General features: G+C 63.9%; 49 protein-coding genes and 3 pseudogenes (1 of these 52 only partly in view). 27 read left to right on the top strand and 25 right to left on the bottom strand.

Annotated features, from left to right (window positions below; translation table 11 throughout):
• Positions 1 to 67 precede the first annotated feature (67 nt).
• Together ACYVOC_RS00900 and ACYVOC_RS00895 are read left to right on the top strand one after the other, a co-directional pair.
• Positions 68 to 511, top strand: a complete 444-nt coding sequence (locus tag ACYVOC_RS00900) for a helix-turn-helix domain-containing protein (protein ID WP_116005346.1) — start codon at positions 68 to 70, stop codon at positions 509 to 511.
• A gap of 259 nt (positions 512 to 770) precedes the next feature.
• Positions 771 to 1,184: pseudogene (locus ACYVOC_RS00895) on the top strand (transposase); the annotation flags it as partial.
• Positions 1,185 to 1,581: 397 nt separating this feature from the next.
• Here ACYVOC_RS00895 and ACYVOC_RS00890 read toward each other — a convergent pair.
• Complete coding sequence (locus tag ACYVOC_RS00890; protein WP_116005347.1) at positions 1,582 to 2,253, bottom strand: transposase; 672 nt, start codon at positions 2,251 to 2,253, stop codon at positions 1,582 to 1,584.
• Positions 2,254 to 2,447: 194 nt separating this feature from the next.
• Between ACYVOC_RS00890 and ACYVOC_RS00885 the strand changes: the two genes are divergently transcribed.
• Positions 2,448 to 3,491 carry an IS110 family RNA-guided transposase gene (locus ACYVOC_RS00885; RefSeq protein WP_116005348.1) on the top strand — a complete coding sequence of 348 codons (1,044 nt, stop codon included), beginning with the start codon at positions 2,448 to 2,450 and terminating at the stop codon, positions 3,489 to 3,491.
• A 386-nt stretch (positions 3,492 to 3,877) separates the two neighbouring features.
• Here ACYVOC_RS00885 and ACYVOC_RS00880 read toward each other — a convergent pair.
• A pseudogene (locus ACYVOC_RS00880) lies at positions 3,878 to 4,639 on the bottom strand (MFS transporter); the annotation flags it as partial.
• 302 nt (positions 4,640 to 4,941) lie between these two features.
• On the opposite strand from ACYVOC_RS00880, the gene ACYVOC_RS00875 reads away from it, so the two are divergent.
• From ACYVOC_RS00875 to ACYVOC_RS00865, 3 genes are all read left to right on the top strand, one after another.
• Positions 4,942 to 6,774, top strand: coding sequence for a DEAD/DEAH box helicase (locus tag ACYVOC_RS00875; RefSeq protein ID WP_461160564.1), 1,833 nt, complete (start codon positions 4,942 to 4,944; stop codon positions 6,772 to 6,774).
• Between the two features lie 171 nt (positions 6,775 to 6,945).
• Entirely contained in the window at positions 6,946 to 8,010 is a 1,065-nt protein-coding gene (locus ACYVOC_RS00870; protein ID WP_461160563.1) for a nucleoid-associated protein, read from the top strand.
• Positions 7,976 to 9,220: a hypothetical protein gene (locus ACYVOC_RS00865; RefSeq protein ID WP_461160562.1), complete on the top strand. Its 1,245-nt coding sequence runs from the start codon at positions 7,976 to 7,978 to the stop codon at positions 9,218 to 9,220. Before ACYVOC_RS00870 ends, ACYVOC_RS00865 begins: the two co-directional genes overlap by 35 nt.
• A 35-nt stretch (positions 9,221 to 9,255) precedes the next feature.
• Here the strand turns inward: ACYVOC_RS00865 and ACYVOC_RS00860 are convergent, their stop codons facing one another.
• The 3 genes and pseudogenes from ACYVOC_RS00860 to ACYVOC_RS00850 form a co-directional block, all read right to left on the bottom strand.
• Positions 9,256 to 9,426, bottom strand: coding sequence for a hypothetical protein (locus tag ACYVOC_RS00860; protein WP_461160561.1), 171 nt, complete (start codon positions 9,424 to 9,426; stop codon positions 9,256 to 9,258).
• A gap of 42 nt (positions 9,427 to 9,468) precedes the next feature.
• Positions 9,469 to 10,557, bottom strand: a pseudogene (locus tag ACYVOC_RS00855) (Fic family protein); the annotation flags it as partial.
• A 186-nt stretch (positions 10,558 to 10,743) separates the two neighbouring features.
• Positions 10,744 to 10,911, bottom strand: a complete 168-nt coding sequence (locus tag ACYVOC_RS00850) for a hypothetical protein (RefSeq protein ID WP_461160560.1) — start codon at positions 10,909 to 10,911, stop codon at positions 10,744 to 10,746.
• A gap of 199 nt (positions 10,912 to 11,110) precedes the next feature.
• Between ACYVOC_RS00850 and ACYVOC_RS00845 the strand changes: the two genes are divergently transcribed.
• Positions 11,111 to 11,620 carry a DUF1993 domain-containing protein gene (locus tag ACYVOC_RS00845; protein WP_461160559.1) on the top strand — a complete coding sequence of 170 codons (510 nt, stop codon included), beginning with the start codon at positions 11,111 to 11,113 and terminating at the stop codon, positions 11,618 to 11,620.
• Between the two features lie 186 nt (positions 11,621 to 11,806).
• On the opposite strand, the gene ACYVOC_RS00840 is transcribed toward ACYVOC_RS00845, so the two are convergent.
• Positions 11,807 to 15,316, bottom strand: a complete 3,510-nt coding sequence (locus ACYVOC_RS00840) for an AAA family ATPase (protein ID WP_461160558.1) — start codon at positions 15,314 to 15,316, stop codon at positions 11,807 to 11,809.
• Entirely contained in the window at positions 15,313 to 16,542 is a 1,230-nt protein-coding gene (sbcD, locus tag ACYVOC_RS00835; RefSeq protein WP_461160557.1) for an exonuclease subunit SbcD, read from the bottom strand. Before sbcD ends, ACYVOC_RS00840 begins: the two co-directional genes overlap by 4 nt.
• A gap of 263 nt (positions 16,543 to 16,805) precedes the next feature.
• Between sbcD and ACYVOC_RS00830 the strand changes: the two genes are divergently transcribed.
• The 9 genes from ACYVOC_RS00830 to ACYVOC_RS00790 all read left to right on the top strand — a co-directional run bounded on the left by ACYVOC_RS00830 (position 16,806) and on the right by ACYVOC_RS00790 (position 24,057).
• The gene (locus tag ACYVOC_RS00830; RefSeq protein ID WP_461160556.1) at positions 16,806 to 17,774 is read left to right on the top strand and encodes a dienelactone hydrolase family protein; all 969 of its coding nucleotides are present in this window, start codon (positions 16,806 to 16,808) and stop codon (positions 17,772 to 17,774) included.
• A gap of 308 nt (positions 17,775 to 18,082) precedes the next feature.
• Entirely contained in the window at positions 18,083 to 18,469 is a 387-nt protein-coding gene (locus ACYVOC_RS00825; RefSeq protein ID WP_116005357.1) for a VOC family protein, read from the top strand.
• Positions 18,470 to 18,816: 347 nt separating this feature from the next.
• A complete protein-coding gene (locus ACYVOC_RS00820; RefSeq protein WP_116005358.1) occupies positions 18,817 to 19,425 on the top strand; it encodes a methyltransferase domain-containing protein in 609 nt (202 codons plus the stop codon).
• Positions 19,422 to 20,219, top strand: coding sequence for a tRNA-uridine aminocarboxypropyltransferase (locus tag ACYVOC_RS00815; RefSeq protein WP_461160555.1), 798 nt, complete (start codon positions 19,422 to 19,424; stop codon positions 20,217 to 20,219). The genes ACYVOC_RS00820 and ACYVOC_RS00815 overlap by 4 nt, the downstream gene beginning before the upstream one ends.
• 78 nt (positions 20,220 to 20,297) lie before the next feature.
• Positions 20,298 to 21,176: a PA4780 family RIO1-like protein kinase gene (locus ACYVOC_RS00810; protein ID WP_461160554.1), complete on the top strand. Its 879-nt coding sequence runs from the start codon at positions 20,298 to 20,300 to the stop codon at positions 21,174 to 21,176.
• Between the two features lie 82 nt (positions 21,177 to 21,258).
• Entirely contained in the window at positions 21,259 to 21,741 is a 483-nt protein-coding gene (locus tag ACYVOC_RS00805; protein WP_116006197.1) for a GNAT family N-acetyltransferase, read from the top strand.
• Between the two features lie 156 nt (positions 21,742 to 21,897).
• Positions 21,898 to 22,149, top strand: a complete 252-nt coding sequence (locus ACYVOC_RS00800) for a hypothetical protein (protein ID WP_461160553.1) — start codon at positions 21,898 to 21,900, stop codon at positions 22,147 to 22,149.
• 235 nt (positions 22,150 to 22,384) lie between these two features.
• Complete coding sequence (locus ACYVOC_RS00795) at positions 22,385 to 23,440, top strand: pirin family protein (protein ID WP_461160552.1); 1,056 nt, start codon at positions 22,385 to 22,387, stop codon at positions 23,438 to 23,440.
• 146 nt (positions 23,441 to 23,586) lie between these two features.
• A complete protein-coding gene (locus tag ACYVOC_RS00790) occupies positions 23,587 to 24,057 on the top strand; it encodes an FKBP-type peptidyl-prolyl cis-trans isomerase (protein ID WP_116005363.1) in 471 nt (156 codons plus the stop codon).
• Positions 24,058 to 24,191: 134 nt separating this feature from the next.
• On the opposite strand, the gene ACYVOC_RS00785 is transcribed toward ACYVOC_RS00790, so the two are convergent.
• Genes ACYVOC_RS00785 through ACYVOC_RS00750 form a run of 8 tightly spaced genes read right to left on the bottom strand, consistent with a single transcriptional unit; the run spans position 24,192 to position 31,867 of the window.
• The gene (locus ACYVOC_RS00785; protein ID WP_461160551.1) at positions 24,192 to 25,136 is read right to left on the bottom strand and encodes an alpha/beta fold hydrolase; all 945 of its coding nucleotides are present in this window, start codon (positions 25,134 to 25,136) and stop codon (positions 24,192 to 24,194) included.
• 6 nt (positions 25,137 to 25,142) lie between these two features.
• Positions 25,143 to 26,195, bottom strand: coding sequence for a CaiB/BaiF CoA transferase family protein (locus ACYVOC_RS00780; protein ID WP_461160550.1), 1,053 nt, complete (start codon positions 26,193 to 26,195; stop codon positions 25,143 to 25,145).
• On the bottom strand, positions 26,192 to 27,343 hold the full coding sequence (locus ACYVOC_RS00775) for an acyl-CoA dehydrogenase family protein (protein WP_461160567.1): 1,152 nt from the start codon (positions 27,341 to 27,343) through the stop codon (positions 26,192 to 26,194). The genes ACYVOC_RS00780 and ACYVOC_RS00775 overlap by 4 nt, the downstream gene beginning before the upstream one ends.
• A 10-nt stretch (positions 27,344 to 27,353) precedes the next feature.
• Positions 27,354 to 28,184: an SDR family NAD(P)-dependent oxidoreductase gene (locus tag ACYVOC_RS00770; RefSeq protein WP_119109765.1), complete on the bottom strand. Its 831-nt coding sequence runs from the start codon at positions 28,182 to 28,184 to the stop codon at positions 27,354 to 27,356.
• 18 nt (positions 28,185 to 28,202) lie between these two features.
• A complete protein-coding gene (locus ACYVOC_RS00765) occupies positions 28,203 to 28,628 on the bottom strand; it encodes a MaoC/PaaZ C-terminal domain-containing protein (protein ID WP_461160549.1) in 426 nt (141 codons plus the stop codon).
• A 12-nt stretch (positions 28,629 to 28,640) separates the two neighbouring features.
• Positions 28,641 to 29,081: a MaoC family dehydratase N-terminal domain-containing protein gene (locus ACYVOC_RS00760; protein WP_116005368.1), complete on the bottom strand. Its 441-nt coding sequence runs from the start codon at positions 29,079 to 29,081 to the stop codon at positions 28,641 to 28,643.
• A gap of 14 nt (positions 29,082 to 29,095) precedes the next feature.
• On the bottom strand, positions 29,096 to 30,277 hold the full coding sequence (locus ACYVOC_RS00755; RefSeq protein WP_461160548.1) for a lipid-transfer protein: 1,182 nt from the start codon (positions 30,275 to 30,277) through the stop codon (positions 29,096 to 29,098).
• Positions 30,278 to 30,307: 30 nt separating this feature from the next.
• Positions 30,308 to 31,867 (bottom strand): long-chain-fatty-acid--CoA ligase, encoded by a 1,560-nt coding sequence (locus ACYVOC_RS00750; RefSeq protein WP_461160547.1) that lies wholly within the window; start codon positions 31,865 to 31,867, stop codon positions 30,308 to 30,310.
• 147 nt (positions 31,868 to 32,014) lie between these two features.
• Between ACYVOC_RS00750 and ACYVOC_RS00745 the strand changes: the two genes are divergently transcribed.
• Positions 32,015 to 33,025 (top strand): AraC family transcriptional regulator, encoded by a 1,011-nt coding sequence (locus ACYVOC_RS00745; RefSeq protein WP_461160546.1) that lies wholly within the window; start codon positions 32,015 to 32,017, stop codon positions 33,023 to 33,025.
• 45 nt (positions 33,026 to 33,070) lie between these two features.
• Here ACYVOC_RS00745 and ACYVOC_RS00740 read toward each other — a convergent pair whose 3' ends face one another.
• Complete coding sequence (locus tag ACYVOC_RS00740) at positions 33,071 to 34,231, bottom strand: iron-containing alcohol dehydrogenase (RefSeq protein ID WP_461160545.1); 1,161 nt, start codon at positions 34,229 to 34,231, stop codon at positions 33,071 to 33,073.
• A 195-nt stretch (positions 34,232 to 34,426) separates the two neighbouring features.
• Positions 34,427 to 35,299: a gamma-glutamyl-gamma-aminobutyrate hydrolase family protein gene (locus tag ACYVOC_RS00735; protein WP_116005373.1), complete on the bottom strand. Its 873-nt coding sequence runs from the start codon at positions 35,297 to 35,299 to the stop codon at positions 34,427 to 34,429.
• Between the two features lie 186 nt (positions 35,300 to 35,485).
• On the opposite strand from ACYVOC_RS00735, the gene ACYVOC_RS00730 reads away from it, so the two are divergent.
• The 4 genes from ACYVOC_RS00730 to ACYVOC_RS00715 all read left to right on the top strand — a co-directional run bounded on the left by ACYVOC_RS00730 (position 35,486) and on the right by ACYVOC_RS00715 (position 41,845).
• Positions 35,486 to 39,052 carry a TonB-dependent receptor domain-containing protein gene (locus ACYVOC_RS00730; protein WP_461160544.1) on the top strand — a complete coding sequence of 1,189 codons (3,567 nt, stop codon included), beginning with the start codon at positions 35,486 to 35,488 and terminating at the stop codon, positions 39,050 to 39,052.
• On the top strand, positions 39,033 to 41,009 hold the full coding sequence (locus ACYVOC_RS00725; RefSeq protein ID WP_461160543.1) for a CHASE2 domain-containing protein: 1,977 nt from the start codon (positions 39,033 to 39,035) through the stop codon (positions 41,007 to 41,009). The genes ACYVOC_RS00730 and ACYVOC_RS00725 overlap by 20 nt, the downstream gene beginning before the upstream one ends.
• Positions 41,010 to 41,161: 152 nt before the next feature.
• Complete coding sequence (locus tag ACYVOC_RS00720) at positions 41,162 to 41,509, top strand: HPF/RaiA family ribosome-associated protein (protein WP_116006199.1); 348 nt, start codon at positions 41,162 to 41,164, stop codon at positions 41,507 to 41,509.
• A gap of 117 nt (positions 41,510 to 41,626) precedes the next feature.
• Positions 41,627 to 41,845 (top strand): SlyX family protein, encoded by a 219-nt coding sequence (locus ACYVOC_RS00715; RefSeq protein ID WP_116005376.1) that lies wholly within the window; start codon positions 41,627 to 41,629, stop codon positions 41,843 to 41,845.
• Positions 41,846 to 42,044: 199 nt separating this feature from the next.
• Here ACYVOC_RS00715 and gap read toward each other — a convergent pair whose 3' ends face one another.
• Together gap and tkt are read right to left on the bottom strand one after the other, a co-directional pair.
• Positions 42,045 to 43,043 carry a type I glyceraldehyde-3-phosphate dehydrogenase gene (gap, locus tag ACYVOC_RS00710; protein WP_461160542.1) on the bottom strand — a complete coding sequence of 333 codons (999 nt, stop codon included), beginning with the start codon at positions 43,041 to 43,043 and terminating at the stop codon, positions 42,045 to 42,047.
• Positions 43,044 to 43,074: 31 nt separating this feature from the next.
• Positions 43,075 to 45,108, bottom strand: coding sequence for a transketolase (tkt, locus tag ACYVOC_RS00705; RefSeq protein ID WP_116005379.1), 2,034 nt, complete (start codon positions 45,106 to 45,108; stop codon positions 43,075 to 43,077).
• A 104-nt stretch (positions 45,109 to 45,212) separates the two neighbouring features.
• Between tkt and ACYVOC_RS00700 the strand changes: the two genes are divergently transcribed.
• Entirely contained in the window at positions 45,213 to 46,004 is a 792-nt protein-coding gene (locus tag ACYVOC_RS00700; protein WP_233521181.1) for a nucleotidyltransferase family protein, read from the top strand.
• Positions 46,001 to 47,398, top strand: a complete 1,398-nt coding sequence (locus ACYVOC_RS00695; RefSeq protein ID WP_461160541.1) for an aminopeptidase P N-terminal domain-containing protein — start codon at positions 46,001 to 46,003, stop codon at positions 47,396 to 47,398. Before ACYVOC_RS00700 ends, ACYVOC_RS00695 begins: the two co-directional genes overlap by 4 nt.
• Positions 47,399 to 47,406: 8 nt before the next feature.
• Here the strand turns inward: ACYVOC_RS00695 and ACYVOC_RS00690 are convergent, their stop codons facing one another.
• From ACYVOC_RS00690 to ACYVOC_RS00665, 6 genes are all read right to left on the bottom strand, one after another.
• Positions 47,407 to 47,994, bottom strand: a complete 588-nt coding sequence (locus tag ACYVOC_RS00690; protein ID WP_116005382.1) for a hypothetical protein — start codon at positions 47,992 to 47,994, stop codon at positions 47,407 to 47,409.
• A gap of 176 nt (positions 47,995 to 48,170) precedes the next feature.
• Complete coding sequence (locus ACYVOC_RS00685) at positions 48,171 to 48,389, bottom strand: CsbD family protein (RefSeq protein WP_116005383.1); 219 nt, start codon at positions 48,387 to 48,389, stop codon at positions 48,171 to 48,173.
• Between the two features lie 198 nt (positions 48,390 to 48,587).
• The gene (locus ACYVOC_RS00680) at positions 48,588 to 49,256 is read right to left on the bottom strand and encodes an ABC-type transport auxiliary lipoprotein family protein (RefSeq protein ID WP_461160540.1); all 669 of its coding nucleotides are present in this window, start codon (positions 49,254 to 49,256) and stop codon (positions 48,588 to 48,590) included.
• 2 nt (positions 49,257 to 49,258) lie between these two features.
• Positions 49,259 to 50,245 carry an MlaD family protein gene (locus ACYVOC_RS00675; RefSeq protein ID WP_461160539.1) on the bottom strand — a complete coding sequence of 329 codons (987 nt, stop codon included), beginning with the start codon at positions 50,243 to 50,245 and terminating at the stop codon, positions 49,259 to 49,261.
• The gene (locus ACYVOC_RS00670) at positions 50,245 to 51,057 is read right to left on the bottom strand and encodes an ABC transporter ATP-binding protein (protein ID WP_461160538.1); all 813 of its coding nucleotides are present in this window, start codon (positions 51,055 to 51,057) and stop codon (positions 50,245 to 50,247) included. Before ACYVOC_RS00670 ends, ACYVOC_RS00675 begins: the two co-directional genes overlap by 1 nt.
• Positions 51,058 to 51,060: 3 nt before the next feature.
• Positions 51,061 to 52,185 carry an MlaE family ABC transporter permease gene (locus ACYVOC_RS00665; RefSeq protein ID WP_116005387.1) on the bottom strand — a complete coding sequence of 375 codons (1,125 nt, stop codon included), beginning with the start codon at positions 52,183 to 52,185 and terminating at the stop codon, positions 51,061 to 51,063.
• Between the two features lie 215 nt (positions 52,186 to 52,400).
• Here ACYVOC_RS00665 and ACYVOC_RS00660 point away from each other — a divergent pair, with 215 nt between their 5' ends.
• The 4 genes from ACYVOC_RS00660 to ACYVOC_RS00645 all read left to right on the top strand — a co-directional run.
• On the top strand, positions 52,401 to 54,074 hold the full coding sequence (locus tag ACYVOC_RS00660) for a GMC family oxidoreductase (protein WP_461160537.1): 1,674 nt from the start codon (positions 52,401 to 52,403) through the stop codon (positions 54,072 to 54,074).
• 258 nt (positions 54,075 to 54,332) lie between these two features.
• Positions 54,333 to 55,091 (top strand): sulfite exporter TauE/SafE family protein, encoded by a 759-nt coding sequence (locus ACYVOC_RS00655; RefSeq protein ID WP_461160536.1) that lies wholly within the window; start codon positions 54,333 to 54,335, stop codon positions 55,089 to 55,091.
• Between the two features lie 176 nt (positions 55,092 to 55,267).
• Positions 55,268 to 56,029: an ABC transporter substrate-binding protein gene (locus ACYVOC_RS00650; RefSeq protein ID WP_116005390.1), complete on the top strand. Its 762-nt coding sequence runs from the start codon at positions 55,268 to 55,270 to the stop codon at positions 56,027 to 56,029.
• 32 nt (positions 56,030 to 56,061) lie between these two features.
• Positions 56,062 to 56,460, top strand: the 5' portion of a protein-coding gene (locus tag ACYVOC_RS00645; protein WP_116005391.1) for an amino acid ABC transporter permease. It continues 384 nt past the right edge of the window; 399 of the gene's 783 nt are visible here — the first part of the coding sequence; its start codon is at positions 56,062 to 56,064; its stop codon lies beyond the right edge, outside the window.

Raw genomic sequence — 56,460 nt, 5'->3', positions numbered from 1 at the left:
ATGCATCCGGTTGCCCCGCTGCATAACTTTGGCAACCATTCAGTTGCTTTCCAGGAATCCGTGAAAATTGAAAAGCCGTCTGGATTTCACTCGCTTGGCAGAACTTGATCGGCAGTTTTGCGAATTCGCGAAGCTGCATCGCGATGTCACACCGAGGTGCGGCTGGGTGAAGACCATCCGCCTCGCCCTAGGCATGAGTTCAACGGCCCTTGGGACACGTACCGGAATGACGGCCCAAGGCGTGCGCAAGCTGGAACAGGCAGAAGCAAATCAAAGTATCTCTTTGAAAACGCTGGCCAAGCTCGCCGATGGCTTGGACTGCGAGGTGCGTTACATACTCCTTCCCCGAAGCAGTTTGCTCGACCAGGTTCTCAAACAGTCGAGAGAAATCCACGGCACCCAGTTGCCGACCTCTATCAATGGCACTACTGAAATGCTGCTGGACACGAAGGATCTCGGTGCACTCTCAGCGCTGTTTGCTAATGTGAATAAGCGTGGGTTCTGGTTGTAGGCTTCTGTCCAGGCTGGAGTTTTTTTCAGCACAAACTCTCTCACACTCCCTTGTAGGCCCGCAGGACGGCGTGGGCTGTCTGAGCAGCATAGGTTTTCAATGCTGGAAGCAAGTTATTCACAATCGCTGGGCCGCGAATAGTTATCCACAATGAGTTACTGAAAATTCACTCAGAGAGAGACGCGACCAGTGGTCAGGACCAGTGGTCATACTGTGAGCGGTACTGGACTACCTGGTCGAAAGAACTGGATTACGCATCGACGGGATGGTGGTGAGCTGGACCATCGGCACGAGTCCGGATGCAGAGCTGGTCAACACCATGCTGGATGCAGCCATCGAGACCGTCACAGAGACAAGCGATCGACCAGTGGTCCACTCAGACCGCGGAGGTCACTACCGCTGGCCTGGCTGGCTATCCAGAATGAGCGAGGCCAAGCTCACCCGCTCGATGTCCCGCAAGGCCTGCTCGCCTGACAACGCAGCGTGCGAGGGCTTCTTCGGTCGGTTGAAGAATGAACTGTTCTATCCTCGGGACTGGAAGAGCGTCACAGTTGAGCAGTTCATTGAGGTGCTCGACGACTACATCCGTTGGTACAACGAGAAGCGGATCAAGATCTCCCTGGGGGCCCTCAGCCCGATCGAATACCGGGTGAGCCTTGGACTTGCGGCATAAAACCAGTCCAAATTTTTATCCGCACCCCCACACTGTCAAGATTCAATCGGCGCCAACAAAGTAGGTCCAACTTCGGGGGGGGCAATTCAAACCTGGGGCGATTCAAGCCGATGCTCACGACAACGCCCAAACTGATTCGCGCCTGCTATTGGCTTTCGCGCCGTTCGGTCCGATGTAGAAAGCGGCATTGCGCCATCGCTAGGGAAAATCTTCACGAATCGGTTCTGACTGTGTCAGGTTGATGCCTGAACTAAAACAGCACGGACGTTGAGCAGTTACGCGCGTGCAGCGAGCTCTGCGAGCTCTGCCCGGGGGCTATTCACCCCCCGATCCAGTGGCATCACGCCCCTTGCACGCGCACCTGTCCCATGCAGGACATCAGCTTGTGCCTTGCCAATTACAGATTGCCCAGCGCAAACAGCGTGACGATCTGCGCCGTGTTCTTCTTGAGCCCCCGGTAGCGCACCTTCACATATCCAAACTGTTGCTTGATTGCCCTGAACGGGTGTTCCACCTTGGCCCGGATGCTGGCCTTGGTGCGCTCCAATTGGGCGATCAACGCCTCCAGCGGCTTGTCCTTGTCCAAAGACCGGCGCAAGCTTGGGCTCAGGGCCACATGCCAGTGCACGGTTGGTTTGGCATCAGGTCGCTTGTCCACCCCTTGGTAGCCCGCGTCGCCACGGACCTGCAGCAGTGCATTGACCGTGGCAAGGATCAGATCAGCCAGCTTGTGGCGCTCCAGCAGATGCCTAAAGGGCAGGATGCTCGATTCGCTGGGGATGTACTCGTCCCAATGGGACAGGCCTGCAAAGCCGCGAAAGGCTGGCACATCGTGCAGGGCTTCTTGCATCGCTGGATCGCTGAACTTGAACCATTGCTGCATGAAATGGATGCGCAGCAGGGTCTGCACTGCAAAGGGCTGCTGGCCCCGGCGCCCGCTCTCGGGGGCGTAGGAATCTATCAGCGAGACCAGTTCTGTCCAGGGCATCACCACTTCCATCGCATCAAGGAATTCACGCTTGCGCGTGCGCTTGGTGGTGTTGTTCAGGCCCAGACTGCTTTGCTTCATGTGCTTATTGTCTGGGCTTTGCCCATGTTCAAGCACGTCACGCGGGGATTCGTGCAGATGGCATGGACGTCTCCACCTACACCCCGTTGGCGCCGTCGGCCTGTGACCCGATACAAGGTGGGGCCTGGCGGTAACGGCATCAAAGTGCCAAAGTGGAAGTTCGTCGCAACCACCTTTGAACCGGAGGCCCCACCATGCAATTTACTGCAACGCTGCCAGTCATCGGATTGGATATTGCCAAGCACGTGTTCCAGCTGCACGTCGTGGATGCCGAGACAGGCGAGGTCACCCGGCACAAGCTCAGGCGTGATCGAGTAACCACATTCTTTGCCAATCGTCAGAAGTCGCTCGTCGCGATGGAGGCTTGTGGCGGTGCGCACCACTGGGCCAGAACGCTGCAGACGCTGGGACATGAGGTCAAGCTGCTGCCCGCCAAGCATGTTCGTGCCTTTGTGCTGCGCGACAAGACTGACGCCCGTGATGCCCAGGCCATCTGGGTAGCGGCCCAGCAACCTCACATCAAGGCCGTACCTGTCAAGAACGAGCAGCAGCAAGCCTGTCTGACACTGCACCGCATGCGCGCTCAGCTCATGAAGGTGCGCATCATGCAAACCAACGCGCTGCGCGGGTTGCTCTACGAGTTCGGAATCGTGCTGCCTGAGGGGCACCGGGCATTGCTCAAGCTCGTTCAGGACGCACTGGCCAAAGCCCAGGAACAGCGGCTGCCAGAAGTGGTGGTCGTCAGCATTCAGGATCAACTGCGTCGTATCGACAGCCTGCAGTGCGATATCGATCAGCTGGACAAACGGCTGGCCTCGATGGTCAAGCAAAACCAGCACATGCTGGCACTGCAAGCCATACCGGGCATCGGTCCGTTGACGGCGACAGCCTTGGTATCTACTGCAACCGACCTGTCCAGCTTCGAGTCCGGCAGGCAATTCGCTGCCTGGTTGGGTCTGACGCCCCGACAGACTGGCACCGGAGGGAAGACCCGGCAGTTGGGGATCTCCAAACGCGGAGACCCTTATGTGAGGACCATGCTGATGCACGGCGCTCGCGCCGTGATTGCCAGGAGTCAGCGAAGCGGCTGGATCGAGAGACTGTTACTGCGCCGCCCATACAGCGTGGTGGTCGCGGCGCTGGCCAACAAGCTGGCCCGAACAGTCTGGGCAGTCCTGGTCAAAGGCAAGGCCTTTGACCAGCTGAAATGGAATCCGGTCGACCTCGCCGCAGCCTGAGACCACCACAATGAACTGAGAACACCAAACGCCAGGAAACCGTTTTGAAGGAGAGCACGCAAGAAGCTTGTGTGATGGGTCAACAGGTCAAACCGGGGTGGGGGCAATCCGATAGGAATACAGGGCATCAAGCCCGATGTGCAGACAGGAGCCTCACCCGCGAATGCCATCATGGCCAGCAGGACGAACACCCTGCACCGACAGGCCGTATGTAAGACTGCAAACCCTTCAGACCTTCACGCCGCCGAATCTTGCTCTTCTGGAGACGTCCATGTAAGACGTCCATGTAAGCATCCCTAGCAACAGATACCATTGTACAAAGTACTTGATGAACTGCCGCAGGAGATTTTTCATCGAATACTGTTGACGTCTTCTATAACGCCGTGCGGCATCGCCATGGCCACGCAGCACGCCACGCCCGCCACACACAGCAGCAGCTGCGCGTGCACCGGGCGCAGGCCAAACGGGCGGCTGCGGTCCAACGCCACAGGCGCGGGAGCCGCCGCTGCGCCGCCGGGCGATGCAGGCACCGCCGACGCATCCAGCAACACCATCGGCGCCCGCTGGCGCATGCGCAGCGCCAACAGCAGCATGCCCACGCCGCACACCAGCCCCATCAGCACATAGGTGTGGCGCCAGCCAATGGCTTCGATGCCGTGCTGCACGATGGGCGGCCACAGCGCACCGGCGATGTAGTTGCCGCTGGCACAAATCGCCACCGCAATGCCACGCCGCCGGTTCCACCACAGCGCCGTGTCGGCCAGCAGCGGCGCAAACGTGGCCGACGCACCAATCAACCCCATCAACCCGTGGGCCAGCCCAAACCCCCAAATGCTGCCCGACAGCCCCGCCCACACAAAGCCACCGCACACCCCCACCGCCCCCACGCACAGCACCGGCATCAGCCCATGCCGGTCGGCCATGCGCCCCGTCCACAGCCCGCCAATCCCCAGGCACACCATCATCAGCGTGTAGGGCAGCGACGCATCCGCGCGGCCCACGCCAAACTCGGCCTGCACGGCGGGCAGCACGACTGACACAACGTACATGCTGCTGTTGCCCAGCACGACCAGGCCTAGGGTGATCAGCAGACGCCAGGCGGCTTGACGGGAGTCGATGAGGGATGCGGGGGCGGGGGTGTTTGGCATGCGGGGCAATTTAACTGAAGGGGCGGCAAGGCCGGGCGCGGCGCGGCTGCCGGGTGCGGGCTGGTGCAGTGCTTCGTATCGATTGATATGGTTTTGATAGCTTCTAGCGCTTGCTGGATAAGTGTTAGAAACCAATTTAGCTTAAACCTATGGCTGGTGCGGCACCTCAAGCCACCGCCCCGCGCGGGCTCGCTTTATGCACTCGCCTTGATTTCCAAAGGTTGCGCCCCGCCACCACACACCCTACAGTGCGTTAACAAATGCATACATAAATAGACAAGCAAGGGGAGGCAGCAGGCGGCATGGCGACATTGATACCGGCAATAGGTTCGTCCGCATTCGATTCCACGGGCGAGCGACGCCTGGCCGAGCGGCTGGAGCAAATGCTCGATGCCGACTACCTGTTGTGGCACAACGTGCCCATCGGCCCCAAGCAAACCCACCCCGACTTTGTGGTGCTGCACGCCCGCAGGGGTTTGCTGGTGCTGGAGACCAAAGACTGGCGCCTGCAAACCGTGCAAGACGCCACCCGGCAGGCGTGGACCATTCTGGACAACGGGCGCCCCAAAGTCGTCATCAACCCCCTGGCCCAAGCCCGCCACTGCGCCATCCAGGTGGTCAACGCGCTAGAGCGCGACCCGCAGCTCGTGCATGCCGAAGGGCTGCACAAGGGCAAGCTGGCGTTTCCGTGGGGGCACGGCGTGGTGTTCACCCGCATCACCCGCAAAGAGTTTGAAACCTCGGGCCTGGCCGAAACCATCGACCCGCATTACGTCATCTGCCAAGACGAAATGCTCGAACACGCCGACCCGGAGGAGTTTCAGCAGCGGCTGTGGAACATGTTTGCCCACCGCTTTGGCGGCGCCATCACCCTGCCGCAGCTCGACCGGGTGCGCTGGATCATGTTCCCCCAGGTGCGCGTGCAAACCCAGGGCACCCTGTTTGACGACAACGATGCCGACGCCCAGCTGCCCGACATCATGCGCGTGATGGACCTGCAGCAAGAGCAACTGGCGCGCAGCCTGGGCGACGGCCACCGCGTCATCCACGGCGTGGCGGGCTCGGGCAAGACCATGATCCTCGGCTACCGCGCCGAATACCTGGCCAAGGCCAGCACCCCGGCCAGCAAACCCATCCTCATCCTCTGCTTTAACGAGCCACTGGGCGTGAAGCTGGCCAGCGTGATGGACGCCAAAGGCCTGAGCGACCGCGTGCATGTGCGGCACTTTCATAGCTGGTGCCACCGCCAGCTCACCACCTATGGGCAGGCGCTCCCACCGCAAGGCCGCGGCTTTTATGAAGGCCTGGTAGGCAACGTCATCCGCGCCGTAGAGCGCAGCCAAATCCCCGGCGGCCAATACCAGGCGGTGATGATCGACGAAGGCCACGACTTCGCGCCCGAATGGCTCAAGCTCATCACCCAAATGGTGGACCCCGCCACCAACAGCCTGCTGGTGCTGTATGACGACGCGCAAAGCATTTACGAACGCGCACGCAGCAAACAGTTCAGCTTCAAAAGCGTGGGCATCCAGGCCCAAGGGCGCACCACCATCCTGAAGATCAACTACCGCAACACGCGGCAGATTCTGCAGACCGCCAGCCTGGTCGCCGCAGACCTGCTGACCGCAGACGACAAAGACGACGACGGCATCCCACTGCTCAAGCCCGTGAGCTGCGGGCGCGAGGGTCAAGCCCCCGTCATCATCAAACTGCCCACCCTGCGCGACGAAGCCTTTGCCATTGCCGACCACCTGGCCAGCGCCCACAAAGAAGGCTTTGCCTGGGGCGACATGGCCGTGCTGTGTGCCGACTGGAAAACCATGGACCTGTGCGCCAGCGCCCTGGCCCAACGCAAGCTGCCGCACCGCGTGCGCAAGAAGAGTGGTGAATACCGGCCCGGTGCGGATGCGATTCAGGTGATGACCATGAAGGTCAGCAAAGGCTTGGAATTCCCCGTGGTGGCACTACCCGGCGTGGGGCATATGCCTGCTGTCGGGGAGGATGAGAAAGAAGCGGCGCGGGTGTTTTATGTGGCGGCTACGCGGGCTACTCAGAGGTTGATGGTTACGGTAAGTGGAAAGAGTGGTTTTGGAGAACGGCTGGGATCATTAACAGTCTCAGACATGAACCACTAACACAAGGGGAAGTACGCACACCTGCCCACAGGCTACGCGCAAAACTAGCTGTTTCGCCTACCAGCAACCAGCGACAGGTTGATGCTATCAACGCGAAGTTGAACGCCCCTAACAAGGCGTTTGCAATCTACTCAATTTCACTTTATCAAAAACTATTTTCAGGGAGCCCCTATGCAGATTAAAGAAGCCATCATCCATCAACTTATCAAGGCGAAGGAAACCCAAGGCGATGGCTCAGTGCAGGTACAACCCAGAACATCACGATTGGCATCCGATGCATTCTTGGAAGCCACGGTGCAGACTCTGCTGGAAACTTACAGTGAGAGCATCAGTGGCTATGGCTCACTGGGCACAGACGCGAATTTGCATAGATTCCCGGTTCTGTTGCGCACCTACTTGAACGCACCGACAAATACTCCGCAAGCATTTATTGACTTCACTAGCAACAGCCTCAACCTGATTGCTGAAAATATGAAGAAGGAGTTTTTTGCCACGGGTGGCTACGTACTTTTTCTGCGTTACGTTAATTTGGGTGACGATTGGCTGATGGTTGTCGTACTCAAACTGAAGGATGGTGCAGGGGTCGACCCGATCACCATGGATCTGCAAAGAACCCTCACTCTGGACATAAGCAAGCTGCATGAGGCGGCTCGGGTAAATTTGACAAAGTGGGGCGCCGATACACAGCCTTATCTCTCTTTTGTAAAACCCAGAGGCAGCAAGGTTTCGGACTATTTCCGTGATGCATTGGCATGCCTCAATTTCACTGAATCCAAACACCACACGGACCAAGTCATCCAGGCACTAGGGGCATTCATCACAGCCAGGCCCGATATTCCCGCTGAGGAAAAGAGCGCCCGTCTCATCGATGCCCGACAGAAGTTATACGACTGCTTTGTCGCCAACCCCAAAGAAGTTGTTCTGGCCACCATTTCGGCTAGCGTCATGCCATCAGACCCAACAGCCTTTACGGCTTTCATTCGCACGGGGCCCTCGGCAGCCGACTACCAGATCAATGATTCCTTCAAACCGGATCGATCCACCTACAGTCGTATAAAACGGTTGCGTGGGAAAATGGGGTCTGTAACTGTGTCATTTGATGTAGACGATGTACGCGCTCAGCGCGTGCGCTACGACTCAACGACCAATACTTTGGTGTTGACACAGCCGTCTCGTGACTTGATCACTGAAATCCAAAAGTATGACCCCCTCGCCGTTGCCCCAGTCCAAGCATGACCTAGCCTTGTGGCTAGTCTCTGTTTTGACTGGCCAAAGCAAGCAAGGCAGTAGCGTAGTCACCGGGACTTTACCCGTTGACTTTGATTTTGATGCGGTAGACCAGGCACTGGATACCCATGGCATTGCGGGGGTATGTGACTCGTCCACAAGGCGCATTGAGTTTCATCCATCGTGGGCAAATGTTTATGCTTCTATGGACGAGTTGCTCGCAGTGCCGGGCAACTTGGGCCTAGCACCGACGGTATTTACGCTACTTGATTCAAATTGCACGTATCGTGCCGGCGACATAGAGCCTGTCGAAGTTACGCAATATTTGCATGCATGCAAGCTGTACAAGCTGATGCAGTCAGTAGCCGATCTGCAAGCCGACGGCCAGAATCGCATGGTCTTCCTGCAAAGGCACGATGCCAAGTTGGCGATATCGCTTCGCTATGACAAAGCGCAGCTATTGACTCTTAACGACTTAGATGAATTTGCCAGCACCTTTGTGGATTCAACGCATCACAAAGACCAGAAGCGAACAATCATCAGGACATCGTTAATTGACCTTTTTAAGAGTGAGTCGGCCATCGACTTTGGACAACTCCTGCAGAAATTCGAAGACTTCATGGAACGGGTGCGCAACGCGTATGCCATGTACGTCGCTGAATTCACATTCGAAAAAATTAAAGCAGAAGTCGAAAAAGACAACCTTGACTCAACGATCAAGCTTCAGAAAACAATTACGGACATTCAGAATCAGCTTTTGGCCTTTCCGGTGGCCGTTTTTTTGGCTGGGGTTCAGATGAGTTCCGAGCCAGCGTTAACAATAAAAAATGTCGTTGTCTGGTTGGGCTGCATCGTCTTCGTGGGTGTTACCTTAGTGTTGATTTCTAATCAACGCTACACCATTTCCGCAATCGCCCGTGAGGTGAAATTGCGCTACTCAAAGATCGAAAAGCTTCCAGCGGAAACGAGAACTCCATTTCAACAGGCACTGACTGATCTGCAATCACACATAAAGAGGCAAGGAGCAATATTGAATTGGTTGTTTTGCTTTGTTTGCGTTTCTGCACTACTGTCTACAGGACTCCTGTTTTGGTACTCCAAGCCGACCCTACGCGAGTATTTTTCCGAGTCACCAGTCGCCGTTATGAACGTGGACCAACAGACTAAAAAATCTGAACAGCCGCTGGCGCCCGCTTCTGGCACAAAACCAATCAATTAGGGATGGGGAGCAGGCTCGATTAGTGACTTGCCAACTCAGGCTCGCGCTTTACTTGCTTCACGCACAATCCGGCGAAGTTCCCCACGATGGCCGGTGGCCTTTTTGAAGATGCGCACCCACAGCTCGGTCTCGCTGGCATGGTTGGCCTGCAGCCATGCGTGGAGCTGCTCTGGCGTGTCAAAGGTGTGGCGTGCGGTATTGCTCATGTATTGATAGCTTCTTGCGCTTATTCCATATGCGCTGGCGGCCTATTTGGCACACAACTCGTAGCCAACACTCCGCCCCCCACCCTCCAGCCTGCGCAGCACGCCGCGCTCCAACAAGTCGTTGATATCGCGCAGCGCCGTATCCGCAGAGCATTTGCCCATCGCCGCCCACTTGGCGTTGGTCAGCTTGCCTTCCATGCCGTCCAGCACCCGGTTCAGCACCAGCGTTTGCCGCGCATTCATGGGTGTGCCTGCCCAGCGCTGCCAGAACTGGGCTTTGTCCAGCACGCCCGCCAGCGTGGCGTCTGCGCCCTGCACGGCGCGCAGCAGGCAGCCCAGAAACCAGTGCAGCCACGGGGTGACGTCTAGCGGGCCTTTTTGGATGGCCTCCAGCTGGTGGTAATAGTCTTTGCGCTCGCGTTGTATCTGGGCGCTGAAGCTGTAGAAGCGTTGATGTGTTCCCTCCGCGCGCGCCAGGGCCATGTCGCCAACGGCGCGGCTCAGGCGGCCGTTGCCGTCGTCAAAAGGGTGCAGGGTGACCAGCCACAGGTGGGCCAGGCCGGCTTTGATGATGGCGTCGCCCGCTGGGGCGGCTTCAAACCAGTCAAAAAACGCCTGGGTTTGCGCGGGCAGGGTGGCGGCGGGCGGGGCTTCAAAGTGCACCTTCTCCCTGCCCACGGGGCCGGACACCGCTTGCATGGGACCGCTGGCGTCGGTGCGCCACGCGGCCACGGTGATGCGCGTGCGCCCGCTGTAGCCGGTGGGGAACAGCGCCGCATGCCAGCCAAACAGGCGCTCGGGGGTCAGGGGCTGGCTAAAGTTGCGGGTGGCGTCCAGCACCACGTCCACCACGCCGTCCACATGCCGGTCGCTGGGGGCCAGGGCTCCTATGTTGAGGCCCAGCTTGCGGGCCACGGAGGAGCGCACGGCGTCCAGGTCCAGCCGCTCGCCTTCAATGGCGCTGGTGGTGATGACTTCTTGTGTGAGCACTTGCAGGGTGGCCTGGTCGCGCTGCGGCAGCCCCAACTCTGCCATGCGCCCGGCCAGCATGCCCTGCGCGCGGTGCACCTGCGCCAGTGACGCGGCCAGTGCTGCAGCATCAAAAGCAAGGTGCGGCCAATCGGGCCATTGCTAGAGGTAGCGGGGTGTGCGGGTGGGGCGGTGGTGGCGCATGCGGCGATTACGCAAACTATTCGCCGCTTAATGTGCGGTGAATACCGCCGCAATGCGGCTCAAACGCGGATGCGCAAACCAATTTTGCTACGCTTTCGATAGCTTTTAGCGCTTATTTTTATTGCGCCAGAGGCCGATTTGACCTCAAACATTCGCCGCATCTGTCTCCGCTGCGATGTGATCAAGCAGGCTATCCACGCGGTGGTGACGCATGCGCAGGATGAGGTACTGACCGTGATTGCGCATGCCGTGGCCGACCGTGTACCTGAGCCGGGCCACGCTGCCGTGCAGGCTGTGATCGTAGATGAACACCAGTGTCTCGCACTCGTTCTTGGGGGCATTGTCCGAGAGTTGCTCGAACTGTGGCGAGTGCGGCGACACTGGGCCACATTGCCAAACATACGGTCCACCATCTGATCCGTATTTCCTGCGATGCGGCTGAGAGGAACGTGTTTGACGCCTCCAACGCCGCCCCGCCCAAGTCCCCTCACCAATCCCACAGGAGCCCCTCATGACCACCGCTATGTACACCCACTCCGTCCCCGTCTTCAAGCAGATGCTGACGGCCTTGAAAACCATTCTTGCGCAGGCCAGCGAACACGCCACCGCCAAGTCCATCGAGCCCGATGCCCTCTTGCAGGCACGGCTGGCGCCCGATATGTTTCCGCTGCTCAAGCAGGTGCAGATTGCCGCTGATTTTTCGCGGGGCGTTGCGGCGCGGCTGGCGGGTGTCGACGTGCCCAAGTTCGAGGGCAACGAGAAAAGTTTTGCCGACCTGGATGTGCTGCTGGCGCAGACGCTGGCCTTTTTGGACAGCGTGAACGCAGCCCAGTTCGAAGGCAAGGAAAGCTTTGAAATCGTCTTGCGCCCCGGCACGCCCAAAGAGAAAAAGCTCACGGGGCAAACGTATCTGGCCAACTACGGCTTGCCGCAGTTTTTCTTTCACGTGACGACCGCCTACGACATCCTGCGCCACAACGGTTTGCCCATTGGCAAGCGCGACTTCATGGGCGCTTACTGATCTGGGCTTGTTCTGCGCCGCTCCCTGAGCAGCGTTGCGCAGGGCCTCTGGCGTTCGCCGAGCAGAAGGCCCAGAAGACCCACAAGGTCGGGAATGCAGGTTGAGAATCTTTTTGATAGCTGCTTGCGTTTGCTGCATAAGCGCTAGAGGCCTATTGGGCTTATCAATTGACAGGATCTGCCCGCCCTACACCACCAGCCGCGAGTGCCCAATCCCCCCGCCTTTCTCCACCCGGATCTGCGCGGGGATGCGCTCTTTCAGCGCCTCGACGTGGCTGATGATGCCGATCATCTTGCCGCTGGCGTTCAGTGAATCCAGCGCCGTCAGCGCAATCTCCAGCGTGTCGCCGTCGAGCGAGCCAAAACCCTCGTCGAGAAAGAGTGAGTCGATCGACGTTTTGTGGCTCACCAAGTCCGACAGCGCCAGGGCCAGCGCCAGGCTGACCAAGAAGCCTTCGCCGCCCGAGAGGGTGCGCGTGTCGCGGGCGGCGTCGCCTTGCCAGGCGTCGACGATTTCCAGCTCCAGCTCGCCGGTGGATTTGCGGCGCAGCAGGTAGCGGCCGTGCAGCCGCGCCAGGTGCTGGTTGGCCAGTTGCAGCAGGTGGTCGAGCGTGAGGCCCTGCGCAAACTTGCGAAACTTGTCGCCCTTGGCCGAGCCGATGAGGCCGTCCAGCCGCTGCCACAGGTCGGACTCGGCGGTTTGGTGGGTGATCTGCGCCATCAGCGCTTGCTGCTGGGTGCGCAGTTGGTCATCGTTGGCGAGCAGGGCGCGGTGGGCACCGATTTGTTCGCTGAAGGCGCTGCGCTGCGCTTGCAGGTCGGCCAGGCGCGCGTTGAGTTCATCGAGCGTTGGCGGTGCTTGGGGTTCTTGCCCAGCTTCGTGATCCGGTGCCATGGCGGTCTGCGCTGGCCTGCTGGCTTGCAACTGCGCGTGTTTGGCCTGCGCCGCTTCGTGCAAGGCGCTGGCGCGTTGTTCGGCGGTGGTCAGGTGGTGCTTCACGGCCGATAGGCGCTGGCGCTCGGGCTCGGGCAGCAGCGCGGCTTCAAACGCGGCCTGGTCGGCGAAGGGGCTGGCTTGCAAGGCCTTTTGCCAGGCCTGCGCAGCGGCGTTCAACGCGGTGGTTTGCTCGGCCTGTGTGGTGTGGGCCTGGGTGCGCTGCCCGTCCAGCGCGGCCAGGGTTTTGGCGAGCTGGTCGATGGCTTGCACGCTGGTGGCCAAGGCGGCGGGCACATCGGCATCGTCAATGTCATCCAGCGCTTGAAGGTGTTCGGCCCGGTCGCCCAGGCTGGCCTGCAACGCCGCCCAGCGCTGCGCCCACGCCTCTGCCTGGGTGTGTGCGGCCGCTTGCTGTGCCTGCTGGCGGGTGAGGGACTGGGCCAGCGTTTGCATCTGCGCTTGTGTGCGCTGCCAGTGTTGCCATTCGGCATCGCGTGCGTCCAGCCACGGCGCGGGGTCGGCGGGCAGGGTGTGACCGGCGTCGCTCAATGCGGTTTGCAGGGCGGTTTCGAGCGCTGCGGTTTCCACCTGCGTGGTGGCGATGGTGTGCAGCAACGTGGCCTGGCGCGCCTGCGCATCTTGGGTGGCTTGCTTGAGCAGGGCGAGCTGGTGGTTGGCCGCTTGTACGGCCTGCGCGCACTGGTTGAACGCCGCTTGCGCCTGCTGTGCGCGTTGTTCGCCTGCCTCGGCCGCCTGCAGGTCGGTGCCGCGCTGTGCCAACGTGGCGGCGGCGGTGTGTTGCCCGGTGGAGAGTATGTCGGCGTGTTGCCAGTCGTCTGCGGTGGGGGCATCGCTGACTTGACCGATGGCCGTTGCCCACTGCGTTTGCCACTGGCCCGTCAGCTCTGCGGTTTTTGTGTGTTGGCGCTGGCATTCTTCCAATTGGGTTTTGCTGCCTTCGACCTTGGCCGCAATCGCCTGGCCGTGGGCGATCAACTCATCCAGCGCGGCTTGTTTTTGCCGCAGTGCGGCTTCGGTGGCCGATATGTCCAGCGCCTCATACGCCGCAATCGCCGGGTGCTCGACCGCACCACACAGCGGGCAGGCCTCGCCGGGCTGCAGGGCGTGGCGGTGTTGGTCCAGGCTTTGGATGCGGCGCTCTTGTGCCAGCAGTTTTTCTTTGTCTGCCACCTGTTCTTTGAGTGCCTTGTGCTGCGCGCGCAAGTCTTGCCGTGTGGCCTCGTGCTGGGTGACGGCTGCTTGCAGCGTTTGCAGTTGCGCGGCCAACGTGTTGTGCTGCGCGGCCAGTTCGCGGCGCTGTTGGCCCAGTTGGGTGATGTGCTTCCACCCGCTGACCTCGCCCTGCGCGGCCTGCCAGCGCGCACGCAATGCCGTCAGCGTGTAGCCACCCAGTCGCTGGGCTTGTTCGGTGTGCGCCGCTTGCAGCGCGGCTTGTGATTCGGCCTGCGCCTGCAGGGCGGCATCGACCACGGCGGTTTGGCGGCTGATGTGTTCGGTGCGCTGGGTGATGTCGGCTTGCAGCGTCGCCAAAGCCGTTTGCAACTCTGCCGCGCTGGTATGCAGCTTGTGGCGCTGCGCAAACTGTTGGCGCCAGCCACCCAGGCGCTCGCCCAGCGCAGCGTGCTGCGGGTGCGCGGCGCAAAAGTCTGCGTGGCGCTGGTGTTCGGCCTGGGTGTGGGCCAGTTGCGTGTCTGCCGCCACCGTCATGCGCTGGGCCAGCGTGTGTGCGAGGTGGTGCTGCTGAACGTGTGCGGCAGCGGTTTGCTGGTGCTGCGCTTGCAGATCGCTCAGCAGACGGTCGGTGGCAGCGCAGGCAGCGTGGGCTTGCTGCAGCGCAGTGTGGGGCGCTTGCAGGGCTTGGGCGGGTTCGCTGTCAGCCAGGCGCTGCAGATCGGGTGCGGCAGCTTGCAGGGCGGCCATGGCGGCGGTTTGCGCCGCCTCGGTGGCCTGCAGGTCTTGCGCGCTTTGCGCCAGGTTCAGGTGCCATTGGCGCTCTGCCTGCACCGTGTCGTGCGCCTGTTGCACGGCGCCCAGGTTGCGCACCCATTGGTCAACGTCGGCCCCCATGGCTTCGCGCTGCTCGGCGGGCAGCAGCGCTGCGCCATCGGCGCGGGCTTTGAGTTGGTCGAGCTGCTGTTGGGCATCGCGTGCGCGCTCGAACACCGTGCGCGAGATGTCGCCATAAATCTCGGTGCCGGTGAGTTCTTCGAGCAGCTCGGCGCGGTCGTTGGCGCTGGCGTTCAAAAACGCGGCAAACCCGCCCTGCGCCAGCAACATCGATCGGGTGAAGCGTGCAAAGTCCAACCCGGTGATCTCGGCCACGCGTTTGAGCTTGTCGTTGCTCTGGCTGCTGACGATGGTGCCCAGGCCGGTGGCGGCGTCCACGCGGGCCAGCTCGACCTTGGGGTTTTGCAGATCGCCTTCAGGCTTGTCGCGTGCGCGGCGCTGGCTCCAGAACGCGCGGTACACGGCACCCTTCACTTCAAACTCCACCTCGGCCAGGCAGTCGGCGGTGTGGCGCGTCATGATGTCGTTGGCCGATTTGCTCACGCTTTTGAGGCGCGGTGTCTCGTGGTACAGCGCCAGGCAAATCGCGTCGAGCAGCGTCGATTTGCCCGCGCCCGTGGGGCCGGTGATGGCAAACAGGCTGTTGTCGGTGAACGGTGATTGCGTGAAGTCAATCGCCCACTCGCCTTGGAGCGAGTTCAGGTTTTTCAGGCGCAGCTTCAATATCTTCATGCGGCCACCTCGGTCAGGCTGGTGACGACTTCGCGAAAGCGCGCTTCAAGTGCCTGCTGCAGCTCGGGCGCCAGGTCTTCGAGCGCCAGGCGGCGGGCAAACACGTCGCCCGGGCTCAGCTCCTCCAGCGTGGCCAGCGCTTCGGCCGCCAGGGTGGCCGCCGCGTTGGCACGCTGGCGGCGCACGCGCAGCACCTCCACCGGCAGCCCTTGCGTCAGGGCGCCGATGCGGGCGGGCAGGTCGGTCAGGTAGTCGTCTTCGGCCACCGTCACCTCCAGCCACGCGGGCTGCTGCGCGCTGCCCTCGGCGGCCGCTGCGGTGATGGCCGCAGCTAGCGTGGCGAGGTTGCCGCTGCAGGACGCCAGCGCCTGAAACCGCGGCACGGGCAGCGCGGTGATGGCGGTGAGGCCGCTGGCGTCCAGGTCCACCAGCAGCACTTCTTTTTGCTGCTTGGCTTCGTCAAAACCGAGCGGAATGGGCGATCCGCAATAACGAATATGGTCCAGCCCGCCCACCTTTTGGGGCTTGTGGATGTGGCCCAGCGCGATGTAGTCCACGGGCGGGAACGCGGCGGTCGGGAAGGCATCAAGCGAGCCCACATAAATCTCGCGCACCGACTCGTTGCTGCTGGCACCCACGGTGGTGAGGTGGCCGGTGGCCATCAGCGGCACCACGCGGCCCAGCGTGTTGTGCAGCGCGTGTTGCTGTGCGCGGCCCGCATCCACCACGCTTTGGTAATAGGCCTGAATGGCGGCTTGCAGGCTTTGCTGCTTCTCTTGGGCGCTTTGCCCCGCCTGGCTTTGCAGCACATCGCGCGGGCGCACAAACGGCACCGCGCAAACGATGCAACCGGCCTCGCCATCGCGCTGCGGCACCACCACCACATGGTCAGCGGGTGTGCCCACGGCCGCCACCACGGTGGTGCTCAGCACCGCCAGCAGCGCGCGGCTTTCGCCCAGCGTGGCCACCGAGTCGTGGTTGCCGCCCAGCAGCAGCAGCGCCACCCCCGCGCGGTGCAGTTTCACCACCAGGTCGCTGTACAGCTCGCGCGCATAGCTGGGCGGGGCACCCGTGTCAAAAATATCGCCCGCGATCAACACCGCATCCACGGCGTGCGCATCCACTTGCGCCAGCAGCCAGTCGATCAACGCCTGGTGTTCGGCCTGGCGGCTTTTGCCCATGAAGTGCTGGCCCAGGTGCCAGTCGGAGGTGTGGAGGATGCGCATGGGAGATGGACGGTAGCGGACTGGGGTGAGGCTCTATTCTGTGGCTGAATCCAGGGGCGAGTCCCACAAGGTGGCAGCAGCAGTCAGGCAGGCAGGCTGCGCCGCATCGCCCGCCATGGCGCAACGTCGCCCCGAGCGGCACGGGCTTTTGCGGGGGCGCATGGGGCTTGCTATGCGCTGGAGGCCTGTTTAACCAATACTATTGAGTGCTTCGTCCTCGCCCTTCAACTGGCCCAAGGGGCTGAAACCGCTGAAGCTGAGGCATGGTTTCTAGTGGCCAACGTGGCGCGATACCGGACCCACTTTGCGATTTACTTTTCTCGGTTTTATTCAACAAAGATCGGCACAGTTCTATGCATTTTCAAAAAACACTCTGTCTGGCCACATTCATTGCATGTGTTTTCTTTGAACCAGCCATTGCGCAGGCGCAGGGTCCGGCAAACAAGCAACCGGTATCGTTCAAGGCAAATACTGTGATTGAAGCGGATACCCTTGTTTCGGGCGATCTCACGCTCCCGGCAGGCGCCGTGGGGAAAGTCGCCGCAGTCGTAGTGATTCACAGTGCCGGCGGGTACGAAGACCCCACCCGCGCTCCGTACGTTCAAGCACTCCATCAGGCCGGCATTGCGACGCTGGAGTTGAACCTTTTCTCCGGCGGCGGCCGCCCAAAATCATCGCTCATGAACCTGCCGCAAACATTTGGCGCGTTGATGTATCTGGCACAACTGCCGCAAATCGATTCAGAACACATTGGCATTATGGGGTTCTCGCACGGGGGGCTGCTGTCTCTTCTTTCGGCCTCGAAGAAGCTGAACAATGACTACACAGGAGGCCAATTTAAATTTGCAGCCCATCTGCCCTTGTACCCAGTCTGCTGGGCGCATCTGGCTGCTGCAGAAGGCAAGAATCCGGTGTATCCCCAAAATGTGTATGCGGAGTTGACCGGTGCGCCTGTGCACATTCTTGCCGGTGCCAAAGACGATTACGACGCCCCCGATTCTTGCCAAAAATTCATTGCCGCACTGCCAGACGCGGCTCGCTCGCAAGTTGCCTTGACCCTGTATCCCGATGCCACCCACGGCTGGGACACCAATACCGACAAGAATTACAAAGACCAAGCCGCCCATCAAGGGCGCGGCGGCTATGTACGGCACTTCCGGAGCACAGCAACAGCCCAGCAATCTTTGGATTTTTCTCGGCAATTTTTTACCACCCACCTGTCTGCCAAGTGAAATCGCCCAGAAAATTCAATACGGCGAAATACCCAGCCGCTTCCATTTCAATAGCTGACTGCGTTGGAAAATAAAGGGTCGAAGGCCAATTTGACCTAAAAACAGCCCGGTTTCCCGCACCTCTCGCCTGCGCTTCACGCCCCGCTGGCCGAGAGGATGCGGTGGCGCTTGGAGCACACCGGCGGCTTGCGTGCGGGTCTCGTGTGGGCCTTGTGCGCAATCCCCTGCGCGGGCACTGCGCACCGGGAATGTCTATGCTGGCGTCTGTTTTTTTACCCGCCTCCTCCGGGGGCTACTCGGAGACAACAATGTTCAGTCACGTCATGGTCGGGGTCAGCGACCTCGAAGCATCCAAGCGCTTTTACGACGCCGTCCTCGGCACCTTGGGCGTGCCGCCCGGCGTTGCCAACAAGACGCGCTACTTTTACCGCAGCGCGGGCGGCACCTTCGGCATCACCACCCCCATCAACGGCGAGCCGCCCTGCCACGGCAACGGCAGCACGCTGGGCTTTACAGCGTCGTCCCCCGAACAGGCGGATGCCTTCCACGCGGCGGGCGTGGCCAATGGCGGCGTCGCGTGCGAAGACCCGCCAGGCTTTCGCGGCCCCGAGGGCGGGCAGATGTACCTGGCCTACCTGCGCGACCCCGACGGCAACAAGATCTGCGCGCTGCACCGCCCGCCCAAGGCCGCCTGAACCCGGCGCGTGGGTGTGCGCAGGCGGTGTTGACCACACGGCCTGCGCAGGCCACATCGGCCGTGTTTGCAGGGGTTCTGGCATGCACACCTGTTTTGTAGCGAACTCACTATTTGATAGCTTCCAGCGCTTACCCTATCAGCGTTAGAAGCCTATTTGATTCAATTTTTTTAGCGCGAGGCTGTGGCGCCTGTGCGGCGGCCCTGTGGCCTGCAGGGCGTGGTTGCTCGGTGGGTGGGGGATACTCGGGCGCTCGAATGCCCTGGGGCCCGGCCCGCTGTGCCCGTGTTTTTAGCCTGGCGCCGTGGCGGTGCACGGGCCTTTTTTTCCGCAAAAAGGATGCGTCATTGAAATCAGCCAGCGCCACCACCTTCGACGAGGCGTACTACCAGCGCTTTTACTTCGACAAGAAAACCAGTGTGGTGGACCCGGCGCACATGGAGCGGCTGGGCACCTTTGTGTGCAGCTACCTCAAATACCTGCGCGTGCCGGTGCAGCGCGTGCTCGACATGGGCTGCGGGATAGGCCTGTGGAAAGGTATCGTGGCGCAGCATTTTCCGGGGGCGGCGTACCAGGGCGTGGAGTTCAGCCCCTACCTGTGCGAACGTTTTGGCTGGCAGCAGGGTTCGGTGGTGGACTATGCGGCCGATGCGCCGTTTGACCTCGTCATCTGCCAGGGCGTGTTGCCCTACCTGAGCCCGCCCGACCTGAAGCGGGCGCTGCACAACCTGGGGCGCCTGAGCAAAGGCGCGCTGTATGTCGAGGCCGTCTCGCGCGAGGACTATGAGCGCGACACCATCGACGAAGACCTGACCGACCACCGCGTGTTTCGCCACCGCGCCGAGCTGTACCGCCGGGGCTTGGCGGAAGGCTGCCTAGAACTGGGCGGCGGCGTGTGGCTGAGCCGCCAGGCCGAGGTGCCGCTGTTCGAGCTGGAACACGCGAGCGGGCTGTGACGGGGGCTGAGGCGATCACTCCCGCAGCGCCGCACGCCGTATCGCGCCTACGCGCCGCCCGCCTGGCGCGCAGCGCCAAACCTTTTCTGGCCCGGGGCGGCCCGCACGGCGAGCGCTGCCCGGGCTGCCGCCTGGTGCCCAGCCACTGCCTGTGTGCGCTGCACCCCGGCATGGCCACCCACGCGGGCGTGTGTTTGCTGATGGCCGACATCGAGCCGCTCAAGCCCAGCAACACCGGCTGGCTGATTGCCGATGTGGTGCCCGACACCTTTGCTTTTGGCTGGGCGCGCACCGAGGTCGACCCCGCGCTGCTGGCGCTGCTGGCCGACCCGCAGTGGCAGCCTTATGTGGTGTTCCCCGGCGAATTTGTCGATGCGGCGCGTGTGCTCACCCAGCTGCGGCCTGCCGCGCACACCGCAGGCGCCACAGCCCAGCGCCCGCTGTTCATCCTGCTGGACGCCACCTGGCCCGAGGCGCGCAAGATGTTCCGCAAAAGCCCGTACCTGGACCGCTTTCCGGTGCTCAGCCTCGCGCCCGATCAGATCTCGCGCTACCGCCTGCGCCGCGCGCGCCGCGGTGACCAGTTTTGCACCGCCGAGGTCGCCGCCCTGTGCCTGGAGCTGGCAGGCGAGCCCCAGGTGGCGCAGGTGCTTGATGCCTATCTGGAGGTGTTCACCCACCACTACCTGCAGGCAAAGCACCAGTTGCCGGTGGAGGGCGACGGTGCAGCGCACCAGCGCCTGCGGGAGGTGCGTGGCCACGGTGGTGTGCACCGCCTGGATGCGGCTGCGTAATCGCTCGCGCAGCGCACGCCGGTAGCGAGGAGCCAGACCCCACCCCATGTCTTTCACCCAGCGCGCAAAATACCGCCCATGAAAGCACCCTCCCGCCTGCAGTCCCTCATCGACGAAGGCCTGATCGACACCGTGGTTCGCCAGTTGATGAGCGGCAAGGAAGCCATGGTTTTTGTGGTGCGCTGTGGCGACGAAACCCGCTGCGCCAAGATTTACAAAGAGGCCAACAACCGCAGCTTTCGCCAGGCAGTGGACTACACCGAGAACCGCAAGGTCAAAAACTCGCGCTCGGCGCGTGCCATCGCCAAGGGCAGCAAGTTTGGCCGGCAGGAGCAAGAGGCCGCCTGGCAGAACGCCGAGGTCGACGCGCTGTACCGCTTGGCCGCTGCGGGCGTTCGCGTGCCGCAGCCGTTCAATTTCCACGACGGCGTGCTGCTCATGGAACTGGTGACCGACGCCCACGGCGATGCGGCCCCACGCCTGAACGATGTGGCCTTTTCCCCGGAAGACGCCCGCGCCCACCACGCGACGCTGGTGGCCGAAGTGGTGCGCATGCTGTGCGCGGGCGTGGTGCACGGTGATTTGTCGGAGTTCAACATCCTGCTGGCGCACCTGCCTGGCATTGACGGCGAAGAGGGCCACGATGGGCCCGTCATCATCGACCTGCCCCAGGCCGTGGACGCCGCAGGCAACAACCACGCGCAGCGCATGCTGCTGCGCGACGTGGCCAACCTGCGCAATTTCTTTGGCCAGTTTGCACCCGAGCTGCGCACCACCCAATACGGCCCCGAGATCTGGAGCCTGTACCAGAGCGGCCTGCTGAGCAACGAAACCACGCTGACCGGCCGCTACGCGCCCGAGCGCGTTGACGTGGACATGCAGGCCGTGCTGCGCGAAATCGACGACGCGCGCGATGAAGAGGCCGCGCGCAGGCTGCGCATGGCCAGTCCGGCCTGAGGCCGTTGTGGCCCGACTGCGGCACAATCGCGCCCTTTTTGCACGTGCGCTGCACCCAGACCAGGCCCGCCCCTTACCCACCATGCCCGCCCTTCACATTCGTACTTTCCGCCCGGGCGACGAACCCGCTTTGCGGGCGCTTTTCCACGCAGCGGTGCACGGCCTCGCCCACAAGGAATACACCCCCGAGCAGCTCGCCGCCTGGGCTCCACAGGACTACGACACGGTGCAGTGGGCCCGGCGCATGCAGGCCAACCAGCCCTTCATCGCCCAGGTGCCGGACACCGGGGCGGTGGCTGGATTTGCAGATCTGCAGGCCAGCGGGTACATCGACCAGTTCTTTGTCGCGCCAGCGTTTGCCGGGCAGGGCGTGGCCCGTGCGCTCATGGGCCACATCCACGCACAGGCTGCACAGCGCGGTATCGCCCAGTTGCACGCCGACGTGAGCCTGACGGCAGAGCCTTTCTTTGCCGCCTGCGGCTTTGTGGTGCAGGCGCGCCAGCAGGCCGAGCGGCAGGGCGTGGTGCTGCACAACGCCCGCATGGTCAAGGTGTTGATCATGTGATTTGATCGCTGTGAGCGCTTTACGGTCCAGCGCCGGAAGCCCGTTTTGGCTTGTAATCCGGCCCCGCACTGTGTCTTTGGGTGCGCAAGTGCCTTACAGTAGCCGCCCCGCCCTGCGCAAATCCACCCCACCACAGCCCCCCAGGGCTTTCACCCCATGACCAAAGAACTGGCCCGACAGCGCGAACTGAACCCGATGGAACTGTGCGAGGCCTGCAAGGGCATCCAGCGCAACTGGCGCCGTGCGCCCGGCCATGCCGAACTGGTGCAGCGCGGCAACCGCAAGGAAGACCGCCCGACCGGCACTGTCACCATCACCCGCTACCAGTGCGACCACTGCGGTACCTCCTGGGAGTACGAGAACGACAAGAAGAACCAGCAAGCGGGCTGGTCGGTGGTGGGGCGCTGATACACCTTCAATTGCTATTTATTTTGTAGCTTTTAACGCTTGATACGCGGGCGCCAAAGGCACTTTTTTGCTCTATCTGTGTCTGACCACTGAAGGCATCGGCCCTTGCGTGCAGCCAGGCAGCACCAAAGAGCCTTCTTCCCAAGCCGTCTCAACAATGCAACGCACTGTCCCACCACGGGGGGCTTTTCGTGCAGGCCGATCACCGGTCCAATAGAAGGGAAGGAGCCACGCCATGTCGCAACACACCACCCCCGTTCTAAACAGCCAGCCGCTGGGCCCGCAGTGGCCCACGCTCGACCCGTTTCTTTTCTGCGCTCACCATGACGATGCCTACCCCGCAGGCAACGCCGCGTTCGGCCCCGCCGTGCCCATTGAAGACCGCCAGATCGGCAGCGACTTCAGCCGCAAGGACGGCTGGAGCATGTACCACGGCGACACCGTGCCGGGCTTTCCGGGCCACCCGCACAGGGGCTTTGAAACCGTGACGCTGGTGCGCAAGGGCCTCATCGACCATTCCGACTCGCTGGGCGCTGCGGCGCGGTTTGGCGGCGGCGATGTGCAGTGGGTCACCGCCGGCAAGGGCATCGTGCATTCCGAGATGTTCCCGCTGCTGAGCGCCAGCGAACCCAATCCGCTGGAGCTGTTCCAGATCTGGCTGAACCTGCCCGCGCGCAACAAGATGGTGGAGCCGCACTTCACCATGCTGTGGAACGAGCGCATTCCGCGCCTCGTCCACCACGACGACGCTGGGCGCGCGACCACGGTAACGGTGGTGGCCGGTGCACTGCCGGGAGCGCCCAGCCCGCTGGCACCGCCCCCGGAGTCGTGGACCTCGCAGCCCGAGGCCGACGTGGCCATCTGGACGCTGCGCATGGACCCCGGCGCCCAGTGGACGCTGCCCGCTGCACAAGGCCAAGGCACGCGCCGCATGCTGTACTTCTTCATGGGCGAGGGCCTGCGCGTGGGGCCGCAGGACGTGGGCCAGCATGCCGCGCTGGAGCTGGTGGCGGGCCAGGACTGGCCACTGACCAACACCGGCGCCACGCCCGTGGAATGCCTGGTGCTGCAAGGCCAGCCTATTGCCGAGCCCGTTGCGCAATACGGCCCGTTTGTGATGAACACCCAGCAGGAGATCATGCAGGCCCTGCAGGACTACCGCCGCACCCAGTTCGGCGGTTGGCCCTGGCCCGAGCAGGATCCGGTGCACGGCACCGAGGCGCGGCGGTTTGCGCGCTACCCGGGGCAAACGCAGGAAGAGCGCCCCGCTGAGGCCGTGGCTGGCGGATAGGCTGCGCGCCACGGGCCCTGTTCGGCAGGCGTGCGGATCGAGGGCGCCTCGTGGACAATCGACGCTTTTGATGCGCACGCGGATGCCAGGGCTCGGCCCACCGCACCGCCGCGCTGTTTCCCTCCACTGAAAGCGCAAGCTACACCATGGCCATCACCAAAGACTCTGCCGTCACCATCACCTACAAAGTCACCACGCCCCAGGGCAAGCCGCTGGACGGGGGCAGCCTGTCGTACCTGCATGGCGGCTACGAAAACATCTTCCCCAAGGTCGAAGCCGCGCTGGAAGGCCAGGCCGTAGGCTTCAGCACCGCACTCGATCTGGCCGCGGAAGACGCCTTTGGCGAGCGCGATGAGGGCCTGGTGCGCACCATCCCCAAGAGCGAGTTCCCCCCGGGCGTGAAGGTGGGCGGACAACTACAGGCGGTGGACAACGAAGGCCAGCCCCAGGTGTTCAACGTGGTCAAGATCAAGGGCCCCGAAGTGCACCTGGACGGCAACCACCCGCTGGCGGGACAGGCGCTGAAGTTCAGCTGCAAAGTGACTGAAGTGCGCGCGGCAAGTGCCGAAGAAATCGCCCACCGCCATGTGCATGGCGCGCATGGCCACCAGCATTAAAAACTATCATTTTTATAGCTGCTAGCGCTTACCTGACAAGCGCTAGAGGCAAAAAAACCATCAAATTTTTTGCAAGCAGCGCTCGGCTTGTAAAACGACGCCGCGCAGAGAGGTGAGGCCAGGCCCCACCGCCCTCACCGCTGCAAAAACCGCTGCACCACCGCCACCGTCGCGGCCGGGTCTTCTTCCTGCGGCACATGGCCCAGGCCTTCAAACACGACGAGCTGCGAGCCTTCAATGTCCGCCGCAAAACGGTCGCCGTTCACAGGCGGTATCAGCCGGTCGTGCTGGCCCCACAAAATGAGCGTGGGCAGTTGCAGGCCGCGGATGTCCTGCTCGCGGCCCGTGTTGCGCTGGGCCATGCGCACCGCCAGCGCATGGCGGTTGCCCGCGCGGCGGGCCAGGTCGCTATAGCGCTGCACCAGGTCGGGCGTGACCCGCCCCGGATCGCCATAGACATTACGCACCGATTTTTCGACCATGCCGGGTGGCAGCAGATAGCCCATCAGTGCACTCAGGCCCGGTGTGCGTGCCACCCGAAAGGCCAGTGGCATCGATTCGGGCTCAAAGGCATAGCCCGCAGCGTCCACCAGAATGAGCTTTTCCACCCGCTGCGGCGCGGCGTGCGCCGTGGCCCAGGCGACTTCGCCGCCGAGCGAATTGCCGCCGATGACAAAACGCTGCACACCCAACTGGTCGAGCAGCGCCAGCACCAAGCGCACATAGACGGTCATCGAATAATCGTCAGCGGCATTGGGCCCGGTGAGGCCAAAGCCCGGCAAATCGAAGCGGATCACCCGGCGGGTTTTGCGCAGTTCCTCGGCCCAGCCGTCCCAGGTGTGCAGGCTCGCAGACGTGCCGTGGACCAGCACGAGGGGCGCGGGGTCATCCCTCGGGCCTTCGTCGCGCAGGTGCACGCGCTGGCCGTCCACCCCGATGAAGGTGGACGGTGCCTGCGCCCAGCGTTTCTCCACGTCGGCGGGTGCGAGATCGGGCGCCCAGGCCCAGGCCAGCAGCGCTGCGGTGGCGAGCACCAACAGGGCCAGCAGGGCCAGAACAATGCGCAGTCCGGCTTTCATCGCTGTCTATCCGGCCTTGCCATCGAGCGGCAGAAAGCGCGGCGCAGGCGCCACGTCAAAGCCTGCGCCCGCCGTGCGCACGTAGGTACCCCGCGCCACGTTGTGCGGGTGCTCTGCTGCCTGCGCCACGCTGAGCACCGGCGCAAAGCACACGTCCGTGCCTTCCAGCAAGGCATCCCAGTGCGCGCGCGGCTGGCTGGCAAAGAGGGCCGTCAGGCGGTCTTTGAGGGCAGGCCAGGTGCGCGGGTCAAACTGGCGCTTCAGATCTACGTCGCCCAAACCGAGCTTTTGCAGGAGCAGCGCGTAGAACTGCGGCTCCAGCGCGCCCAGCGTGATGCTGCCGCCATCGGCGCAGCGGTACACGTCGTAGAAGGGCGAATCGTGGAACGGGCTGGGGTGCGGGCCGTCCAGCTGGCCACTGCCGCGAATCCACTGCGCAATGCCGCCCAGCATGGCCACGATGTCAACGATGGCGGCGTCCACCACGCGGCCCTGGCCGCTGGTTTTGGCTTCCAGAATGGCGCAGACCATGCCAAACGCCAGGCCCAGCGCGCCCCCCGCATCACCCACCACCGTGGGCGGCACGATAGGCCGCTCGCCCCGGTGCGCCGAGAGCGAGAGCATGCCGGTCAGCGCCACGTAGTTCAGGTCGTGCCCGGCCGTCTGTGCCAGCGGGCCGCTCTGGCCCCAGCCGGTCATGCGGCCGTAGACGATGCGCGGATTGACCTGTGCGCACTCGGCCGGGCCAAGCTTTAGGCGCTCCATCACGCCGGGGCGGTTGCCTTCGATCAGCGCATCAGCCTGGGCCACCAGGGCCAGGGCCTCGGCACGGGCCGCCTCCTGCTTGAGGTCGAGCAGCACCACGGTTTTGCCGCGCCGCAAGGGGTTGTCACCGCTGCCGCCGAGTTGCGCCGCCACAGCGCCCTGCTGCGGGCGGGCAATCACCGTGACCTCAGCGCCCATATCGGCCAGCATGCGCGCGGCCAGCGGGCCGGGGCCGATGCCTTCGAATTCGACGATGCGGATGCCGGCGAGAGGGGAAGACAGCGGCGCGCTCATGTGCCCAGTCTCCGTGCAATCAAGTCTTTCATGATTTCCGTAGTGCCTCCGTAAATGCGTTGAATGCGGGCATCAGCATACAGGCGCGCAATCGGGTACTCGGCCATGTAGCCATAGCCGCCGAAGAGCTGAAGGCATTCGTCGGTCACCTTGCCCTGCTGCTCGGTGCACCACCACTTGGCCATGTAGGCGGCTTCGTCGTCCAACGTCCCGTCGAGCAGGCGCTGGATGCAGTCGTTCACGAAACTGCGCACCACATGGGCCAGGGTGGCGCATTCGGCCAGCTTGAAGCGGGTGTTCTGGAAGTCGAACACGCTCTGACCGAACGCCTTGCGGCCTTTGGTGTACTCCACCGTCAATTCGACGGCCCGCTCGATCACCGCCGCAGCGGGCACGGCCAGCAGCAGGCGCTCGTAGGGCAGCTGGCTCATCAGTTGGCGAAAGCCTTGGCCTTCCTGCCCGCCGAGCAACTGGTCCGCTTTCAGGCGCACGCCGTCAAAGAACAGCTCGGCGGTGTCCGACGCATGCTGGCCCAGCTTCTCCAGCCGCCTGCCGACACGAAAGCCGGGCAGGCTTTCGGTCTCCAGCACCACCAGCGAGACACCGCTGCTGCCCGGCCCACCGGTGCGCACGGCGACCACCAGCAAGTTGGCAGTGAAGCCGTTGGTGATGAAGGTTTTGGCGCCGTCGATCACATAGTGGTCACCGTCTTTGCTGGCCTTGGTGCGCAGCGCTTTCAGATCGGAGCCACAGCCGGGCTCGGTCAGTGCGATACCCGCGAGCATCTCTCCGCTGGCCAGCCGGGGCAGCCAGCGCTGCTTTTGCTCCTCGGTGCCGTAGTCCAGGATGTAGTGCGCGGCAATGGTGTGCACGGCCGTGTTGGCGGGCACTTCGGCGCGGGCCAGTTCGTCCTGCACCACCAGCTGGTAGGCCAGGTTGGCGCCTGCGCCGCCATACGCCTCGGGCATCTCGGGCAGCAGGAACCCCAGTTCGCCAAACGGGCGCCAGACCTCGCGCGGGATGAACCCCTGGCGGCGCCAGCCGTCCAGGTGCGGCACCAGCTCGTTGGTGATGAAACGCCTGGCCTGTTCTCTGAACGCTTCGATGTCTTCATCCATCCAGGCGTGGCGATGCAGTTGGGGCAGCAGGCTCATGGCATCAAATCCCCGTCAGGCCACCGCTGCACATCAGCGTCTGGCCGCTCACATAGTCGGATTCGGGGATGCACAGCAGGTACACGGCCCCCGCGGCCTCGTCGGGCGTGCCGCCACGGCCCAGCGGAATCGAGCGTTCCATGGCCGCCATCAGGTCGGGATTGACGCCCACCTTGATCTCGCGGCCATCGATGTTCTCGGTGGCGTCGCTGTCGGCGCTCACCGTCAAGCGCGTCTTGATGAAGCCATAGGCCACGCAGTTGACGGTCACGTTCATGCGGCCCCATTCCTTGGCCAGCGTCTGCGTCATGCCGACGATACCGGCCTTGGCCGTGGAGTAGTTGGTCTGGCCGGCGTTGCCGAACAGGCCGGCCACCGACGAGATGTTGACCACCTTGCGCACCACGCTCTTACCCGCTTCCTTTTCCTGCTTGGAGAGCGCACGGATAACGGGCTGCGCGGCGCGCAGGATGCGAAACGGCGCCGTCAGGTGCACATCGAGCATGGCGTACCACTGCTCGTCGGTCATCTTCTGCACCACGTTGTCCCAGGTGTAGCCAGCGTTGTTGACGATGATGTCCAGGCCCTTGAATGCGCTCACCGCCGTGCCGATGAAGCGCTCGGCAAAATCGGGCGCTGTCACGCTGCCAATGCAGGCCACGGCCTGCCCACCGGCAGCGCGGATGGCCGCGACGACTTCTTGCGCGGGGGCTTCGTCGAGGTCATTGACGACGACATGCGCGCCTTCGCTGGCGAGCTTGAGCGCGATGGAGCGGCCGATGCCGCGGCCCGAGCCGGTGATGAGGGCGACCTTGCCTTCGAGTTTCTTTGTCATGGGGTTCCTTGTGTGGGTTCAGGCCAGCGCCACGAGGGCCTCGCCGACGATTTTGGTTTGGCCAAACTGGTTGGCACTGGTGAGCTCGATGCGCACGCAGTGCTCGCCGTTGTGCTCGAGCTTCTCGACGATGCGGCCGCTGCAGCGCATGGCGTTGCCCAGGTGCGTGATGCCCTGAAAACGTGCATCGAATGTGCGCAACTGGCTTTGCGGCGCCCACGCGGTGACTACGCGGCCCAGCCAGGCCATGCCCAACATGCCTTGGGCAAACACATCGGGCATGCCGGCGCGGCGTGCGACATCGATGTCGATGTGCATGGGGTTGTGGTCGCCCGACGCCCCGGCAAACAGCGCCAGCGTGGTGCGGTCAACCGGTGGCGGTTGCAGGTCGGGCAGGGTGTCGCCGACCTGGATCTGCGCAAAGCTAGGTGTCTTGAATGTCATGGCGTTCTCCCGTCAGTGGCGAACCACGAGCACCGTGCGCATCTCGGCCACGAGCTCGTTCTTTTGATTGGTGGCGCGGGAGGTCTTGACGACAAATTCCAGTGCGCCATTTTTCTTGTCATAGATATCGCCGATTTCGGAGCGCACCGTGATGGTGTCGCCCGCGCAGGCGCTGCGGTGGTAGGTGAAGCTCTGTTCACCGTGCAGCAGTTTGGCGATGGGCACGTCCAGCAGGGTCAACAGCGCGTCGGTGGCGCCCGAATCGAGTTCCGCGCCAAAGAGGAAGGTGGGCGGAGCCGGCAGGTCGGCGTAGCCCGCCGATTGCGCGGCCTGCACGTCGGTGTACTCGGGCGCAGTTTCGCCAATGGCCTTGGCAAAAAAGCGCAGGCGACTGCGGTCCAGCGCCATTTCGGACGGTGGCAGTGCATGGCCAATCCATTTTTTGTCAATCATGTCAGCGCTCCGCTTCAAGCTTTTTCATACAGGGTGACGACGCAGGCGCCGCCCAGACCCAGGTTGTGCTGCAGCGCCAGGCGCGCACCATCCACTTGGCGCTGCTCGGCTGTGCCGCGCAGCTGGTGCGTGAGTTCAAAGCACTGCGCCAGACCCGTGGCGCCCAGTGGGTGGCCTTTGCTCAGCAAGCCGCCCGAAGGGTTGGTGACGACCTTGCCGCCGTAGGTGTTGTCGCCGTCGTCGACAAACTTTTCAGCACCGCCCACGGGGCACAGGCCCAGGGCCTCGTAGCTGAGCAGTTCGTTCTGCGCAAAGCAGTCGTGCAGCTCCACCACGTCGATGTCCTGCGGGCCGATGCCTGCCGCCTCGTACACCTGCTGGACGGCGTCGCGGGCCATGCTGAAACCGACCACTTCGCGCATGTCGCGGGCTTCGAAGGTGACGGGCTTGTCGGTCGTCATCGCCTGCGCCTTGATGCGTACGCGCTGGTCCAGGCCGTGCTTTTGCGCAAAGGCGGCCGAGCACACGATGGCAGCGGCTGCGCCGCAGGTGGGCGGACAAGCCATCAGGCGGGTCAGCACGCCGGGCCACAGCATCTTGGCCTCCATCACCTCCTGCTCGGTGACCACGGTGCGAAACACGGCCAGCGGGTTGTTGGCGGCGTGGCGGCTGGCCTTGGCGCGGATCTTGGCAAAGGTGGAAAGCGGCGTACCGAACTCGTCCATGTGCGCTTTTCCTGCGCCAGCAAAGTAGCGCAGTGCCAGTGGCAGATCGGACTGCACGAGTTCGTCGGTGGCAGCGTCGAACCGCTCGAACGGGCTGGGGCGGTCATTGAACACGGCGCCCAGGGCCCCCGGGTTCATGTGTTCGAAACCCAGCGCCAGCACGCAGTCGGCGGCGCCACTGGCCACGGCCTGGCGCGCCAGGAACAACGCGGTCGAACCGGTAGAACAGTTGTTGTTGACGTTGACCACGGGAATGCCGGTCATGCCCACCTCGTACAGCGCGCGCTGGCCGGAGGTGGAGTCGCCATACACATAGCCGACATAGGCCTGCTGCACTTGGTCGTAGCGGACCCCTGCATCTTGCAGGGCCGCGCGGGTGGCATGCGCCGCCATCTGGGGGTAGGGCTCGTTGGCGCCCGGCTTGGTGAATGGGATCATGCCGACCCCGCATACGAATACATCACGGTTCATGAAAGTCTCCTGGATCACAAGGGAAAGTGGTTATGCGACAGCGCGCTCGCGGCCTTTCCAGAAGGGCTCGCGCAGTTTGGTTTTGAGAATTTTTCCGGCTCCCGTCATCGGCAGCGCATCCACGAACGCAACGCTGCGCGGGCTCTTGTAACCAGCGATCAAGGTCTTGCAGTGCGCAATGATTTCTTCGGCGGTCACCTGCTGCCCAGGCGCGAGCACCACCACCGCATGCACGGCCTCGCCCCACTGCGGGTCGGGAATGGCAATCACCGCACTCATCACCACGGCCGGGTGTTTGGCCAGGGCGTTTTCGACCTCGGCCGAGAAGACGTTCTCGCCACCGGTCTTGATCATGTCCTTGATGCGATCGACCACGGTGACGAAACCGTCCGCGTCCATGCGACCTCCGTCGCCGGTGTGCATCCAGCCGTCGCGCAGCGCAGCAGCCGTGAGTTCAGGCTGATTCCAGTAGCCCATCATCACGTTGGGGCCACGCACGATGATCTCGCCCACCGTGCCGCGCGGCACTTCGTTTCCTTCGCCATCGACGATCTTGGCTTCGGTGCAAAACGTAGCGCGGCCAGAGCAACCCAACTTGCCCAGGTGCCGGTTTTCTTCTGCCAGGTAAGTCGACGGCAAGATGGTGCCCACAGGCGAGAGTTCGGTCATGCCGAAGCCCTGGAACACCTCGGCCTGGGGAATCGCTTTTTGAGCACGCAGCAGCAAGGCATCGGGCAGCGCCGAGGCGCCGTAGAACACGGTGCGCAGGGAGCTCAGGTCGCGGTGCGGGCCCATGCTGGGATGGTCCAGCATCATCTGGATCATGGTGGGCACCAGGCACAGGTTGGTCACGCGGTGCTGCTCGATGGTGTCGAGCACCTTGGCCGGGTCAAACGCCGGGATGATGGAATGCGTATTGCCTTCCACCCAGTGCGGGAACGCCAGGCCCATGTCGGCCAGGTGGAACATGGGCGCAGCGTGCAGGTAGGTGCCCCCCGGGCGCGCCAGGCCTTCGGCCCGCACCGCCAGGCCCGAGCTGCACAGGTTGTTGTGGCTCAGCATCACGCCCTTGGGGAAGCCCGTGGTGCCGCCGGTGTAGAAGATGCCAGCCAAGTCATTCCCCCGGCGCAGCGCGTCAGCCACTGGTGCAGTCTGCGCCACCAATGCTTCGTAGCCGTGCATGCCCTCGGGCGTTTCGCCATCGCCACAGTAGATGAACTCGCGCAGCGTGGTCGATTCACGCCGGAACTGTGCCACCATGCCCTTGAAGGTTTCATCCACCAGCAGAACGGTCGAGCCCGAATCTTCCAGTGAATACAGGATTTCTGCGGGCGACCAGCGGATGTTGCAAGGATTGAGTACCGCCCCCGCCCAGGGCACAGCCATCTGGTATTCCAGGTAGCGCTCGGAGTTGAGCGACAGCATGGCCACGCGGTCGCCGCTCTGCACGCCGAGCTTTTGCAGCGCTCCGGCAAAACGCGCCACACGATCGGCAAACTCGCCAAAAGTGCGTGTCTGCTCACCCCAGCGCACAGCGATGCGGTGGGGGTGCTGTTGCACCGAGCGGTGCAGGCTTTGGGTCAGGTACATGGGGTTTGTCTCCTAAAGTGGAAGGGAATCAGCAACGCTTTTCTTCTCGGCCCATGGTACAAACCGGGTGCCTTTCGGGCGATGGCAACAGGCACCGTTCTGATGGCAGAACACCTCACAATCCCCTCTGTAGGCGAGTGTCCGTGCATGCTTTCTCCTCCATCGAGCATTCCCATCGTTTTCGTGCACAGCATGCTGGCCGGCTTGGCGGCGGCGAAGCAGCCGACGCAGGAGTGGCTGGCTGCGGCAGGTATTGCGCCGGCTTTGCTGGACCACCCGTCTGCCCGCGTCACGGCCGATCAGTACGCGCGCCTGCTGCAGGTGCTGATGGAGCGATCGGGGGATGAAGCCCTGGGGTTTCTCTCACGGCCTCTGCGGCCGGGCACACTGGCCTTGCTGGCTCGCAGCACGCTGGGCGCGGGCACCCTGGGCGTGGCGCTGCGGCGCCTGGTGCGCGCCTTTGGACTGGTGCAGGATGACCTGTGCATGGACCTCCTGCACGAAGGGAGCCTGAGCGCAGTAGCGCTGCGTCCTGCCAACCCCACAGCGGCCTACCCGGTCTTTTTGTACGAACTGATGCTGCGCGTGTTCTGGCGCCTGCTGGCCTGGCTGGCCGGTGGACGCCTGCCGGTGCATCGCTTTGACTTCGCCTTCCCGCGCCCGCCCCACGCCAGCAGTTACGCGCAGCTGTTTCCAGGGAACGTGGTGTTCGACCAACCCTGCTGCGCATTCTGGTTCGACAGCCGACGCTTGCAAACGCCCGTGCGGCGCGACGAGGCGGCGCTGCGAAGTTTCCTGGCCGAAGCCCAGACCCAGATCATCATTCCCCGCCGTGGTGAAGGCTCCCTGCCCGCACGGGTACGCTCCCACCTGCTGCGGGAGCAGCCCCATTGGCCCAGCCTCGCATCGTGCGCTGCAGCATTGAACATGGCCGTCTCCACCTTGCAGCGCCGCCTGGCCGAAGAGCACACCTCGTTTCGCGCCGTCAAGGACAGCCTGCGGCGCGACATGGCCATTGCGCGGCTCAACAGCAGCCAGGTTCCATTGGCGGTGCTGGCAGGCGAACTGGGGTTTTCCGACAGCGCCGCCTTCCAGCGCGCGTTCAAGGGATGGACCGGCGCACCACCGGGCAGCTACCGACACCCGGGACAAGGGTAGCCATCAAGCGGCGCGCGCCCCGCCGCCCTGGGTGGCCCACCCGTTTCAGAGTGCGGCTTCGAGAATCGCCCGGCTGATTTCTGGCGTGATGGCGCGCTGCTCGCCCAGCTTGACCATGCCGTGCTCGGTCAGGGCTTTCACTACCGCATCCACCGCCTCACCGCCCAATTGGTAGGCCGATAGCCGGGTAGGAATGCCCACGCTTTCAAAGAGCTGCGCCGTGCGGGCAATGGCCGCGTCGATGCGCTCGTCGTCGCTGCCCTCGGTGATCTGCCAAACGCGCGCGGCGTACTGCAGCAGCTTCTCGCGCTTGGCCTCACGCCGCGCCTGCATCACCTGCGGCAGCACGATGGCCAGCGTGCGCGCATGGTCGATGCCGTAGAGCGCGGTCAGCTCGTGGCCGATCATGTGCGTCGCCCAATCCTGCGGCACACCGGCGCCAATCAACCCGTTGAGGGCCAGCGTAGCCGTCCACATCAGGCTGGCGCGGTTGTCGTAGTCGGGCTCTCCCTCCTGCATGGCGCGCGGCGCCAGCTCGATCAGGGTTTGCAGCAGGCCTTCGGCAAACCGGTCTTGCGCCGGGGCGTTCACCGGGTAGGTCAGGTACTGCTCCATGGTGTGCACAAAAGCATCCACCAGGCCGTTGGCAATCTGCCGAGGGGGCAGCGTGTAGGTCTTGGTGGGGTCGAGCACCGAAAACTGCGGAAAGCACAGCGGGCTGGAGAAGGCCAGCTTGGCATGCGTGGCCTTGCGCGTCACCACGCCGCCGCTGTTCATCTCGGAGCCGGTGGCGGGCAGGGTGAGCACGGCGCCCATGGGCAGGGCGCGGGTGATGTTGCCGCCGCGCTTTTCCAGGATGCTCCAGGTGTCGCCCTCAAACGGCACGGCAGCCGCGACGAATTTGCTGCCGTCAAGCACCGATCCGCCCCCCACCGCCAGCAGATAGTCGATGCGCTCGGCACGCGCCATGTCCACGGCGCGCGAAAGCGTTTCGTAGGTGGGGTTGGGCTCGATGCCGCCAAACTCGAACACGGTGCGCTCGCCCAGAGCCGCCAGCACTTCAGCGAGCGTTCCGGTGCTGCGCGCGCTGCCGCCGCCGTAGAGCACCAGCACACGGGCTTCCAGCGGTACCAGGCGCGCCAGCTCGGCCACCTTGTTCTGGCCAAAGACGATGCGGGTGGGGTTATAGAACTCGAAATTCAGCATGAAATGCTCCAGTAAAAAGGGGGTGCGCGCAGAGGTAGCGGCGTGTTGGGCCATGCTACTGCGCACGGCGCCGAAGCTCCTGTAACGCGGTGGACACCCCTTGGCAGCAGTGGAACATTCACCCGCCTGAAAATCTTTTTTGATAGCTGTCAGCGCTTACCCAGTAAGCGTTAGAGGCTATTTTTAATGTAAATATCAATCCTGGCGCAGCAGCGCCTGGCGCAGCAGGCGGGCGGCGCGGTCGCGGATATGCAGGGGGCTGTGGCCCGGGAACGGGAAAGAATGGGCCGCCGTGCAGGCGTTCAGGAAATCGCGCAGGATGGCCGTATCGTCCACGGTTTGGGTGCCTGCCTTGTGGAACTCGGGGTGCCACTGCGTCGCCGCAATGTAGCCGCCCCGCCCGCGCCCCGGGCGGCGGCGGATCGCCTCGGGCACACCGTCAGGGTGGCTGTAGGCCTCGACCACAAAGTCAGGCGCGAGCTGCTTGATGCCCTGGTGGTGGATGCTGTTGACGCACACACGCCGCTGCCCCGGGTACAGCTGCGCCAGGCGGGTACCCGGCACGATGTCGATGTCATGGAAATGCTGGTCGTAGGTGCTGGCGTTGCGGTGCAGCTGCGCCCCAGGGTGCTGCACCTGCAGGTCTTGGTACAGCGTGCCGCCAAACGCCACGTTGATGAGTTGCAGCCCCCGGCACACGCCAAAAATGGGTTTGCCCGCCTGGGCGAAGGCCTCGACCACGGCCAGGTCGTACAGGTCGCGCACACGGTCGCCCTGCCATTCGTCGCGCATGGGCACTTCGCCGTAGCTGCCGGGCCAGACATCGGCACCGCCGTGCATCACCACCCCATCGAGCCAGTCGGCATAGTGCGCCAGGGTCACATCACCACGTGCCGTCTCACCCGTGGGACACGGCACCATAACCACCATGGCCCCGGCAGACATGATCCAGTGGGCAATAGACTGCTCCACATACTGCAGTGTCTTTCCAGTGAAAAGCGAGCGTTCGGGGTCAGCGTGCTGGAAACAGGCCGACAGACCGATCTTGAGACGGCGCGGTGCAAACATGCTTCTTTGTAGCACTGCACCCGCTCTGGTGCTGTAGGAGCAGGCCACGACCTGCTTTTCTACTGCGGCATTCGTGATTTTGTGTTGCTTTTCACTCGAAAGCCAACGATGCAGCGCGCGCCTTCCAACGCATAATTTCAGGCGTTACTGGCACGTTACATCTGCCAGACCCTTGGAGGAGCTCCCATGCGTCTGCCGCTGCCCCATCGTTCCGTTCTTTCCGCGCTGCTGGCGCTGACCTGGCCCCTGCAGGGTTTGGCGGCCGTGCCGCCCGGTGCTGCCGCCGAAATCGTCAGCCTGGAGGGCCTGGGCGACCAGCGCGGCGCCAGCACTTCCGACTGGCGCCCGGCGCGGCGCGCACAGGCGCTGGCACCGGGAGATTTCGTGCGCACCCGCGAGGCCGCCCGCATGGCCCTGGTGTTCTCCGATGAAACCCAGTTGCGCCTGCACCAGAACACGGTTCTGCAGGTCAAGACCATCGCCACGGCGGGCCAGCCCGTGACCACGCTGCGCCTGAACGCTGGCCGCGCCTGGACGCAGACACGCCGCCCGGTCGGCAGCCCACTGCAAATGGAGACCCCTGCCGCCACCGCCGCCATCCGGGGCACAGACTGGCACATCAGCGTGGAGCCCGATGGCCGAACCCTGCTGACGGTGCTCTCGGGCACGGTGGACTTCGGCAACGACCAGGGCCGCATTGCTGTCGGCGCCAGTGAAGCAGCCTATGCCGAAGTGGGCAAGGCGCCTCTCAAGCTGCTGCTGGGCCAGCCGCGCGACCGCGTGCAGTGGGTCAATGCCCTGCAGGCCGACCCGGTGCCGCACCTGACGGCCGCGCCGCTGCCTGCGGCGCTCGAGCCCGTGCGCGCCGCGCTGACCGCCCGCGACACCACCGCCGCACGCGCCGCACTGGACCCGGTGCGCGCCAGCACCCCACCACAATGGGTGGCCGCGATGGACGCCGCCATTGCGCTGCAAGCGGGCGAATGGCGGCAAGCCCGCGCACTGCTGGAGCGCCAGTTGCCCCACAAGCCACCGCTGTTGGTGTGGCTGATGCAGTCTGATATGCAGTTGATGGACGGCGAAGGCCAGGCCGCCGTACTGACCCTGCGCGCTGCACTGGCGCAATGGCCCGCCCACCCGGCCCTGCTGGCGCATCTGGCGCGCGCCCAGTTGTTGAGCGACCGCATACCCGAGGCCCAAGCCACCCTGGCAGCCGCGAAGGATGTCAAAGACCCCGAGCTGGCGCTGGCCCGCGCCGCACTCGCACGCCGCCTGGGCGATGCCCCCGCCACGCTGTCGGCCTACACCGATGCGACAGCGCTGGCACCGCAGGACGCCCGCGGCTGGCTGGGCCTGGGCAGTGCGCACACCGAACGCGAAAACACGGGCCCGGCCCGCCAGCATCTTCAACACGCGCTGGCGCTGGACCCGCATATCGCAGGTGCACAGGGTGAGCGCGGCACGCTGGAGACCTTTGCCAACCGCTTCGCTGAGGCCGAGGCGGCCTTTGCCAGCGCACTCGAAGACCACCCCGCCGACTACGTGGCGCTCACCGGCCAGGGGCTGCTGCGCCTCAAGCAGGGCCAGCCCGAGGCGGCTCTCGACGATTTCCTGCGCGCCGGTGTGATGGAGCCGCGCTACGCCCGCGCCCGCACCTGGACCGCTGTCGCCTACTACCAGCTGGGCCGCCACCAGGACGCCATCACCACACTGCACCAGGCCAGCGCGCTGGACGATAAAGACCCCCTTGCGTACATGCTGCTGGCGCAGATCCACACCGACCTGTTCCAGCCCGGCGAAGCCGTGCAGGCCGCGCGCGCCGCAGTGGAGCGCATGCCTTATCTCAAGTCGCTCAACCAGTTGGCCAACGACCAGAAAGGCAGCGCCAACCTGGGTGCGTCGCTCGCCTTTTTCGGCATGGAAGACTGGGCGCTGGAACTTGCACAGCAAAGCTTCTCGCCCTACTGGGGCGCAAGCCACCTGTTCCTGGCCGACCGCTACCCCGGCGAGTTCAATAAAAATTCGGAGCTGTTCCAGGGTTTTCTCACCGACCCGATGGCTTTTGGCGCCAGCCAGCGCTACTCGTCGCTGCTCCAGCAGCCGGGCAGCCACGGGGCGGTCGACGCTTGGCAGGAACAAGAGTTCTACCACCTGAGCGCGCCCTCCATCACACTCAATGGCATGGACAACAGCCAGGTCCCGCTGTCGTGGTTCGTGAAAGCGCAGAAGGCGCAAGGCAGCCGCTTCCCTATCGATGTCGGCGTCACCAACCGCCCCGCCTCTTACGACGCTACCGGCTCCGCCGAGGCCGATGCGGGGATATTCACGCTGGGTTTGGGCTTGCAGCCGAGCGAACGGCTCAACCTGTTTGCCTATGCCAACCACACAGACATCCAGTTGCGTGCCCACAATCTGCTGGCCTCGGAGGCCGACAAAACCACGCAGCAAGGCGTGCTGGGCCTGTCGTACCGCTGGAGCCCTACCGAGCAGACCTGGGTCAAGCTGGGCCGCAGCCTCGAAGGCACGCGCATCACGAACTTTCCGACGCTGTTCGAGTTTGCGCCGCTGACGGGTGTTGCCGCCTTTTCGATGAACCCGCGCAAAGCGATGACAGATCTGCAGTTGCGCCACAGCATCGACCCGGAGCCCGGCACGCGCTGGAGCATCGCGTTGGAGCATGTGAGGGAGAAACAGGCCAGCGAGAGCCTGGGGGTGGGCATGCTGAGCACCGTTTCCGACGGGCGGACCTTCTCGGACACCTTGTACTTCGGCGGCGTGAATGCCATCGACCGCCGCTACACCGGCATCACCCTGGACGGTCAGCAGCAGCTGACACCCACATTGCGGATGGACGGCGCTTTGGCGCTGCAGCAGATTCGCCAGAACGTGGACGGTGCAAGCATTCTGCGATTGGCAACCTCGGGGGTTCAAAACATCGAAACGGCCGAGCGCCACGACACCAGGCACGTGCTCAGCCCACGCCTGGGCACCGTGCTGCAACCAACGCCCGGCGCAATGCTGCGCCTGGCCTACCAGGACTGGCTGCGCCCCTTGAGCGTTTCCACGCTGACGCGGGTCGAGACGGCAGGTATCGCCGTGGAAGACCGGCTGGTCGAAGCGGGCGGGCGCCACAAGCGCCTGGTGGCGCAGTGGAGCCAGGAGTTGGGCAGCAACAGTTTTTTGAGCGCACGCGCCGACCATCTGCGCGTGCGCAACCCCGGCTCGCTGGGGGTGGACCTGCGCACGCCCAGCCTGCCGTTTCTGGAAGAAATGCGCAACGCCCAGCTCGTCAACCTCTCCAGCACCGATGTGCTGGAAGACACGCCCACCTACTACGCTGGCACGCTCAAGGCGCTGGCACTCGGTGCGAGCCACATGGTGAACCACCGCTGGTCGGTCTATGGCAAATACCACTACCAGCACAGCGATTCCGAATACGAATCGATCGCGGCGCCCACGGTGGCGAACTCGTACGCCATTCCCTACATCCCGCGCCACACGCTCGTGCTGGGCACCACCTGGGCGAGCAGCGCGCGCGTTTATCTGAGCGGCCGCACGGTGTACCGTTCTGAGCGCTTTGAAGACCAAGCCAACCTCACGCGCCGGCCACCGGGCTGGAGCATGGACCTGGTCGGGTTCTGGGAATCGACCGACAAGCACTGGATGATTGGTGTGGGCGCGCTCAACCTGTTCGGCCCCAAATCCGCACGCCAGAAGTCCCGCTACGTGATCGATGCGCGCTACCGGTTCTAAACGCCTCGCGCTCTTGCTGGATGCGGCGCTGCTGGCGCTGCTGCTGGTGGGCGCCGCGTCGCTCAGTCGCCCATGGCATGCGCTGGAGTTCAAGACTTTCGACCTCTGGACCGCACTGGCGGCCCCGCACCGCAGCGCGCTGCCCGTGGTGGTTCTGGCGATCGACGAGCCCACATTCCAGGAGGTGCAACAAAGCTGGCCGTTCCCGCGCAGCTTGCATGCGCGTGTGCTCGACCGCCTGCGCGACGACGGCGCCCTTGCCGTGGGCTTTGACGTGGTGTTTGCCGACCCCGGCGCGCCTGACCAGGACGCGGCATTCGCTCAGTCGCTCGCGGCGGCCACGGCAGCGGGCTTGCCGGTGGTGCTGGCCTCGACACGCGAAAAGGTGGAAAGCGCCAGCGCAACGCTGTGGACCGAGGTACTGCCGCTGGCGGCATTGCGCGACGCCGGGGCCCAGCATGGCGATGCCGGGGTGCAGCCCGACGACGACTTCGTCGTGCGCCGTATGCCACAGGACAAAGGCAGCTTTTCCGCCACGCTGGCTGGTACTGCGGCGCTGCATGCCATGGCAGCGCCACCTGCTGAATTCATTGCCTACCGTGGACCGCGCGGCACCTTCGACACGCGCTCGTATTACCAGGCACTGGAGCCGGGTCTGCTGCCACAAGGTTTCTTTCACGGCAAGGTGGTGCTGATTGGCCGCTCCACCCTCACGGCCAGCGATTTGCAGCACAGCCAGGCCGACCTTTTCAATTCGCCCTTTGCTGCACTGGGCGGCGAGCGCCTCTTTCCTGGCGTGGAACTGCAAGCGACCCTGCTCGACAACCTGGTCAGCGGCGACGGGTTGCGGCTGGTGCCCGAAGCAGGGTCGCTGGCGCTGGTGCTGCTGGCGCTCGCCCTGCTGCTGCCTGCCAGTCTGCGCTGGCACCCCAGTGCGGTCGGGTTGCTGGCGGCAGGGCTCGTTGGCGGCATGGCCCTGCTGTCATGGCTGCTGTTTCTCAAGGCGGAGCGCTGGCTGGCGCCGCTGCTGCCGATGGCGGCGACGGTGGCAATGTATGGCGCTACGACCCTGGTGGGCTATGCCAGCACACGCCAGCAGGCACGCCAGATGCGCGCCATGTTCTCGCAATACGTCCCGCCCGAAGTGGTCTCGCGCCTGATCGCCCAGCCCGAGCTGCTGCGCCTGGGCGGCGAGGCACGCGAGGTCACGCTGCTGTTTACCGACCTGGCGGGCTTCACGACGCTTTCCGAACACTTGAGCGCAGAGCAAACCGTGGAGGTGCTCACCCTCTACTTCAATGCCATGACGCCCATCGTGCACGCCAGCGGCGGCACCGTGGACAAGTTCATCGGCGACGCGGTCATGGCCTTCTGGGGCGCACCACTGCCCGACCCGCAGCATGCCGAGCATGCGGTGCGCGCCGCCATTGCCATGCAGCAGGCCATGCAGTCACTGGCGGCCGCGCTGCAGGCACGCGGACTGCCCCGCATCGCCATGCGCATCGGCGTGCACACCGGCCGTGTGGTGGTGGGCAATGTGGGTTCGGCGCAGCGCTTTTCCTACACGGCCATTGGCGATGCGGTGAACTTGGCCGCTCGGCTCGAAGGCGCCAACAAGGCGTTCGGCACGGGCATCCTGCTCTCGGGCGACACGGCGGCGCTGCTGCCCTCCAACTTGGCGCTGCGCCCGCTGGACGACGTGGTCGTCAAAGGCAAGACAGTGCCTGTGCGCGTGTTCACGCCCTGCGATGACGCTGCGGTCTGCCGCCATGCGCAGGCGGCCCTCGACGCCTTCCATGCCCGCGCGTGGGACGAGGCGCAAAGCCACCTGCAAGCGCTGCTGGCGCGCTGCCCGGACGATGCTGCCGCACTGCGCCTGCAGAGTCGGGTGGAAGAAGCCCGCACCCTGGCACCCGGTGCGCCCTGGTCCGCTGCGGTGGCCCTGGACAAGCTGTGAACCACCCTGGCGCTGACGCTGCGTGCCCCACCGCTCCTCCTGGACATTGACCCGACTCAAGTTCACGCCTGCCATTGCAGGCATGATGTAGCCATTGTCCGATCCCGTTTTCATGCTGGCACCCCGTGTCGGCCCATGCCAAAGGAGAATCCATGCAAGTACAAGTGCACACCGACAACAAGATCCAAGGCGGCGAATCCCTGGCCCACTGGATCCAGGAAGAGGCCACGACCCGCCTGGGCCGGTTCCGTGACGTCATCACCCGCGTAGAAGTTTTCCTCTCGGATGTGGATGGCGGCAAATCGGGCGCCAACGACAAGCGCTGTCGCCTCGAAGCCCGCCCCGCCGGTCGCCAGCCAGTGACCGTCACAGCCGACGCCGACAAAGTGGCCGACGCTTTCACGGGTGCGGCAGAGAAGTTGGTGCGCGCACTTGAGCATGACCTGGGCCGCGTAAAAGACCGCAACGGCCGCGAGACCATCCGCACCCAGGACGAGTAAACAGATGCGCCGGTCGTGTGGGACTGCACGGCCGGTTTTGCTCCTTTTTCAGGAGCTTATAGCGCTTAACCAGCAAGCGTTTCAGCCTATTTTTCTTATAAATCCCGTCTTCACCGGATGACATCCCCCCACGACATCGACCAGCGCCTGACCGCGTTGGAAATCAAGGCCAGCTACAGCGAAGACCTGCTCGACCAGTTGAACCTGACCATCTACCGACAGCAACAGCAGATAGACCGCTTGTTGCAAGAGCTCGCCTACCTGCGCCAGCAAATGCCCGAGTCGAGCGATGGCGCGCCGCGCAACCTGCGCGACGAGTTGCCCCCGCACTACTGAACCCGAACGGCACACCTGCGTACGCCCCCAGTAATTCCATTTCCATATCAAACGTGCACTTTGTCGGCTTCGCTTGCCGTACGCCTGTACTGTCTGCGCTTCGCCTTCGCGTTCACGCTTGATCTAGAAATGGAATAAAAAGGCCGGCCAACCCTTGCGGGTTGGTCGGCCTTTTTGTGCGCCAGAGCGCAGCAGCAGATTACTTGGAAATCACGCGCACCATTTCCAGGCACTTGTTCGAATAACCCCACTCGTTGTCGTACCAGGCCACCACCTTGAGGAAAGTGGTGTCCAGGGCGATACCGGCTTCGGAGTCGAACACGCTGGTGCAGCTCTCCCCACGGAAGTCGGTGGCGACCACCTTGTCGGCGGTGTAGCCCAGCACGCCTTTGAGCGCGCCTTCGGACTGTGCCTTCATTTCAGCGCAGATCTCGGCGTAGGTCGCGGGCTTGTCCAGCTCCACGGTCAGATCCACCACCGACACGTCGGAGGTGGGCACGCGGAAGGACATGCCGGTCAGCTTCTTGTTGAGCTCAGGAATCACCACACCCACGGCCTTGGCGGCGCCGGTGGAGCTGGGGATGATGTTTTCCAGAATGCCGCGGCCACCGCGCCAGTCTTTGTTGGATGGGCCGTCCACGGTCTTCTGCGTGGCGGTGGCGGCGTGCACGGTGGTCATCAGGCCGCGCTTGATACCCCATTTATCATGAAGCACCTTGGCCACGGGGGCCAGGCAGTTGGTGGTGCACGAGGCGTTGGAGACGATGGCCTGGCCAGCGTACTTTTCGTGGTTCACGCCGAACACGAACATCGGCGTGTCGTCCTTGGAGGGCGCGGACATCAGCACCTTCTTGGCGCCGGCGGCCAGATGCTTCTCGGCGCTGGCCTTGTCCAGGAACAGACCGGTGGCTTCGACCACGATGTCGGCACCCACTTCGTTCCACTTCAGGTTGGCGGGGTCGCGCTCCTGCGTCAGGCGAATTTTCTTGCCGTTGACGATCAGGGTGTTGCCCTCGACCGAGACTTCGCCCTTGAAGCGGCCATGCACGCTGTCGTACTTGAGCATATAGGCCAGGTAGTCGGGCTCGAGCAGGTCGTTGATACCCACGACTTCAATGTCAGAGAAGTTCTGCACTGCTGCGCGGAACACCATGCGGCCGATGCGGCCGAAGCCGTTGATGCCAATCTTGATCGTCATAGCTCTATCTCTCCAAGGTTGATTGCCAAAATTACTTGCGCTTGAGCACCGCTTGCACGGTGGCTGCCACGTTCTCTTCGGTGAAGCCGAAATGCTGGAACAACACCGGCGCCGGGGCCGACTCGCCGTAGGTGTCGATACCCACCACGGCGGCGCAGCCGTACTTCCACCAGCCGTCCGTCACACCCATTTCCACGGCGATGCGCGGAATGCCTGTGGGCAGCACGGCTTTCTTGTATTTGACCTCTTCGCGGTCGAACGTGGTGGTACTGGGCATGGAGACCACACGCACGGCGATCTTTTTGGCCGCCAGCAGGCGCTGCGCCTTGAGGGCCAGCTGCACCTCGGAGCCTGTCGCGATGAGGATGGCCTGGGGTTTTTTCTTCAGGCCGACGTCTTGCGGCTCGGACAGCACATAGGCGCCGCGCGAGATGTCGCCCAGTTCTCGTTTGGGCAGGTAGGGCAGGTTCTGACGGGAAAGCAAGAGTGCCGTGGGCTTGTCGCGGTTGGACAGGGCCACGCTCCAGGCCACGGCGGTTTCGGCCGTGTCGCCGGGGCGCCAGACATCCAGGTTGGGGATCAGGCGCAGGCTGGCGGCATGCTCGACCGACTGGTGCGTGGGGCCGTCTTCACCCAAGCCGATGGAGTCGTGCGTGAACACATGCACCACACGCTGCTTCATCAGCGCGGCCATGCGGATGGCGTTGCGGCTGTAGTCGCTAAAGGTCAGGAAGGTGCCGCCGTAAGGGATGAAGCCGCCGTGCAGCGCGATGCCATTCATGATGGCGGCCATGCCGAATTCGCGCACGCCGTAGTTGATGTGGCGGCCGCCAACGCCGTTTTCGTTCTTCACCACCTGGCCCTGCATGTCGAAGCGCAGATTGGGCGTGCTCTTGGTGTTGGTGAGGTTGGAGCCGGTCAGGTCGGCACTGCCGCCCAGCAGCTCGGGCAGCGCGGCGGTGAAGGCTTCGAGGGCCAGCTGGCTGGCCTTGCGGCTGGCCACGGTTTCGCCCTTGGTGTGGGCCTGCACCACGGTATCCACTGCCACCTGGGCGAACTGCTTGGGCAGATCGCCGTTCATGCGGCGCGTGAACTCGGCTGCCAGTTCAGGAAAGGCGGCCTGGTAGGCGGCGAAACGCTCGTTCCAGGCCTGTTCGGCAGCCAGGCCCGTGGCGCGCGCGTTCCAGTCGGCGTACACCTCGTCGGGCACGGTAAAGGGCGCAGAATTCCAGCCCAGCGCTTCGCGCGTCAGGGCGATTTCCTCGGCGCCCAGCGGCTCGCCGTGGGCCTTGGCGGTGTTCACACGGTTGGGCGAACCCTGGCCGATGTGTGTCTTGCAGATGATGAGCGAGGGGCGCTCGGTTTGCTGGTGCGCTTCGGCAATGGCGGCGGACACTTTTTCGGCATCGTGCCCGTCGACCGGACCGATCACATTCCAGCCGCAGGCCACGAAGCGCAGCGCGGTGTTGTCGATGAACCAGGGCTGTACCTGGCCATCGATGCTGATACCGTTGTCGTCGTACAGCGCGATCAGCTTGTTCAGCTTCCAGGCACCGGCCAGGGCCACGGCCTCGTGGCTGATGCCTTCCATCAGGCAACCGTCACCCATGAAGGTGTAGGTGTGGTGGTCCACCACGGCATGGCCTTCGCGGTTGAACTCGGCCGCCAGCAGCTTCTCGGCCAGCGCCATGCCCACGGCATTGGTCAGGCCCTGGCCCAGCGGGCCCGTCGTGGTTTCCACACCGGGGGTGACGCCCACTTCGGGGTGACCAGCGGTCTTGCTGTGCAGTTGGCGGAAGTTCTTCAACTCCTTCATGGGCAGGTCGTAGCCCGTGAGGTGCAGGAGCGCGTACAGCAGCATGGAGGCGTGACCATTGGAGAGCACGAAACGGTCGCGGTTGGCCCAGTGCGGGTTGGCCGGGTTGTGCTGCAGGTGCTGGCCCCACAGCGCCACGGCCATGTCCGCCATGCCCATGGGGGCACCGGGATGGCCGGAATTGGCTTGTTGAACGGCGTCCATTGCGAGTGCGCGGATTGCATTCGCCATCTGTTGAGAATTGGCCATGTGGGGCGGTTCCGGTCAGGGAGAGGAGGGAAAACCCGAGATTTTAGCGGTGTGCCCAAAAGGCCGCGTCCGATGCGCCTGCATCGATGCACTACAGTGCTGCGATGAACGGCGCCACACCTCCCTTGTCCGCGACCCCACAGCCTGCGGCTTTGCTACTGGCCGCCGGTCGTGGAGAGCGCATGCGGCCCCTGACCGATACCACGCCAAAGCCCCTTCTGGCCGTGCAAGGCAGGCCTTTGCTGGAGTGGCACTTGCAGGCCCTGGCCCAGGCCGGCGTGCCGCGTGTGGTCATCAATACGGCCTGGCTGGGCGAGCAGATCAGCGACTATTTTCAAGATCATTTTGATCTACAGGGCACACCCAAAAAGCGCAACGCGCTATCGATTTCATACTCGCACGAAGGACGCGATTTTGGCGGTGCGCTGGAGACGGCGGGCGGCATTGCGCGTGCATTGCCGCTGCTGAGCAACATGTTCTGGCTGGCCGCAGGCGACGTCTATGCGCCCGACTTCCGCTTCGACGCTGCAGCCGCCAACACGTTTGCCGCCAGCAGCATGCTGGCCCACCTGTGGCTGGTGCCCAACCCGGCACACAACGCGCGCGGCGACTTCGGCCTCTCGCCCGAGGGCCTGGCCTTGAACCTGGCGCCCGGTGACCCTGCGCACCGCTACACCTACAGCACCATCGCACTGCTGCGCGCTGAACTGTTCGCGCCGCCCTGGTGTGATATTCCCCCTGGCAACCCCCAGGGTGTCAAAGCCCCTCTGGCCCCGCTGCTGCGTAGTGCCATGGACAATGGCCGCGTCAGCGCGCAGCTTTACACCGGTCGATGGACGGATGTAGGCACCCCCGAGCGGCTGGCTGAACTCAACACAATCGCCCCTGCGCCATGACCCTGACCGTGCCCCATTCCGTCTACGCCGAACGCCGCGCGCGCCTGGCCGCCCAACTGGGCACCGATGGCATCGCCATCGTCCCCACCGCACCCGAGCGCATGCGCAACCGCGACAGCGATTTTCTGTACCGCCACGACAGCTACTTCTACTACCTCACGGGCTTTACAGAGCCCGGCGCCTGCCTGGTACTGGCGCAGGACGGCAAGAGCACGCTGTTCTGCAATCCCAAGGACCCTGAGCGCGAGATCTGGGACGGCTACCGCCTCGGGCCCGAGGCCGCCCTAGGCGCGCTGGGCGTGGACGCAGCGCATTCGGCAGCCGAGCTGGACCAGCGCCTGCCGCGCATGCTGGAGAACCGCGCCTGCGTCTGGTACCCGTTTGCCACGCACTCGGGCCTGGCGGCACGTGTGGACAGCTGGTTGACGCCGGTGCGTGCCCGTGTGCGCTACGGCGCGCTCTGCCCGGCGCGGCAGGCCGATTTGTGCCTGCTGCTGGACGAGATGCGCCTGGTGAAAGATGCGCACGAGCTGGCCCTGATGCGCCACGCCAGCGACATCAGCGCCGCCGCCCACATTCGCGCCATGCGGCGCTGCGCCCGCATGCTGCGGGCAGGCGAGGACGTGCGCGAGTACCACCTCGATGCCGAACTGCTGCACGCATTTCGTGACCAGGGTTCTCAGGCACCGGCCTATGGCTCCATCGTGGCCGCCGGGGCCAATGCCTGCGTGCTGCACTACCGCGCCGACAAGGCGCCCGTGCGTGATGGCGAGCTGGTGCTGATCGACGCAGGCTGTGAGTTCGATGGCTACGCCAGCGACATCACACGCACCTTTCCGGCCAACGGGCGTTTCACCGGGCCGCAGCGCGCGCTCTACGAGCTGGTGCTGGCCAGCCAGGAAGCCGCCGTGGCTGCAACACGCGCAGGCGCGCGCTTCAACGCGCCGCACGAGGCCACGGTGGCGGTGCTGGCGCAAGGCCTGCTGGACCTGGGCCTGCTGGACAAGCGCCAACATGGCACGGCGCAGGATGTGATCGAGCGCCGTGCCTACTTCCAGTTCTATATGCACCGCACCAGCCACTGGCTGGGCATGGACGTGCACGACTGCGGCAGCTACGTGGAGCCGTCAGAGGTGGGTCAGACCAGCGAGCGCCGCGACCCGCTGTCGGGTGAAATCATCGTGGACCGCCCCAGCCGCATCCTGCGCACAGGCATGGTGCTGACCATCGAACCCGGCTTGTATGTACGCCCGGCGCCCGGCGTGCCCGAGGCCTTCCACCACCTGGGCATCCGCATCGAAGACGATGCCGTCGTACAGCAGGAGGGCTGTGAGCTGATCACGCGCGGCGTGCCGGTGCAGCCCGACGCGATCGAAGCGCTGATGCGCGACTGATTTCTGGCTTAACCGCTCGCGGGGCCGTAGACGCGCCGCGCATCCTCCAGGCACTGGGGCCGGGCATCGTCGGCCACTGCTTTACAGCGCTCACGGGCAACCTCGTAGTCCAATGCTCGGCGTTCAACGGCCGCCTTTTTGCGGGCTGCCGCCACGGCGGCGTCTCGAGCGGCAGGCGTGTTGGCCATCTGCGTTTCGAGGCGCGCAATGTTGGCGTCTTCGAGAGCGCGCACATGCAAAGCCTTGGCGTCCTTCTTGCACACCTTGCGGGCCTGGCCTGGGCGTTCGTTGCATTTTTCCTGGTTCACCGCGTAGGCCACGTCAGCGCGCACCACGGTGGCCTGGTAATCGGCGTTGTTGCTGGGCGCCAAACGCGCCTGCAGGTCGGCCAGCGCGATCTTCTTGCGCCCCTGGGCCTCCTTCATGCACACGTTCCGGGCATTTGCGTCCAAGGTCTTGCAGTGTTTGTATTGGGCTTTGTAGTCGGCGCTGGCCTGCACCTTGGCCGCGTTGAACCCGGCCCTGTCCATGGCCATCCCGGTGTTGGCTGCGAAGCCGGCGGCGGCCAGAACCAGCCAGGTGCGTGCGAAGCTCATGGTGCAACTCTCCAGAAGGTCAAAAAACGGCACGACACACCGTGCCATGCCGTAAGGCCCGCAGGCCTTGTATCGTCATTCTGTTTCCAAATCATTCGTGTCTAGGCGCGAAGCCGCAGACAGTGCTGTGCGCGGCAAGGCGAAGCAACAACGACACGGATGGTTTAGAAATGGAATCAGTCGTTGAAACGGAATTCAGGGTGGCGTGCTTGCCACTCCTTGAGCTGCTTCTCGGCGGCGTCGCGCACCAGTCCATGGCGCTCCTGGAGCTTGCCGATGAACTGCTCACGACGGCCTGCAATCACGTCCAGATCGTCGTTGGTCAGCTTGCCCCATTGCTCCTGCACCTTGCCGGTAAATTGCTTCCAGTTGCCTTTGATACGGTCTTCATTCATGGTGTGTTTCCTCTGTCGATTCACTTGTGCCGTCCCTGCACCGTGCTGGGGACTATTGCAAGAAGCGATGGGGAAACTGTAGGCCACGGAGCGCGCGCCAGGCGTAGGCCAGGCCACGCACTGCGCGTCGGTGCGGGACTACGCCGGTAGGAACACACTGGCGACTCGCAAAGGGGAAACACAGCGTCGGCGCGGTGCTCAGCGCCCAGCTTGCTCCAGCCACTCGGCCACTTCGCGCGCCACTTGTTCGGTGGCCTGCGCCAGCGCCTGCGTGCCGCCCTGGGCATCCGGACGGGTGGCAGGCTGGCGCACGATGAACAGGCGCTGCGCCAGCAGGTTCTCCCCCAGGGCCGAGGGCTGGGTCAGCGTGGCGCGCAGGCGCACCAGGCCATCACTGTGCTGTGCGCTGGCAAACACCTGGCTGAACTCTTCGAGCTCCACCCGTAGCACGGCCGGGGGCTGGCCGTTGGCCCGTGCGCCGGCCAGCGCCCCGGCCATGCCGATGACGGTGCGGCGCTGGCCCAGCCGAGCCTGCAGGCTCTGGCGCACCAGCTGGATGGGCGGCTGACTCCAACGGGCGGCCTGGTAGGGGCGCAATTGCTGGGCATCCGCGTAGGCCAGGCGATAGTGCACGGCGGTGCTGCCCTCGGGCAGCCCGGCACTGTCCACCGTGGCCAGCGCCAGGGGCGGCAGTGCGGCCTGTGGCTGCGCGGGGGCAGGTTCTTGCAAGCCCGGGCCAAAGTCGTACAGCACCGGGCGTTCAGGCGCCGCAGGCAGGGCCGAGCATCCCGCCAAAACAATCAAAGAAAAAACGGCTGTAGCGCCCGTCCACAAAGCGCTGTTAGCTATTAATTTAGGAGTATTCATGCTTATTGTCCTGCGGGCTGGGCCAGGGGTGGGGTAAAGCCGGTCTCGCCCGGCCCAGGCTGTCCCCGGCCCGGACCGTACAAAAAGCCCTGCGGGTTGTCGCTCACGCCCGCAGCGGCCCGCCCGACCATGCGGGCAGCGCGCGACGTCTCGTCGGCAGCACGCTCCATACGGGGCAGGGTGGTGGCGCCAAAGCGATCCACGGCCTGTGCCAACGATTGGGCGCTGCGGCTGGCCTGGTCGATGGCCCCTTCGGGGGCATTCAGCCGTTGCGCGGTCCGGTCGATTTCGGTCGCCATGGCAGCCACCTGGTTACCGGCCTTCTGCAGCGAGTGCAGCGCCAGACTGGCGTCGTGCGCCAGCGGGGGCAGCGCAGCCAGGGCCGGATCAAGGCGCTGCACCACGGTGCGGTCGAGCCGCTGGCTCAGGGTGTTGACACTGCCTGCGACCTGGCCGATGTTGGCCAGGGCCTCACGCAGCAGGCGCTGGTTGTCTTCGGCCAGCAGCAGGTTGATGCGCTTGGTGGCCTCCTGCACCTGGCTCAAAATGGCGGGACCTTGTTCGGACAACTGGCTGAAGGGCGAGTTGCGCAGGGGCAGGCGGGGCAGGCCGCTGGGGCCCGGGGGCAGGGGCGGGTAGTTTTCGCCAGCGTCGTCCAGCAGCACATACGCCAGACCGGTGACGCCTTGGTAGCCCAACACGGCAAAGGTGGTTGGGGCAATGGGTGCATCGACGCTCACCGCGATGCGGATCAGCACGTTGCCGCTGGTCTGGTCGTCAAAGCCAATGTGCGTGACCTTGCCCACGGAAACGCCCTTGTAGCGCACCGCAGCCTGCGGCTGAAGACCGCTGACACCATCACTGCTGGAGAGCTCATAGGTCTGGTAGCGGCCACTGTCCCGGGTCAGCCAGACGGCCAGGCCAATGACCATGGCTGTGACAACCAACACAAAAATGCCTGCGGCGAATGCATGTGACTTGTTTTCCATCAGCGCTCCTTGACGGCGTTGGGAGGGGCCATGGCGCGGCGTCCGCGCTCGCCCTGGAAGAATTGCTGCACAAAGGGGTGATCGAAGTTCACCACCTCTTGCGGGGATGCAGAAACAATGACCTTCTTGTCGGCCAGTACGGCCACGCGCGAGGCCAGGGCAAACAGGGTGTCCAGATCGTGCGTGACCATCACCATGGTCACGCCCAGCGCGGCGTGCAGTTCACGCACCAGCGCACAGAATTCGTCAGCGCCATTGGGGTCGAGACCGGCGGTGGGCTCATCGAGCAGCAGCAGCGGCGGGTCCATGATGAGCGCGCGCGCCAGGGCCACGCGCTTGATCATGCCCCCCGAAAGATCGGCCGGCATGCGCGTGGCATGCTCGGGCTTGAGGCCGACCATCTGCAGCTTGACCATGGCGGCATCGCGCACCAGATCGGCGGGCAGCGTGCCCAGCTCCTTGAGGGCAAAAGCAATGTTGTCCAGCACGTTGAAGGCCGAATACAGCGCGCCATGCTGGAACAGCATACCCACACGGCTGGCCGCGCCTTCGCCGCCCATTTCATCGGCCGGGCGGCCCAGCACCGTGACGCTACCGCGCGCCGGGTGCAGCAGGCCCAGCATCTGGCGCAGCAACACCGTCTTGCCGGTGCCCGAGCCGCCCACCAGCGCAAGCATCTCGCCGCGGTTCACGGTCAGGCTCAGATCCTGGTGCACGGCAAAGGCTTCGCTGCCCTTGCCAAAGACGGACCACAGCCCCTCAATGCGGACCACGGCTTCGGCGGCGGGGGTGGATGGCTGCACGTCGCTCATGTCTCAAAAGCCCACATTTTTGAAGGCCACGGCAAACAACGCATCCACGATGATGACCATGGTGATCGAGGTAACCACCGAGGCCGTCGTGCCTTCGCCCAGGCTCTGCGTATCGGGCTTGACGCGCAGCCCCCAGTGGCAGCCGATGAGGGCAATCAGCGTGCCAAACACGACCGATTTGGACAACGCCAGCGTGAGGTTGCCGAACCCGACGGCCAGCGGTAGCGCATGAATGAAATAAGCGGGCGAGATCCCCATGGCCACATCGGCGGCCAGCATGCCGCCCGCCAGCGCCGACAAGGTGGTCCACACACTGATCAGCGGCATGGCCAGCGCCAGCGCCAGCGCACGCGGCAGCACCAGCCGGAAACCCTGGGGAATGCCCATAACGCGCATGGCGTCGAGCTCCTCGGTCACGCGCATCACCCCGATCTGCGCCGTAATGGCCGAACCTGAACGGCCCGCCACCAAAATGGCGGCCAGCATGGGCCCCAGCTCGCGGATCAGCGAGATGCCCAGAATATTGACGATGAACGCCTCGGCACCGTACTGGCGCAACTGCAGGGACATGAGATAGGCCAGCACCACACCAATCAAAAAACCTACCAGCGCCGTAATGGGCAGTGCCGTGGCCCCCATGCGGAACAGGTGCCCGGACACATCACGCCAGGGCGCGCGGCGCGGTGCACGCAACAGGCGCAGGCTGTCGAGCAGCATCTGCCCCACCAGCAGCAGCAAGTGGCGGGCATGGTCCACGCCGTGCAGTACCTGCAGACCCAGGCGATCCACCTGGTCGAGCAACCGCCAGGGTTCAGGCTCGGGGGCCTCCGTGCTGTAGCGCGCGACCCGCTCCAGCATGGTGCGCTGGCCCTCGTCCAGCGCCAGCCGCTGGGGCCAGGCCCGGCCCCAGTGGTTCCAAAGCAATTGCGCGCCCACGTGGTCCAGCCACTGCAAACCACGCAGGTCCCATCCCAGTGGCGCCTGTGCGGGCAGGTCCTTCAACTGGGCTTGCAATACCCGCCATTGCGTGCGTGCGCCCAGCTCCGCAGCCCCCCAGCGCCCACGCAGCAAAGCGCACGGCCCTTCGGGCGTGTCGGTGCGAACGATGTGCGGAGCGCTGTCGGACATGGAGCAGGAGGTTACGGTATGCAGGCAGGTCACGGCCACCCCGCGGTGGGCGGCGACGTGAAACCACCGCGCTGGAGTATCATTAAAAACAGCTTCTAGCGCAATACTGGTTTGCGTTAATTGCTACTATTTTAATAGCTTGATTGCTCTGTGTTGCGCCTACGCCGCACTCCCATGGCACGATAGCCGCAGGAACGCCCCACACCAAAGACACCATGAGCGACACGACCTTCGACTACATCATCATCGGCGGCGGCACGGCGGGCGCCTTGCTGTGCAACCGCCTGAGCGCCCGCGGCAACCGGCGCGTATTGCTCGTCGAAGCGGGCCGCAAAGACGACTACCACTGGATCCACATCCCCGTGGGCTACCTGTATTGCATCGGCAACCCGCGCACCGACTGGATGTACCAGACCGAGCCCGATGCCGGACTCAATGGCCGCAGCCTGCGCTACCCGCGCGGCAAGACGCTGGGCGGCTGCAGCAGCATCAACGGCATGATCTACATGCGGGGCCAGGCGCGCGATTACGACCAGTGGGCCCGCCTCACGGGCGATGACAGCTGGTGCTGGGACCAGGTACTGCCGGACTTCCGTCGCCACGAAGACCATTGGCGCCTGGACAAGGCCGGCGATGCCTCTCCTGCGTTTGCACGCCTGCATGGCAACAAATCCCACGGCAGCACAGGCGAATGGCGCGTGGAGCGCCAGCGCCTGCGCTGGGACGTGCTGGACGCCTTTGCCCATGCCGCGCAGCAGGCCGGCATACCCGCCACCGACGACTTCAACGGCGGCACCAACGAAGGCGTGGGCTATTTCGAGGTCAACCAGAAAAAGGGCTGGCGCTGGAACACCGCCAAGGCTTTCCTGCGCCCCACCTGCTACGGTCGTGCCAACTTCGAAATGTGGACCAGCGCGCAGGCCGCGCGCCTCATCGTGGCACCCCAAAGCGATGGCAGCCGCCGCTGCACGGGCGTGCAAGTCTGGACCGGCAAAGAGATGGTGACCGCACATGCCCGCTGCGAAGTGGTGCTGAGCGCGGGCGCCATCAACTCGCCACAGTTGCTGCAGCTCTCGGGCATCGGCCCGGCAGCGCTGCTGCGCGAGCACGGTATGGACGTGGTGCACGACCTGCCCGGCGTGGGGGCGAATCTGCAAGACCACCTGCAGATCCGCTCGGTCTACAAAGTGCAAAGCGTCAAGACCCTGAACACCCTGGCAAGCACGCTGACCGGCAAGGCCCTGATCGGCCTGGAATACGCCCTCAAGCGCAGTGGTCCCATGAGCATGGCGCCCTCGCAACTCGGCGCCTTCACGCGCAGCAGCACCGGCCAAGCCCACGCAAACATCGAATACCACGTCCAGCCCCTCTCGCTGGATGCGTTTGGCGAACCGCTGCACAACTTCCCTGCTTTCACCGCCAGCGTGTGCAACCTGAACCCGACCAGCCGGGGCACGGTGCAGATCAAAAGCGGCCGTTTCGAGGACGCCCCGGCAATCGCGCCCAACTATCTGAGCACCCCCGAAGACCGCCAGGTGGCCGCTGACAGCCTGCGCGTGACGCGCCGTATCGTTGCGCAGCCGGCCCTGGCCCGCTACCAACCCGAAGAATTCAAGCCGGGCGTGCAATTCCAGACCGATGAAGACCTCACACGCCTGGCGGGCGACATTGCCACCACCATCTTCCACCCCGTGGGCACCACGAAGATGGGGCAGGACAGTGACCCGATGGCCGTGCTCGATGCACGCATGCGCGTGCGCGGCATCCAGGGACTGCGCGTGGTGGATGCGGGCGCCATGCCCACCATCACCAGTGGCAACACCAACTCCCCCACGCTGATGATGGCCGAGAAGGCCGCCACCTGGATTGAAGCCGACCATCCTGGCTAAAGACGGGGCGACGATTCGTGAAACGAGGGCGGGAAATCCCCAATGCCCCTCAGGGGCATGCACCGTTACAGTGCATGCACTCGACAGCGCACCCCGGTGTGCCAAGCGGGGGGCCGGGGAGACAACCTACAGCCACAACCACAACCACAACCATCTTCAAAGTGCCCGATGAGGCGCAGTTTTTTATAAACGCTGGCATGTCCAGCGTTTTTTTTCGCTCGCCCATGCCCTTGCAAGGCGGATGCGACAATCCCCCGCATGGAATGGATATTGGTTTCGCTGGCCTCGTTGCTCGCCGGCTTTGTGGATGCGATCGTAGGCGGCGGCGGCCTGATTCTGCTGCCGGCATTGTTCGCCACCTTCCCGAGCGCGCCCCCTGCGACGTTGCTGGGAACAAACAAAAGCGCCTCGATCTGGGGCACGGCGATGGCCACCTGGCAATACAGCCGCCGGGTGCAAATCCGCTGGCAGGCCATGCTGCCCGCCGCGCTGGCCGGCTTCGTCGGTGCCTTCGCCGGTGCCTGGGCCGTCACCGTTCTCTCACCCGATTTCCTGCGCAAGCTCCTGCCCCTGGTGCTGCTGGCCGTGCTGGCGTACACGCTGGCCAAGAAAGACCTGGGACGCCACCATGTCCCGCGTTTCGCAGAAAACGCCGAATGGATAGCCGCCTGCGCGATTGGCCTGAGCGTAGGTTTTTACGACGGCTTCTTCGGCCCGGGCACCGGTAGCTTCTTCGTATTCCTGTTCGTGCGCTGGCTGGGCTACGACTTTCTGAATGCCTCGGCATCGGCCAAGCTGCTCAATGTGTCCACGAATATCGCGGCACTGATCCTCTTCACGTACAAAGGCCATGTCTGGTGGCATTTCGCACTTCCGCTAGCGGTGGCCAATGTGGTGGGCAGCGTGCTCGGGACACACATGGCACTCAAACACGGCACCGGTTTCGTGCGTTGGATTTTCATTTTTGTGGTCAGCATTCTGATCCTCAAAACCGGCTACGACGCCTTTCTGCGTTGACGCCATAAGGGTTGTCCTTAATAGGCATCCCTGCAAAGCCCCCCTCTATAATCGCGGCAGCTCAAAGACATGGCGCCGCAACAATCCTTGTGACGCCATGTGATTTTTTCTGGTTCCGGCCTTGCTACCAGCAGGCCGGATTTTTTGTACCTGAACCACCCCCGACAGGACACAAGATGAAGTTGCTCAAGCTCGTTGCCTCCGCTGTGGCGCTGTGCGCCGTTTTCTCTGCCCAGGCGCGCACCCTCGACGAAATCAAAAAAGACGGCAAGATCCTCATTGCCACCGAAGGGCAATTCGCACCCTTCAACTTCTTCAACGGCACCACGCTGACCGGTTTCGAGGTCGATTTGGCCGAGCTCGTCGCCAAGAAAATGGGCGTCACCATCCAATGGAAGACCCTGGGCTTTGACGCCCTGCTCACCGGCTTGCGGCAGGACCGCTGGGATCTGGTGATTGCCTCGCACGGCATTACCGATGAGCGCGCCAAGGCCGTCACGTTCACCGAGCCGCACTACTGCTCGGGCGGCATGATCATCGCCATGGACCCGGCCATTCGCACCGCCAAGGACCTGGCAGGCAAGGTGGTGGCGGTACAGACCGGCACCAGCTATCTCGAAAATGTGCAGAAGGTTTCTGCCATCAAGGAGATGAAGAACTTCCCGACCGACGTGGATGCGCGCAGCGCACTCAACTCCAAGCGCGTGGATGCCTGGGTCACCGACCGTTTCGTGGCCAAGGCCGTCGTGGAAAAGAACCCGAATGCCGGCTTCAAGCTGGGTGACATGCTGTTCATCGAGCGCATTGCCGCCGCCGTGGCCAAGGGCAACCAATCGCTGGCGCAGGGCTGGTCCAAAGCCCTGGCCGAGACCATGGCCGACGGTAGCTACACCCAGCTTTCCAAAAAGTACTTCAACGAAGACGTGCGCTGCAACTGAGCGCGGGCAATCGCCCTTTCTGACGGTTTCTCATGCTCATCGCCCTTTGGCCGCACCACTGGAGCCGCCAGCAGCGCAGCAATGCCACGCTGGTCAGTGCTCTGGTGCTGATGGTGTTCGCTCTGGCCCTTCTGGGCCAGCTTCTGTCGTTCCTGCCCGAGCCCATTGGCCCGAATGCACAAGCCTTTTCTGCAGGGGCCCGCACCACGCTGTGGCTCACGCTGATCAGCGGTAGCGTCGGACTGGTGCTGGGCACATCCGCTGCGCTGGCACGCACCGCGCGCTGGGCTGCGCTGCGCTGGGTGGCCAGCTTCTACATCTGGGCCATTCGCGGTACGCCGCTGCTGGTGCAGATCCTGTTTGTCTATTTCGCCCTGCCAGTGCTCGTCCCCGGCCTGAACCTGCCTGATTTTGCAGCGGCCGTGGTGGCA

It is taken from the genome of Simplicispira piscis (genome assembly GCF_054783455.1).
This window is presented reverse-complemented; position numbering and strand designations above follow the sequence as displayed.

Excerpts from the sequence above, each read along its gene's own strand:
- ACYVOC_RS00860 (WP_461160561.1), bottom strand. The coding sequence starts at position 9,426 with ATGAGCAATACCGCACGCCACACCTTTGACACGCCAGAGCAGCTCCAC.
- ACYVOC_RS00755 (WP_461160548.1), bottom strand. The coding sequence starts at position 30,277 with ATGAACCGTGATGTATTCGTATGCGGGGTCGGCATGATCCCATTCACC.
- ACYVOC_RS00715 (WP_116005376.1), top strand. The coding sequence starts at position 41,627 with ATGACATCCCCCCACGACATCGACCAGCGCCTGACCGCGTTGGAAATC.
- ACYVOC_RS00745 (WP_461160546.1), top strand. The coding sequence starts at position 32,015 with ATGCTTTCTCCTCCATCGAGCATTCCCATCGTTTTCGTGCACAGCATG.
- ACYVOC_RS00680 (WP_461160540.1), bottom strand. The coding sequence starts at position 49,256 with ATGAATACTCCTAAATTAATAGCTAACAGCGCTTTGTGGACGGGCGCT.
- ACYVOC_RS00685 (WP_116005383.1), bottom strand. The coding sequence starts at position 48,389 with ATGAATGAAGACCGTATCAAAGGCAACTGGAAGCAATTTACCGGCAAG.
- ACYVOC_RS00785 (WP_461160551.1), bottom strand. The coding sequence starts at position 25,136 with ATGAAAGCCGGACTGCGCATTGTTCTGGCCCTGCTGGCCCTGTTGGTG.
- ACYVOC_RS00670 (WP_461160538.1), bottom strand. The coding sequence starts at position 51,057 with ATGAGCGACGTGCAGCCATCCACCCCCGCCGCCGAAGCCGTGGTCCGC.
- ACYVOC_RS00770 (WP_119109765.1), bottom strand. The coding sequence starts at position 28,184 with ATGACAAAGAAACTCGAAGGCAAGGTCGCCCTCATCACCGGCTCGGGC.
- ACYVOC_RS00730 (WP_461160544.1), top strand. The coding sequence starts at position 35,486 with ATGCGTCTGCCGCTGCCCCATCGTTCCGTTCTTTCCGCGCTGCTGGCG.
- ACYVOC_RS00795 (WP_461160552.1), top strand. The coding sequence starts at position 22,385 with ATGTCGCAACACACCACCCCCGTTCTAAACAGCCAGCCGCTGGGCCCG.
- ACYVOC_RS00700 (WP_233521181.1), top strand. The coding sequence starts at position 45,213 with ATGAACGGCGCCACACCTCCCTTGTCCGCGACCCCACAGCCTGCGGCT.
- ACYVOC_RS00810 (WP_461160554.1), top strand. The coding sequence starts at position 20,298 with ATGAAAGCACCCTCCCGCCTGCAGTCCCTCATCGACGAAGGCCTGATC.
- ACYVOC_RS00840 (WP_461160558.1), bottom strand. The coding sequence starts at position 15,316 with ATGAAGATATTGAAGCTGCGCCTGAAAAACCTGAACTCGCTCCAAGGC.
- ACYVOC_RS00665 (WP_116005387.1), bottom strand. The coding sequence starts at position 52,185 with ATGTCCGACAGCGCTCCGCACATCGTTCGCACCGACACGCCCGAAGGG.
- ACYVOC_RS00725 (WP_461160543.1), top strand. The coding sequence starts at position 39,033 with ATGCGCGCTACCGGTTCTAAACGCCTCGCGCTCTTGCTGGATGCGGCG.
- ACYVOC_RS00660 (WP_461160537.1), top strand. The coding sequence starts at position 52,401 with ATGAGCGACACGACCTTCGACTACATCATCATCGGCGGCGGCACGGCG.
- ACYVOC_RS00735 (WP_116005373.1), bottom strand. The coding sequence starts at position 35,299 with ATGTTTGCACCGCGCCGTCTCAAGATCGGTCTGTCGGCCTGTTTCCAG.
- ACYVOC_RS00655 (WP_461160536.1), top strand. The coding sequence starts at position 54,333 with ATGGAATGGATATTGGTTTCGCTGGCCTCGTTGCTCGCCGGCTTTGTG.
- ACYVOC_RS00650 (WP_116005390.1), top strand. The coding sequence starts at position 55,268 with ATGAAGTTGCTCAAGCTCGTTGCCTCCGCTGTGGCGCTGTGCGCCGTT.
- ACYVOC_RS00780 (WP_461160550.1), bottom strand. The coding sequence starts at position 26,195 with ATGAGCGCGCCGCTGTCTTCCCCTCTCGCCGGCATCCGCATCGTCGAA.
- ACYVOC_RS00750 (WP_461160547.1), bottom strand. The coding sequence starts at position 31,867 with ATGTACCTGACCCAAAGCCTGCACCGCTCGGTGCAACAGCACCCCCAC.
- ACYVOC_RS00870 (WP_461160563.1), top strand. The coding sequence starts at position 6,946 with ATGCAGATTAAAGAAGCCATCATCCATCAACTTATCAAGGCGAAGGAA.
- ACYVOC_RS00890 (WP_116005347.1), bottom strand. The coding sequence starts at position 2,253 with ATGAAGCAAAGCAGTCTGGGCCTGAACAACACCACCAAGCGCACGCGC.
- ACYVOC_RS00695 (WP_461160541.1), top strand. The coding sequence starts at position 46,001 with ATGACCCTGACCGTGCCCCATTCCGTCTACGCCGAACGCCGCGCGCGC.
- ACYVOC_RS00805 (WP_116006197.1), top strand. The coding sequence starts at position 21,259 with ATGCCCGCCCTTCACATTCGTACTTTCCGCCCGGGCGACGAACCCGCT.
- ACYVOC_RS00760 (WP_116005368.1), bottom strand. The coding sequence starts at position 29,081 with ATGATTGACAAAAAATGGATTGGCCATGCACTGCCACCGTCCGAAATG.
- ACYVOC_RS00865 (WP_461160562.1), top strand. The coding sequence starts at position 7,976 with ATGACCCCCTCGCCGTTGCCCCAGTCCAAGCATGACCTAGCCTTGTGG.
- ACYVOC_RS00690 (WP_116005382.1), bottom strand. The coding sequence starts at position 47,994 with ATGAGCTTCGCACGCACCTGGCTGGTTCTGGCCGCCGCCGGCTTCGCA.
- ACYVOC_RS00830 (WP_461160556.1), top strand. The coding sequence starts at position 16,806 with ATGGTTTCTAGTGGCCAACGTGGCGCGATACCGGACCCACTTTGCGAT.
- ACYVOC_RS00720 (WP_116006199.1), top strand. The coding sequence starts at position 41,162 with ATGCAAGTACAAGTGCACACCGACAACAAGATCCAAGGCGGCGAATCC.
- ACYVOC_RS00885 (WP_116005348.1), top strand. The coding sequence starts at position 2,448 with ATGCAATTTACTGCAACGCTGCCAGTCATCGGATTGGATATTGCCAAG.
- ACYVOC_RS00845 (WP_461160559.1), top strand. The coding sequence starts at position 11,111 with ATGACCACCGCTATGTACACCCACTCCGTCCCCGTCTTCAAGCAGATG.
- ACYVOC_RS00800 (WP_461160553.1), top strand. The coding sequence starts at position 21,898 with ATGACCAAAGAACTGGCCCGACAGCGCGAACTGAACCCGATGGAACTG.
- tkt (WP_116005379.1), bottom strand. The coding sequence starts at position 45,108 with ATGGCCAATTCTCAACAGATGGCGAATGCAATCCGCGCACTCGCAATG.
- gap (WP_461160542.1), bottom strand. The coding sequence starts at position 43,043 with ATGACGATCAAGATTGGCATCAACGGCTTCGGCCGCATCGGCCGCATG.
- ACYVOC_RS00675 (WP_461160539.1), bottom strand. The coding sequence starts at position 50,245 with ATGGAAAACAAGTCACATGCATTCGCCGCAGGCATTTTTGTGTTGGTT.
- ACYVOC_RS00825 (WP_116005357.1), top strand. The coding sequence starts at position 18,083 with ATGTTCAGTCACGTCATGGTCGGGGTCAGCGACCTCGAAGCATCCAAG.
- ACYVOC_RS00740 (WP_461160545.1), bottom strand. The coding sequence starts at position 34,231 with ATGCTGAATTTCGAGTTCTATAACCCCACCCGCATCGTCTTTGGCCAG.
- ACYVOC_RS00765 (WP_461160549.1), bottom strand. The coding sequence starts at position 28,628 with ATGACATTCAAGACACCTAGCTTTGCGCAGATCCAGGTCGGCGACACC.
- ACYVOC_RS00790 (WP_116005363.1), top strand. The coding sequence starts at position 23,587 with ATGGCCATCACCAAAGACTCTGCCGTCACCATCACCTACAAAGTCACC.
- sbcD (WP_461160557.1), bottom strand. The coding sequence starts at position 16,542 with ATGCGCATCCTCCACACCTCCGACTGGCACCTGGGCCAGCACTTCATG.
- ACYVOC_RS00875 (WP_461160564.1), top strand. The coding sequence starts at position 4,942 with ATGGCGACATTGATACCGGCAATAGGTTCGTCCGCATTCGATTCCACG.